At 43.5% G+C, this 57,671-nt stretch carries 40 protein-coding genes, 1 pseudogene and 1 riboswitch (2 of these 42 only partly in view); of the genes and pseudogenes, 12 read left to right on the top strand and 29 right to left on the bottom strand.

Going from position 1 to position 57,671, the window contains the following annotated elements; translation table 11 throughout:
- The 5 genes from ADU24_RS06380 to ADU24_RS06360 all read right to left on the bottom strand — a co-directional run.
- Nucleotides 1-863: the 5' portion of a Gfo/Idh/MocA family protein gene (locus ADU24_RS06380; protein WP_331457064.1), read on the bottom strand. It extends 28 nt beyond the left edge of the window; only the first 863 of its 891 coding nucleotides appear in the window; the start codon lies at nucleotides 861-863; the stop codon falls past the left edge of the window.
- A 37-nt stretch (nucleotides 864-900) separates the two neighbouring features.
- Nucleotides 901-1,704 (bottom strand): carbohydrate ABC transporter permease, encoded by an 804-nt coding sequence (locus ADU24_RS06375; RefSeq protein ID WP_053368807.1) that lies wholly within the window; start codon nucleotides 1,702-1,704, stop codon nucleotides 901-903.
- Between the two features lie 37 nt (nucleotides 1,705-1,741).
- Nucleotides 1,742-2,686, bottom strand: coding sequence for a carbohydrate ABC transporter permease (locus ADU24_RS06370; protein WP_053368806.1), 945 nt, complete (start codon nucleotides 2,684-2,686; stop codon nucleotides 1,742-1,744).
- Nucleotides 2,687-2,850: 164 nt separating this feature from the next.
- Nucleotides 2,851-4,119: a sugar ABC transporter substrate-binding protein gene (locus tag ADU24_RS06365; protein ID WP_053365843.1), complete on the bottom strand. Its 1,269-nt coding sequence runs from the start codon at nucleotides 4,117-4,119 to the stop codon at nucleotides 2,851-2,853.
- A gap of 243 nt (nucleotides 4,120-4,362) precedes the next feature.
- Nucleotides 4,363-5,439, bottom strand: coding sequence for a GNAT family N-acetyltransferase (locus ADU24_RS06360; RefSeq protein WP_053365842.1), 1,077 nt, complete (start codon nucleotides 5,437-5,439; stop codon nucleotides 4,363-4,365).
- Nucleotides 5,440-5,634: 195 nt separating this feature from the next.
- Between ADU24_RS06360 and ADU24_RS06355 the strand changes: the two genes are divergently transcribed.
- From ADU24_RS06355 to ADU24_RS06345, 3 genes are all read left to right on the top strand, one after another.
- A complete protein-coding gene (locus tag ADU24_RS06355; RefSeq protein ID WP_053365841.1) occupies nucleotides 5,635-6,261 on the top strand; it encodes a YesL family protein in 627 nt (208 codons plus the stop codon).
- A 170-nt stretch (nucleotides 6,262-6,431) separates the two neighbouring features.
- Nucleotides 6,432-8,027 carry an FAD-dependent oxidoreductase gene (locus tag ADU24_RS06350; RefSeq protein ID WP_082306837.1) on the top strand — a complete coding sequence of 532 codons (1,596 nt, stop codon included), beginning with the start codon at nucleotides 6,432-6,434 and terminating at the stop codon, nucleotides 8,025-8,027.
- Nucleotides 8,028-8,316: 289 nt separating this feature from the next.
- Nucleotides 8,317-11,358, top strand: coding sequence for an FIMAH domain-containing protein (locus ADU24_RS06345; protein WP_053365840.1), 3,042 nt, complete (start codon nucleotides 8,317-8,319; stop codon nucleotides 11,356-11,358).
- Nucleotides 11,359-11,463: 105 nt separating this feature from the next.
- On the opposite strand, the gene ADU24_RS06340 is transcribed toward ADU24_RS06345, so the two are convergent.
- Nucleotides 11,464-13,689 (bottom strand): FIMAH domain-containing protein, encoded by a 2,226-nt coding sequence (locus ADU24_RS06340; protein ID WP_053365839.1) that lies wholly within the window; start codon nucleotides 13,687-13,689, stop codon nucleotides 11,464-11,466.
- A 974-nt stretch (nucleotides 13,690-14,663) separates the two neighbouring features.
- On the opposite strand from ADU24_RS06340, the gene ADU24_RS06335 reads away from it, so the two are divergent.
- Entirely contained in the window at nucleotides 14,664-20,018 is a 5,355-nt protein-coding gene (locus ADU24_RS06335) for a S8 family serine peptidase (RefSeq protein ID WP_053365838.1), read from the top strand.
- Nucleotides 20,019-20,270: 252 nt separating this feature from the next.
- Here ADU24_RS06335 and ADU24_RS06330 read toward each other — a convergent pair whose 3' ends face one another.
- Nucleotides 20,271-20,618, bottom strand: coding sequence for a hypothetical protein (locus ADU24_RS06330; RefSeq protein ID WP_053365837.1), 348 nt, complete (start codon nucleotides 20,616-20,618; stop codon nucleotides 20,271-20,273).
- A 342-nt stretch (nucleotides 20,619-20,960) separates the two neighbouring features.
- Nucleotides 20,961-21,070, top strand: a riboswitch (SAM riboswitch).
- Between the two features lie 99 nt (nucleotides 21,071-21,169).
- Here ADU24_RS06330 and ADU24_RS06325 point away from each other — a divergent pair.
- The 4 genes and pseudogenes from ADU24_RS06325 to ADU24_RS06310 all read left to right on the top strand — a co-directional run.
- Nucleotides 21,170-22,483, top strand: a pseudogene (locus ADU24_RS06325) (O-acetylhomoserine aminocarboxypropyltransferase/cysteine synthase family protein); the annotation flags it as partial.
- An 8-nt stretch (nucleotides 22,484-22,491) separates the two neighbouring features.
- Nucleotides 22,492-23,586, top strand: coding sequence for a homoserine O-acetyltransferase MetX (gene metX / locus ADU24_RS06320; protein WP_053365835.1), 1,095 nt, complete (start codon nucleotides 22,492-22,494; stop codon nucleotides 23,584-23,586).
- 1 nt (nucleotide 23,587) lies between these two features.
- The gene (locus tag ADU24_RS06315) at nucleotides 23,588-24,844 is read left to right on the top strand and encodes a homoserine dehydrogenase (protein ID WP_053365834.1); all 1,257 of its coding nucleotides are present in this window, start codon (nucleotides 23,588-23,590) and stop codon (nucleotides 24,842-24,844) included.
- 122 nt (nucleotides 24,845-24,966) lie between these two features.
- A complete protein-coding gene (locus ADU24_RS06310) occupies nucleotides 24,967-25,743 on the top strand; it encodes an arylamine N-acetyltransferase family protein (RefSeq protein ID WP_331457063.1) in 777 nt (258 codons plus the stop codon).
- 271 nt (nucleotides 25,744-26,014) lie between these two features.
- Here the strand turns inward: ADU24_RS06310 and ADU24_RS06305 are convergent, their stop codons facing one another.
- The 4 genes from ADU24_RS06305 to ADU24_RS06290 form a co-directional block, all read right to left on the bottom strand.
- Nucleotides 26,015-26,647 carry a flavodoxin family protein gene (locus ADU24_RS06305; protein WP_053365832.1) on the bottom strand — a complete coding sequence of 211 codons (633 nt, stop codon included), beginning with the start codon at nucleotides 26,645-26,647 and terminating at the stop codon, nucleotides 26,015-26,017.
- Nucleotides 26,648-26,772: 125 nt separating this feature from the next.
- Entirely contained in the window at nucleotides 26,773-28,173 is a 1,401-nt protein-coding gene (locus ADU24_RS06300) for an amino acid permease (protein WP_053365831.1), read from the bottom strand.
- A 31-nt stretch (nucleotides 28,174-28,204) separates the two neighbouring features.
- Nucleotides 28,205-29,485, bottom strand: a complete 1,281-nt coding sequence (kynU, locus tag ADU24_RS06295; RefSeq protein WP_053365830.1) for a kynureninase — start codon at nucleotides 29,483-29,485, stop codon at nucleotides 28,205-28,207.
- A 166-nt stretch (nucleotides 29,486-29,651) separates the two neighbouring features.
- Entirely contained in the window at nucleotides 29,652-30,266 is a 615-nt protein-coding gene (locus ADU24_RS06290; protein WP_053365829.1) for a TetR/AcrR family transcriptional regulator, read from the bottom strand.
- Between the two features lie 350 nt (nucleotides 30,267-30,616).
- On the opposite strand from ADU24_RS06290, the gene kynB reads away from it, so the two are divergent.
- Complete coding sequence (kynB, locus tag ADU24_RS06285) at nucleotides 30,617-31,246, top strand: arylformamidase (RefSeq protein WP_053365828.1); 630 nt, start codon at nucleotides 30,617-30,619, stop codon at nucleotides 31,244-31,246.
- Between the two features lie 82 nt (nucleotides 31,247-31,328).
- Nucleotides 31,329-32,180, top strand: a complete 852-nt coding sequence (gene kynA, locus ADU24_RS06280) for a tryptophan 2,3-dioxygenase (protein ID WP_053365827.1) — start codon at nucleotides 31,329-31,331, stop codon at nucleotides 32,178-32,180.
- A gap of 82 nt (nucleotides 32,181-32,262) precedes the next feature.
- Here the strand turns inward: kynA and ADU24_RS06275 are convergent, their stop codons facing one another.
- Both ADU24_RS06275 and ADU24_RS06270 read right to left on the bottom strand, forming a co-directional pair.
- Entirely contained in the window at nucleotides 32,263-32,979 is a 717-nt protein-coding gene (locus tag ADU24_RS06275; protein ID WP_053365826.1) for a pentapeptide repeat-containing protein, read from the bottom strand.
- Nucleotides 32,980-32,994: 15 nt separating this feature from the next.
- Complete coding sequence (locus ADU24_RS06270; RefSeq protein WP_053365825.1) at nucleotides 32,995-33,321, bottom strand: PadR family transcriptional regulator; 327 nt, start codon at nucleotides 33,319-33,321, stop codon at nucleotides 32,995-32,997.
- 508 nt (nucleotides 33,322-33,829) lie between these two features.
- Here ADU24_RS06270 and ADU24_RS06265 point away from each other — a divergent pair.
- Nucleotides 33,830-34,843 (top strand): AI-2E family transporter, encoded by a 1,014-nt coding sequence (locus tag ADU24_RS06265; protein WP_053365824.1) that lies wholly within the window; start codon nucleotides 33,830-33,832, stop codon nucleotides 34,841-34,843.
- A gap of 157 nt (nucleotides 34,844-35,000) precedes the next feature.
- Here ADU24_RS06265 and ADU24_RS06260 read toward each other — a convergent pair whose 3' ends face one another.
- From ADU24_RS06260 to ADU24_RS06250, 3 genes are all read right to left on the bottom strand, one after another.
- Complete coding sequence (locus tag ADU24_RS06260; protein WP_053365823.1) at nucleotides 35,001-35,564, bottom strand: 3D domain-containing protein; 564 nt, start codon at nucleotides 35,562-35,564, stop codon at nucleotides 35,001-35,003.
- Between the two features lie 400 nt (nucleotides 35,565-35,964).
- A complete protein-coding gene (locus tag ADU24_RS06255; protein WP_053368804.1) occupies nucleotides 35,965-36,999 on the bottom strand; it encodes a threonine aldolase family protein in 1,035 nt (344 codons plus the stop codon).
- 208 nt (nucleotides 37,000-37,207) lie between these two features.
- A complete protein-coding gene (locus tag ADU24_RS06250; RefSeq protein WP_053365822.1) occupies nucleotides 37,208-38,422 on the bottom strand; it encodes a M20 family metallopeptidase in 1,215 nt (404 codons plus the stop codon).
- A gap of 416 nt (nucleotides 38,423-38,838) precedes the next feature.
- Between ADU24_RS06250 and ADU24_RS06245 the strand changes: the two genes are divergently transcribed.
- Nucleotides 38,839-39,609 carry a plasmid pRiA4b ORF-3 family protein gene (locus ADU24_RS06245; RefSeq protein ID WP_231689574.1) on the top strand — a complete coding sequence of 257 codons (771 nt, stop codon included), beginning with the start codon at nucleotides 38,839-38,841 and terminating at the stop codon, nucleotides 39,607-39,609.
- A 207-nt stretch (nucleotides 39,610-39,816) separates the two neighbouring features.
- On the opposite strand, the gene ADU24_RS06240 is transcribed toward ADU24_RS06245, so the two are convergent.
- The 13 genes from ADU24_RS06240 to ADU24_RS06180 all read right to left on the bottom strand — a co-directional run.
- Entirely contained in the window at nucleotides 39,817-40,671 is an 855-nt protein-coding gene (locus ADU24_RS06240; protein ID WP_053365821.1) for a CheR family methyltransferase, read from the bottom strand.
- On the bottom strand, nucleotides 40,652-43,921 hold the full coding sequence (locus tag ADU24_RS06235) for a response regulator (RefSeq protein ID WP_053365820.1): 3,270 nt from the start codon (nucleotides 43,919-43,921) through the stop codon (nucleotides 40,652-40,654). The genes ADU24_RS06240 and ADU24_RS06235 overlap by 20 nt, the downstream gene beginning before the upstream one ends.
- Before the next feature lie 20 nt (nucleotides 43,922-43,941).
- Nucleotides 43,942-46,455, bottom strand: coding sequence for an EAL domain-containing protein (locus ADU24_RS06230; RefSeq protein ID WP_053365819.1), 2,514 nt, complete (start codon nucleotides 46,453-46,455; stop codon nucleotides 43,942-43,944).
- A gap of 343 nt (nucleotides 46,456-46,798) precedes the next feature.
- On the bottom strand, nucleotides 46,799-47,281 hold the full coding sequence (locus ADU24_RS06225; protein WP_053365818.1) for a PaaI family thioesterase: 483 nt from the start codon (nucleotides 47,279-47,281) through the stop codon (nucleotides 46,799-46,801).
- 304 nt (nucleotides 47,282-47,585) lie between these two features.
- The gene (locus ADU24_RS06220; RefSeq protein ID WP_053365817.1) at nucleotides 47,586-49,313 is read right to left on the bottom strand and encodes a sigma 54-interacting transcriptional regulator; all 1,728 of its coding nucleotides are present in this window, start codon (nucleotides 49,311-49,313) and stop codon (nucleotides 47,586-47,588) included.
- A 36-nt stretch (nucleotides 49,314-49,349) separates the two neighbouring features.
- A complete protein-coding gene (locus tag ADU24_RS06215; protein ID WP_053365816.1) occupies nucleotides 49,350-50,312 on the bottom strand; it encodes an ABC transporter ATP-binding protein in 963 nt (320 codons plus the stop codon).
- The gene (locus tag ADU24_RS06210; RefSeq protein WP_053365815.1) at nucleotides 50,309-51,307 is read right to left on the bottom strand and encodes an ABC transporter ATP-binding protein; all 999 of its coding nucleotides are present in this window, start codon (nucleotides 51,305-51,307) and stop codon (nucleotides 50,309-50,311) included. The genes ADU24_RS06215 and ADU24_RS06210 overlap by 4 nt, the downstream gene beginning before the upstream one ends.
- 14 nt (nucleotides 51,308-51,321) lie before the next feature.
- Entirely contained in the window at nucleotides 51,322-52,230 is a 909-nt protein-coding gene (locus ADU24_RS06205; RefSeq protein WP_053365814.1) for an ABC transporter permease subunit, read from the bottom strand.
- Nucleotides 52,231-52,253: 23 nt separating this feature from the next.
- Nucleotides 52,254-53,174 carry a glutathione ABC transporter permease GsiC gene (gsiC, locus tag ADU24_RS06200; protein WP_053365813.1) on the bottom strand — a complete coding sequence of 307 codons (921 nt, stop codon included), beginning with the start codon at nucleotides 53,172-53,174 and terminating at the stop codon, nucleotides 52,254-52,256.
- A gap of 66 nt (nucleotides 53,175-53,240) precedes the next feature.
- The gene (locus ADU24_RS06195) at nucleotides 53,241-54,863 is read right to left on the bottom strand and encodes a glutathione ABC transporter substrate-binding protein (RefSeq protein WP_053365812.1); all 1,623 of its coding nucleotides are present in this window, start codon (nucleotides 54,861-54,863) and stop codon (nucleotides 53,241-53,243) included.
- 24 nt (nucleotides 54,864-54,887) lie between these two features.
- Nucleotides 54,888-55,910 (bottom strand): asparaginase, encoded by a 1,023-nt coding sequence (locus ADU24_RS06190; RefSeq protein WP_053365811.1) that lies wholly within the window; start codon nucleotides 55,908-55,910, stop codon nucleotides 54,888-54,890.
- 438 nt (nucleotides 55,911-56,348) lie between these two features.
- Nucleotides 56,349-57,143 carry an ABC transporter permease subunit gene (locus tag ADU24_RS06185; RefSeq protein ID WP_053365810.1) on the bottom strand — a complete coding sequence of 265 codons (795 nt, stop codon included), beginning with the start codon at nucleotides 57,141-57,143 and terminating at the stop codon, nucleotides 56,349-56,351.
- A gap of 39 nt (nucleotides 57,144-57,182) precedes the next feature.
- A protein-coding gene (locus ADU24_RS06180; protein ID WP_053365809.1) for an ABC transporter permease subunit crosses the window boundary here: on the bottom strand, nucleotides 57,183-57,671 show its 3' portion. The gene runs 303 nt beyond the window's last position; 489 of the gene's 792 nt are visible here — the last part of the coding sequence; its start codon lies off the right edge, out of view — the gene reads right to left on this strand; it ends in the stop codon at nucleotides 57,183-57,185.

Genomic DNA, 57,671 nt, shown 5'->3' with positions numbered 1-57,671 from the left:
CTGCTTTCATTGGCTGCTTCAATAAAACGGATGATTTCCCGGGTTTCATTGAGATGGACAGCTGGCTGGCCGCCACGGAAAAACTGGAGAATTTGCTCCAAAAGGCTCGCATAAAACGGTTTCGACGAGGAGTCGATGAGGACAAATTCATTCCCTTTTTCAAAATGAATCACGGCTCCAAAAGAATAATTCCCATTTCTGTTTCCCCGGACCGTTCCAATCCTGCCATCCCCCCATTCGGCGGCAATCAAGTCGGAATCGTGATTGGAGTACACCCTCACAAGCTTTGCGCCGTTCCCCAATATGGCGTAAAGCATTTCAATGGTATGAATCCCATACCAAAAATAGCCTGGCTGCGTTTCAACCATTTCCATCGGACCAAAACAGTCCGCGCCGATAATCCTGCCTTTGTCCTTTTTTGAAAGAGCCTTCGTTAAGGGTTCCGCAAAGCGCAATGCTGATGAGCTCATAATTGGGGTCTGATAATGCTCTGAAAGTTCAGCGATAATGGCTGCGTCTGCTGAAGATAAACACAAAGGTTTATCAACGAAAATTGGCTTACTGAACATCGCTAATTTTCTAACTTGTTCAAGGTGAGCCCTTCCGTCTACGGACTCTATTAAAATACAATCACTTTGTTCCGCCACTTCCTCAATCGTATCAACCATCCGCACCCCATAACTTGCTACTTCTTCCGTAATTCTTTGGATCCGCGAGTAACTGAGTTCGAAGTCAAACGATCCGGCCGGGCATGCAACAGTAACCTTCCCCCCGTTAACATGATAGGGATGCGCCGGATCATTCAGTAATTTCGCAAAAGCAGACGCGTGGGAGGTATCCAGGCCAATCATCCCAATTTTCACATCACCCAATAGCTCCTCCCCCTATTAAAATGATTGTTTATTTTAAGCCTGACAGCTGGATGCCTTCAGTGAAATACTTCTGGAAGAACAAAAAGATAAGAAAAGTCGGGATAAATGAAAGTGTAGCCCCCGCCATTTCGATTCCAAAGTTCCCCTCTTTATTTAAAGTCGAAGCAAGCCCCACCGTTATAGGAAACATTTTTTCATTCGTCATAAAAATCAGCGGCTGAAACAAGTCGTTCCAGTTACTCACAAAAGAAAACGTCCCGACGGTCGCGATTGCTGGGAAAGCCAATGGCATATAAATTTTGCGGAAAACCTGAAAATCACCGGCGCCATCCATTCTGGCCGCCTCATCGAGCTCCATCGGAATGCCCTGCATAAATTGGCGGACTAAAAACACCCCCATTATGCCCCAAAGCTCAGGGACAATGAGCGACTCATATTCATTGATCCATCCAAACTTTGAAAACATGATAAATTTAGGAATAATCAATAATTGAGAAGGGATCATAATGACCGCCATGAATGTCCAAAAAATGAATTCCCGGCCGTAAAACTGCTTTCTCGCGAAAATATAACCAAGCAGCCCCGCGAAAAACATTTGGGAAAATACCGGGATAACCGTTATGACAACGGAGTTGAAAATCCAGCGCAGAAAATTGTCGTTTCTGAACAGATAAATAAAATTGTTCAGCGATGGGTCGGTCGGCAGCCAAAACAAAGGACTCAATGAAGCAAACGTCGTTTCTTTAAGCGACCCAAATACCATGATTAAAAATGGAAGGAGAAAGCAAAAACCCAGAAAAAACATCACGAAATACTTCCCTAATTTTTTCAACAAAATCGTTCATCTCCCTTACACTCACGCTGACTCATTAATAAATACCTTGATCTTTCCCTACTAATTTTCTTTGTATAAGGGAAATGATTAAGATAATCGCGAATAACACGTAGGATAGAACAGCAGCATAGCTAAAGTTCAAATTGGTAAAACCAATCGAATACAAATAATAAACAATTGTACTCGTTGAGAAGTTCGGTCCTCCGCCAGTCAATAAATATGCCGAATCAAAGATCTGGAAAGACCCTATCGTCGTGATAATCAAGACATAGAAATGAATCGGTTTTAATAATGGGAATGTAATCATCCAAAAGGATTTAAAAGGGGATGCGCCATCAATCTTCGCTGCCTCATACATATCCTTTGGAATGGATTGGAGCCCGGCGAAGTAATAAATCATCGTGCTTCCGGAAACTTTGAAAATACTCAGGCCAGCCAGCACCAAAAGCGCTTGCGAGGAACTCGAGAGAAACAACTGGGGTTCCACGCCCAAAAAGCTGAGCAGGTAGTTAATAAAGCCAGATTTCGTTCCCGAAAACAGCCATTCCCAAATGCCGGCAATAACAACAAACGACGTAACGACCGGAAGGAAAAATACCCCCTTAAAAAACTTCGTCAGGCGGATGCCCGATTTCAAAATAAGGGCGAGAATCAGGCCGAGCGCCATTGTCGGGATGATATAGTAAATGGAAAATAAGACGGTGTTCCAGATTGATTTCCAGGCAATTTTGTCATTGAACAGTTGCTCCCAGTTTCTTAAGCCAACGAATTCGGAGGTCCCGATGACACGGTAATGCATGAAGGTCAAAACGAAACTGTATACAAAGGGGATAATTTGAAAGATAAGAAAATGGATTAGTACTGGGACAAGGATGATATAGACGAGTGCGTTCTTTTTCCATTCATCCTTGATTCTTTTCACCAATGGCCGTTTAAGCTGTTTTTTATCCAAAGGCAACTTGTTATCATTTACAGCCATGACCTTTTCCAAGCAATCACCTTATTTCATTTTTTGATAGGCTTTGAATGCAAGCCGTATGTATTCCTCTGGCTGCCACCAACAATTTCCAACCGCTTTTTTTAAGTAAACAGAGAGTTTTATTCACAATGGAATAAAACTCTCTCACCAAAAAAGCTATTCGTTTACGGCTTTGCAAGCTCCGTTTCAATGGCTTCAGCCGCTGCGTCTGCTGCTTCTTGAGGAGTTTTTTCCCCTGCCATCATCGATTGTACCTGAGCCTGGATAAATGGCATGATCGCACGGCCCTTTGGATGGATAACTCCAGGCAGGGCGTATTGTGTATACGTTGCCAACTGGCTCAAATATTTGTTTGAGTCGAAGATATCCTTGGCAGCTTCCTGGGTTGGGATATATTGTGTCACTGTGCTAAAGATACGCTGGTTATCGGTGTTAGTAATCGCTTTTACAAATTCCGCCGCCGCATCTGGGTTATCCGTATTGGAAGGAACAACAAACATACCAGTCGTGCCATATGTTACTTGTTCTTTATTTTTAAGTGGCGGTGCAAATGCGAATTCGAATTTACCTTCTTTTTGCAGCATGGTTACGTCAATTCCAGAGCCAAGAACCGCCAGCATTTTTCCGCCCATCCAAAGTTCATTATGGTTCGTTGCGGTGATGGAGTCTTCAGGAATGTACTTGTTTTGATACATCTTGTTAATCATTTCAAACGCTTTGACACTATCTGCACTATTGATTAATACTTCATTATCAGCTGTGACGACATCCCCGCCAGCCTGCCAAATCCAAGGGTAAATCGTTCCGTTCATCGAACCTCCGCCCGCATAAGACAGAGCATAGAAATCTTTTTCCTTTGCTTTTGCAGCCCAGGCTTCAAATTCTTCCCAAGTAGCTGGAAGTTTAGCTGGATCTTCACCAATCGCCTTAACAACATCTAAATTGTAAAAGAATGTATAGGCTTCCTGAAGAATCGGCAGCCCGTATTTCTTGCCTTTCCATGTTGTCGCTACTAATGAACTTTCAACAAACCCTTCCAAATCCTTTTCCTTCAAATAAGGATCCAGTTCAAGCAGCATCCCGACATCAGCATATTGCGGCATTTGGTCAGGAATGGCATAGAATACGTCTGGGCCATTGTTTGCGGCTAAAGCAGTCAGTACTTTCTGGTCGCGGTTAGACCAAGGAATCGTTTCAAGATTTACCTTAACATCCGGAAAATCCTTATTATAATTTGCAACAATTTCTTTCCACATTTCTTCTTCCTTAGTGGCGTCACCGGTATAAGGGTGGACCCAAACCGTTATTTCGCCGCCAACTTTGCCGTCTTCTTTCTTTTTCGTTTTCGTTCCAGCCTTGTCTTCGCTGCAAGCAGCAAGCACTAAGCTAAATACAAGCATAAGCACCATTAACCATACGCTTTTCTTTTTCATGAAATGAATTCCCCCATTAAATTTTTAAAATAAATGAATAAAATACCGGCTTTCACTCGTACTTTTCCAAAATCCCCTCCTTACCATGGACATCTACTTGATCAAAAATTTGAAAGCGTTACCAACTACTGTTAAAAAAATACCAACTATGTATAGTTTAGTTTTTTTGTAATATTGTGACAAGTCTATAAAGTGTCTTTAATTAAAAGTCTAAAAAATAGCCATGCAGTCCGTTAGAATGGTTTAGACATAATTCAAGCCTTGTGGGAACGGAAACGGAATAGGAAAAACATCTTGAAGCCCCGCATCCACTTTCGTTCCGTGCAGGATAAACTCTGCTAATTCCTGATTGGTAACGATCAAAGAACGCTGATTAACATGAAGCTCTTTACGATTTTCATCCACAGTTGAAATGCCTAGCCTGTCTTCAAAATAAGGGGAGAGCTGAGCCAGCAGTAAATCAAGATTCATGATTTTCATCGTCCCCGGAAAAGGTATTTCCTTTTTTTCCAGGCTATCCAACTGTTGGTTAAGGCCCTTTTCAAAGGCCGGGACATTGGCCAACAATGAATTTAAACCATATGTAAATGCGCTTGCCAGCAAGGTTTTGACGGCCCGTGGATCACCGCCCCATTCGATTGCGCGTGAATCTGCTTTTTCCTCCCCGCCATATGGCACGCCGAACATTAAGAAGCCTTTTAGCTCCCCGTTCTCTTCGGCTACAAGTACCTTATGGTTCATTTTGAAAATACTGGCGAAAGCGGCTCTTTCATTGAGAAGGGCCAATTCATAGATACTCTGTTCATACCTGGCCTGCCGCGCATTTCCCAGTTTTCTCAATTGAAACCAATCGTAGGGCTGAAGCTCGCGGACGATGTAGCTCCCTTCTACCTGCAAGTCGCCTTCGTGGAGTTTATATTGATTCATCTTTCCATAAAACGTACACCCTTGTTTGATGTAAATCGGCAAATCACCTGACACAAATAAAACAGATGCCCCCGATTTTTGAATATGGCCAAATATCATTTGCAAAAGTGTATTGGCCAGTCCCCTTCTTCGGTAGTCCGGCTCTGTACAGACAGCGCCGATTGAAAAAGCATTCACTTCTGCGCCTCCAATATGAAGGACGAACGGAACCAATCCAATAAAGCTGACTAGTTTCCCATCATCAAAAGCTCCATATGATTGATTTAATGCTGATGAGAAAACTTGCGGAAAAGCCTTCCCCATTGACACATGGCCTGCTTTCCGAAAAACTTTATCCGCCAAATCGCTGGCCTGTTGGAAATCTTCCTCCTGTAATAATCGGAATTCTGCCATTCCCCTCTGACCCCTCCTCTAATAAAACTTTGAGCCACAAATTGGAATTAATGTTATAATACTACTGTACTGTCTATCCTTATTGTAAATTAATTCAGTTAAGTGACAAGTCTATTAAACGTCTTTAAATTAATTTTTCGAAACTTTCTCATATTTCCGCTCGATATTTTTTCTTGAAAATGAGGTGGTGTTGAATTGGACGGCTGGGAAAAATTTAACCGCTATGCGATTTGGATGGTTAAGGTCGCTTATGTCAATCTACTTTGGATTTTTTTCACGGTCGCCGGATTAGGCCTGTTTGGCCTCTTCCCTTCCACAGGCGCAATGTTTACAATTGTCCAGAAATGGCTGCGAAAAGAGCCTGTCGAAAGAATCTTTCATACATATTGGCAAACGTATAAAAAAGAATTTATTTCCCTGAATAAATTCGGCCTATTTTTCATCGTGGTTGGCTACATCATCGTTTATGACTTCCTGTTTTTGCAATTGAACGGCACGAAAATGCAATGGCTCTATCCTGTTATTGGATTTATTGCGATATCCTACTTCCTGACGTTAGTGTACTTCTTTCCTGTATACACTCAATTTGACATGAAATTCTTTCAATATATCAAGCAATCCTTTTTGTTGGGCGCTGGTTCCTTTTTAGAAACGATTCTCATTCTAGCTTCGTGCATGCTGCTAACCATCATCATACGATTCGTGCCCGGGATTATCCCGCTTTTTACCGGCAGTGTTTTAGCTGTAGCCATTACGTATTGCAGCAACAGGGCCCTGCACCGAATCAAGTACCGAAGGAAAATAATGAATACACAACTATAAGAAGGAGGGTGGCCCGGTTATTCAGGGCCGCCCTCTCTTTCCTGCCGGTCGTTTCTTTTAAACCGCCAGCCAACTTAAAGACCATTAAAAGTCTTGATTAATAACTTTGTTGCCATAAACTCTAAAGTAAGTTATGAATACCGTTTTATCCCACCAAGGAGGTTTTTTACATGGATTTCAGCCAGCTAGTTTATTACGCGCCTGTCCCGAAAGCAAACGAACCGAGGGCCATTGAAAGGGATTTAATTGTATATGGCGCGACACCGGCCGGGATTACAGCCGCCATCCAGGCGAAACAAATGGGATTGACTGTGGCGATTGCCGAATTTGGCAGGCATATAGGCGGAATCACAGCGAGCGGATTGGGCGCATCGGATAGCGGGGCCAAGGAAGCAATTGGCGGATTTTCGCGAGATTTCTTTCGGGCGTTAGGAAAATATTACGGCACGGATGAGCAGTGGACTTTTGAACCGAAGGCAGCAAAACATGTATTCGAAATGTGGCTGAATGACTATGAGATTGACGTAATCTTCAACCAGCATCTGGACGCAGTGAAAACAGAGAACAATAGAATAACAGAAATAACAATGGAGGACGGAACGGTTTATAAAGGCGATATTTTCATAGATGCAGGCTATGAAGGGGATTTAATGGCCAAGGCAGGGGTTTCCTACTATGTAGGCAGGGAGTCCAACGCCACTTACAAAGAAACGTATAATGGAATCCAGTTCGGGCACCCCCACCACCAATTTGAAAAATGGATCTCCCCTTACGTTCAGGAAGACGATTCTTCAAGCGGCGTTTTGCCCGGTATCACAGAAACAAGCCATGACACTCTTGGCTATCAAGGCCAGGGCGACCATCGGATCCAGGCATATAATTTCCGGATTTGCCTGACAAAAAATCCTGATAACCAGGTTCCCTTTCCAAAGCCGCCTTCCTATGATTCGGAACGCTATGCATTGCTTTTGCGCTATATCCATGCAGGCGTATGGGATGCGATGAACCTCCATACAATGCTGCCAAACGGGAAAACGGACTTGAATAATTACGGCGGATTTTCGACTGACCATATTGGAATGAATTATGAATGGCCTGAAGGAACGTATGAAACACGCGAAAGGATTTTCCAGGACCATTTTACATACAATCTCGGCATGCTATACTTCCTGGCGAATGATGAACGGGTTCCCGAAGCAATTCGTGACGAGGTATCCGAGTGGGGTCTTGCCATGGACGAATTCGAGGAGACAGGGCATTGGCCGCATCAGCTTTATATAAGGGAAGCCAGGAGGATGATAGCGGATTACATTATGACCGACCGCAATTGTCTGGGCGACATTACCGTTGAGGATTCAATCGGCCTCGCCAGCTACCAAATGGATTCCCACCATTGCAGAAGAGTCGTCATCGATGGAAGGGTTTATAATGAAGGCGATGTTGAAATCCCCATTTCCCCCTACCCGATTTCGTATCGTTCAATTCGGCCAAAATCAGGGGAATGCACGAATTTGCTCGTACCGGTTTGTTTGTCCAGTTCGCATATCGCCTTTGGTTCCATCCGGATGGAGCCTGTCTTTATGATAATAGGACAATCCGCCGGAGCCGCCGCAGCCTTGGCCCATCAAAAGAAAACGACCGTGCAAGCTGTTAATTATAACGATTTGAAAAAGGTCTTGCTCGATTACGGCCAGGTCCTTGAATGGGACAATTCGTTAGAAGATGACCCCATAGCAAGGATGGAAGCCACGTTTGGGAAAAAATAAATGATGGACTGCTCTCTTACTAAAAAAGGAGATGCAGTCCTTTTTCAATTGCAAGCCTTTGCTAATGCAAAGTGGCTATTTTAAAAATAAAAATCCTTGTTTCTTCCCCTACGAAAGCACTAATTTGATTATCGTCATATTAAAGACGGGACAGTTTCTATACTCTTTAACTGAATTAGTTTTCTGATTATTCTAATTTGTCCCAGCGGGATTATAGGGACAACTGGGGTGCTGTTATCGATTTAACTTTATCGGTGATCAACATTTTATTTACAGGAGGAAGAGGAAATTGAAGAAACATTTAAAGAGTTTTATGAGTGTCGTACTCGCAATGATCCTTGTTTTATCCAACCTGCCTTTCAACCAGAATCCTTCATCGGCAGCCGCCAGCTGGCAAGAGCTCACCGTGGAGAATGGCGGTTTCGAAGCAATCCCATCATCCACAACAAGCCTGCCTTCCTGGGTATATTGGAGCGGCGGCCTTAAATCCGGTATGGCAATCACGGATGAAGCCGCCTATGCGGGGAAACGAAGCCTTGCTGTCCATAATACCGGTGCTACAGGCCTGTTCAGCCAGCTGATTGCGGTTTCGGAAGGAAATCAATATAAACTCTCAGCAAAACTATATGCCAAAGAGCTTACCGGCAAACCTGGCATATGGCTCCGCTGGTACAATGATCAGGGAAAGAATTTTTCGGACACGCCCAAATATTTTGATGTTCCTTCCCTGAATGTGTGGCAGACCGTTGAAATCGAGGCGGCCGCCCCGGCAGGAGCTACCGGGCTAAAAGTCTTTATTTATCAGCCTTCCACATCCAAGATGAATGGCTATTATGATGAGGTAAAGCTGTACGAAAAAGGATCTGACGTTCTCGAATTTCCTTTTGAATTCGGGAAGCCAATCAACCATGGCCCCGCTGCCCTCGCTGCCAAATCCCAGGGAGTGGCGATTGGCGATGGGGAAGTGTATTATGCCACAAACGGTTCACCCGCGACTTTTTACGCGGCTGACGCAGCCACTGGCAAAAAAATCTTTTCTGCTGATTTGCCGGGAAGCGATGTCGTTTGGGCGATGGTAATCGGCGCGGACGGGAATGTTTATTTTGCCGGTACGTATAATGGGATTTTATACAGATATGTCGTGAAGGAAAAGCGTCTTGAGCAGCTGGGCAAAAACCCTTCCGATAATTGGGTTTGGCAGCTCGAAGCCTCGAAAGACGGGAAAATTTACGGAGCGACCTATCCAAATGCAAAAGTTTTCGAGTATGATATTGCTGCTTCCAAATTTACTGATTTAGGAACGTTTTACGAAGGCCAGCAATATGCACGCGGGCTCGGAATCACCGATGATAGCCTTTATGTAGGAACCGGGACAACGGCCTATTTAATGAAAATGGATTTAAAAACGGGTGACCGGACAGAAATCAAAACGCCTATCACCGGCGTTTCCACTCAAATATCAAATATATGGGAGTATGGCAACAATATTTTTGTCGCTTACGGAACGTCACTGGTGACCATTGATAAAAATACCGGTGAAGAAAAGAACACCCTTGATTGGCAGAACGACCATGCCTTTGACGGCCTCATCTCGCCTCCTTCACCGTATAATGAAACGATTATCTACTATATTAATAAAAACACGCAGCAACTATGGACTTATGACACGGCCACCCATAAGCAGGCAAAAGTGGAACCAACTGTGCAGATGCCGCCTACTCCCGCCAAGGCAATCCGCTGGATCAAGGATGAAAGCGGCAAAGATGTATTGGCCATCCTGCATCATCAAATTGAATACTCCATCTACGACCCGACATCAAATACCTTGAAGGTCAGCTATCCTGAAGTGGATATGCAGGGGCTTCTGATGCAAAGCCTGGAAATCGGCGAGGACCAGAAAATTTATATGGGCGGCTATCAAGGTTCCTTTGGAATATTTGACACAGCCACAGATCAGTACATTTTGCGTGAGCGGGATCCCCACCAGATTGAAGGGATAGGATTCTTAAATGGCGATGTGTATCTCGGCACGTATGGCGGTGCGAGAATTTACAAATATGACCCGGACCTTCCGTTTGTATTCTCAGGCGGGGTGAAAGGTGATAATCCTGAAATGGTGTATGATATCGGGGATGACCAGAGCCGGCCGTTCACTTTTGCTACAGGCGACAACAAGCTATTTATCGGTACAATCCCAGACTATGGCTTGCTTGGCGGTGCACTGACGATTTATGATGCTGGCACGGGGAAATGGAACACCATCCGTAATATCATCAATAATCAAAGTATTATCGGGCTGGCCTATCTTGACGGAACCTTATTTGGAGGCTCCACCCTTGCAGGCGGACTGGGCGTCACCCCTACCGAGCCCAAGGCAAAAATGTTTGAATATGATGTAACATCCGGTTCTTATGAGGTATTTGATTTACATGTTGAAGGCTTGGCAACTCCGGAAATGATCGGGGAGCTCTCGGCCGGCCCTGATGGAAACCTCTGGGGTGTGGCATGGGGCTATGATAAAGCCGGTGCCTATAACACGGTTTTATTCGCGATGGATCCTGACAACCGAAAAATTGTCAAAAGCACGGAGCTTTATAAAGGCGTCAACCGTGGAAGCCAGTGGCGGCCATTCTTTATCCGCTGGGATAAGCAAGGCTATCTTTATACGACAGCGGGGCGAACATTGACTGTTATTGATCCGGAAACGATGAAAAGCAAACAATTGGTAACCGGCACAGTCAATTTGATGGATGTTGACCATGAAGGAAATATCTACTACACTGCCAATGAAAACCTGTATCAATTACCTGTTCCGGTGGAAAAGGGCACGCTGTCCGCGGCAAGTGATTCAATTTTGCAGGGAGCCGGACAGGATATTAATCTTGCGGTTACCCTCGTAAATGGAAGCAAAGCCAATCTGGCAGGCGCCAAGATTGAATGGTTCAATTCCAATCCGGACGCCGTCGAGCTGAAGGACGGAAAAATGACCGGCAAAAATGCAGGCACAGCGGAACTCTATGCCAAAGTTACGTATAACGGGTATGATGTCACAACCAATAAAATCACCATCAGCGTGAATGTGACGGCTGAAACACTCTCAGAACAAATCCTGCGTCTGGAAGAAGCCGGAGCCATACCTCATTTTCTGGCCAAGCAATTAACAAACCGGCTCGAACAGGCTAAGCACCATGCGCAAAACGGAGCGATCTTCCAGGCGGTTAAGCATCTGGATGATTTCCGCCAGCATCTGGACCAAAGCGGCGTGGATGAATCGGTCAAAAAGACATTGCACGCGAATATTGATTCTGTTGAGGAAGGATTTAGGGATTAATTACTAGCGAAGAAGGTTATCTGTTTAGGCAGAAAAACTTTCCTGAAAAAAGGCCAGGCTTCCCTTCGAAAAGGGCAGCCCGGCCTTTTGTTTTACTTAACCATCTTACAATTTGATTGAGCTGAGAATGCTTTTTAATTTTGCAAAGGCTTCGTCTGCCATATCCATTGGTTCCGCATTTTCCAAGTGCTTCAGGGCATCCTGCAAATGTTTAGCCGCCTGCTCCTGCCTTCTCATATCGCGATGATGGATGGCAGAAGTAATGGAATTAGCCAGCTGCATACTTACTGAATTTTTGATATTACCGTATTCAGTCTGGCGTTGAACGAAACTCAACACTGATTCCAATGTATTGGATACTTCGATTTTCTTCAGATAAGCCTTGTCGGCATAATAAATATTTCCGTCATTGCCGATTGTCATCAACTCTGTCTTTGCCAAAACTTCATGCTCCAATGAAACCGGGTCGATTATTGTCAAATTGCCGGCAAGTGTCGTGTACATGAGGCCATCCTCGCTCCAGCGGATATGGGCCGGCCTCCACCTTCCATAATCTTTTACCTCTGGGAAGATGTTTTTGCTTTTCACAATTTCCAGCGTTTCCGAATCCATGGCAAAAATAGAACCGTCTGCTGCAGACCATAACAGGCCGTCCGGTCCCAGGCTCATTCCGCTAATCATCTTCGGCTGGACCGTCACACCTGGTATTTCGGGAACAAACTCTGTAATTTTTTCACCCTTTTCCATATCCCAAATGAAGATTTTCGCTGCTTGTTCAGTCGGATCGGTTCCGAGTCCGCCTGCAACGGTAGTGGAGCCATAAAGCTTTCCATTTACCTCGGCAAGGCCGGCAATGGCTTGATTATGAACGACATTTGGATAAACCACAGTATCCTTTACAGAAGCCGGGTCAAGCACTGTTAAGGATCCTCCAAGATGCCCGTAGTCAGGGATCGTGCCGATGTATAGCTTATTTTTTGCCGCGGTCATAATGAACGGACGGTCCTGCTCCGGAATATCGTAAATTTGTTTCGGAGAAAGCGCTGGACTTGTAACGTCCATCTCGAAAATGAAAGCACCCGCATAAACCCCGAAGTACATGTTATTTCCAAGCGGCACCATTCCCTCGGCCTGCCCCAAAGTGAAATTCTTGTTCTTATCCGTTTCCGGGTTGTAGACTGCGCCTTTCCCTCCAGGATACCCGCTTAAATATAAATTTCCATCAGGCCCTTTCTCCAATGTTTGGATTGGAATCGGATTGCCGGCGACCGGGTATTGAATCGTTTTTACTTTTTTGGTCTGTAAATTTATAAATGTGACTTGGCCGGCGAATTGGACTGTCACCAATGATTTGCCAGGTAAATCGGGATCGTTTTCAACCTCGACCCATCCTGTATTCCGCAAATATGTCCCAAACACAACACCTGTATCAACGGCATTTAGTGTGTCAAGGTCAACTTCCTTCAATCTGTTGCCTTGCAGGAAATAAACTTTGCTGCTGCCGGGAAGCCCATGGACGAGCCGCAATCCCTTATTGTTCAGGTAATACTTGTCGCTCCATTGGCCAGTTTCCGTGTCATAAAACAGGAGGGTATTACTGCCGCCGCCAACTCCTGCGATAATGTATTTTCCCGCCGCATCAAGCTGCCAGACGCTGCTGCCAGGCACAACATGATCAGGCAGCCCAATCTTTTCAAATTTGCCGGATTCAACATCCAGTTTGACGAGGACATTTTCAACGCCAATCCCTAAATATAAGAACCCGTTATGGTACGCGGTGGACCTGGAATAGCTTTGCCCAGGGGCAATACTGCCATAATCCTTCATTTCGCCAGTTTTCGGATCATAACGGCCAGCTTTCGCATTTGGGAATGAGCCAAAATAAACACGGCCCTGGTCATCATAGGACAAACCGTAGACAACGCTCTCCCCTATGCCCCCGAGATTTTTTACTACTTTTGTGACCGGGGAATATTCATAAAGAAACCCATTGCCGCCAATATAGACGTTGCCATTCGGGACGGTAATATGTGTCCATACAGCGCCTGTCCCTTCCAGCGGATAAGTTCTGAGAACTTCCCGGCTGGCTAGGTCAATCACCTGGAAAATGGCAGGGTTGCCACTTGAGGTTGTATACATCATATCGCGCCCGTCCTCTACCCCATAGGCGGAATCATACACAGCTACACTTTCTATCGGCGATCCTAAATTAACCGGCTCCCTGAATCTTGAATCCTCTTTCGCCTTTACAGGTCCGCTGAAAAAAATAGATGAGAGTAATAATGTAAACGAAATTAAAACAATCGAAAAAGATTTTAAAAACGCCTTCATTTTCTTTCACTCCTCCTTTATTGTTTTTTAAATCCTTTGCTTCTCGCATCTCACCCTTTCTTTTTTCTAATATTCTAAAAATATCAAACTTAAAAGGACTGAAATATGTCGATAAATAACCTTCCATATATACAGGAAGATAGCCCTAAACCGGCTGAGGATGAAAGGCCTATGATAATTCTTTTGGTGTAAATCAAACCAAGTGGACTTTCCAGATGGATTTTACGTCGTAAAAAAAGCCACTCCCGCCATTACCCTACCTTCTTCCTTCCTCTTGCTGGCAAGGAAAAAGTTTACGCAATATAAACGTTTGAATAGTTGGGAAAATTTTTTCTGAATACCCTCCCCCCGCTATAAACTTTTTACTTTTGAAACTATTTCATTGCATGGTGATCCAATTCACTAAAATATTCATCACTTCCGGATTGGACCTCAGCGTGCCAATTTTATAGTCCAGGTATCCGTTCATCATCCATTTTCGAATTGATAAATGACCGATTCCTATCATTAAAAATTCAGGCTAATTCCGGGAGTTTTTGTCAAAGGGAGAGGAATGGGGATGCAGCCGTGACCGAAAGGCAAATTTGATTGTATAGTATGGCGACGCAAATCGCTGTTAGAACGAACCAATTTTTATTTAAAACTGCTTACTCGGCAAATAGGCGGTTTTGTCGAAATTTCCAGTGAGAGGAATATTGTTTTACATTGTGTTTTCAAATCTCTTTCTCCGGACAAAAGCTATTTTTATAACTTTTTAACTCCCTCATACGGTACTAATTCCTTTCTATTACAATAGTTTTCCTTGTTCAAAAAAGTTGGGAAAATTTATCCAAAACATAAACCAAACTGTATTTTTACTCATTGTCTAAATAGTCAGATTACTTTACTCTTAAGAACAGAGAGGAGGTTTAGTTTATTACTCTATTCATTTTTTTAGAAAAAACATTCATTAAGTGAGAGGGAGAGGAAATGTATTGGTAAAAACCAAGAGATTACGGAAATGGGTTTCTCAATGGCTTATATTCGTACTTACACTAACGCTCACTGCCCCGGCCTCTGCAACAGGAAGTACTTCCATGCAAAAGGTTGATCTTCAAACGAACGCGCCCCAACTAGCTGCTGACAAAATTGCTCCTAAACTAGCCAAACAATTTGAAGACGATGAATACGTCACCTACCTCATTAAAATGAAAGAACAAGCGGATGTTAATGCCGTTTCGAAAAACGCCCATGATGCATCACGAAAGAAAAAAGAACCTCCGGCCGTTGCCAAGCTTGCTATGCGTAACGCTGTTGTTTCCTCTTTGCTGGAAACAGCCTCCCGTACACAATTTGGTTTGGAAAAATACTTAGATAGCATGCAAAAAAAAGGAGAAGTAAAAAAGTTTGAAAGCTTCTTCATAGTTAACGCATTGTCCGTAACGAGTACTAAAAACGTTATGGAGAAAATCGCTTTACGCGCTGAAGTAGACAAGATTCTTCCTAACGAGGAGAGATTTCTCGATAAAGCGGAAAAGTCTACGGCGACTGAGGAAAAGAATGTAACCGCAGATATCCAACCCAGCAATATTGAGTGGAACATTAATCAAGTCCGCGCTCCTGAAGCTTGGGCGATGGGAATCGATGGAACCGGCATCGTCGTAGCGAATCTCGATTCAGGTGTCGATTTGAATCACCCTGCGTTGAAGCGCAAATGGCGTGGATACGACGCGAACGGCAATGTGGTTAATCCAGAATTCAGCTGGTTTGATGCCCACAGTGGCGCATCCTTGCCAGTCGATACGGATGGCCACGGAACCCATACGATGGGTACGATGGTTGGTTCGGAAGCAAACGGAACGAACAAAATCGGTGTCGCGCCTGGTGCGAAATGGATGGCGGTCCGTATTTTCAATCCATCTACGACAGATGAGATTATCTTGCGTGGCGCACAATGGCTGATCGCACCGGTTGACAAAAATGGAAATCGCCACCCGGAAATGGCTCCAGATGTTGTGAACAACTCATGGGGCGGCGGCCCTGGACTTGACGAGTGGTTCCGGCCAATGGTCCAGTCATGGCGCGCGGCACAAATTTTCCCAGAGTTTTCAGCGGGAAATGTCCGTACTGGCAATCCGGGAGGACCTGGTTCAGTGGCGAACCCGGCCAACTATCCGGAATCATTCGCAACTGGGGCAACAGATATCAACAACAAAGTAGCTTCTTTCTCACTTAGAGGCCCGTCCCCTTATGGAGAAATTAAGCCTGAAGTATCTGCGCCAGGAGTAAATGTGCGCTCCTCTGTGCCAGGCGGCGGCTATGAAGGCGGATGGAACGGGACATCAATGGCCGGCCCGCATACGACGGCACTAGCCGCATTGCTGCTTCAAGTAAATTCATCCCTCACGGTTGACCAGCTTGAACAAATTATTACAACAACGGCAATACCATTAACAGATAACGAATATCCTACAAGCCCGAACCACGGGTACGGAAGCGGATTAATCAACGCCGCTGATGCTGTAGGATCCATTCTAAGCGGCCTAGGTTCAGTGTCCGGCCGGGTTGCTACCGCCGGGGACGATTTCGAGCCTCCTGTGCTTGAGCACACGCCTGTTACAATGGCCTATACGGGATTTGATATACCATTCACCGCCCGTGTATCGGACAATGTTGGGGTTGTTACAGTGGAAGCGTATGCCAGAATCAAAGGCACCACGCACTGGACATACATTCCAATGTCACGAACATCCGGGGATTATAAAGACGGAGTGTATACAGGCTCAATTCCTTACTTCCTCGTACATACGGCGGGTACGGAATATTACATCCGTGTAAACGATTACGGCAATAATGGTTTTGAAACAAATAAGTATTCTATTGAAGTTTCCAATGGTGTTAAGCCTGGTTACTTCCAGGACTTCGAAACAAATATTAATGGCTTTACGACTGGCGGGACGAATAACACATGGGAGTGGGGTGTTCCTGTAGGCGGCCCTGGTTCAGCAGCTTCAGGCACGAAGCTGATTGCAACCAATGTTGACGGACCATATCTCAACAGTTCCAACTCCTACATGATGATGCCGCCAATTGATCTCATGGATAGCAATCGGGGTGCCCTGCTCTCCTTCAAGCACTGGTTCAACCTGGAGACCAATTATGACAGGGGCGTTGTATATGCAGCGGCGGAATCAACCAATTATGAATTCGTTTCTTTAGCTTCCTTTACTGGTTTAAGCGGCGGATGGAAAAACCAAGTCGTTGACCTATCCCAATTTGCGGGAGAACAGATTTTTGTCATTTTCAACCTGCATACCGATGGTTCCGGAACACGGGATGGCTGGTATATCGATGATGTGTCTCTCATTGGAGCGGATGATGTCGCACCTGCTGTTCCAGCCAACTTAACAGCCCAGGCAAATTCATTGGGAATTGTCTCGCTTAACTGGTCAGCCGTTTCCGATGCAGATTTCAAAGAATACAATGTTTATCGTTCCTCTGTCTCAGGCGATGGCTATGAAAAAATCGGAACGACATCTGCGAACAGTTTTTCAGATTCCAACACAGCCAATGGCGAGACCTATTTCTATGTCGTAAGAGCAAAAGATTACTTTGGCAATGAGAGCGGAAACTCCAACGAGGTATCTGTCACAGTTACCGCCCCGGTGACAGTGTACAGCGATAATTTTGATGGTGATACAGATAACGGCTGGACCCATTCCGGTACACGGGATGAGTGGGAGCGCGGCACTCCTTCCGGCACGGGCGCACCTGTTCCTCCGTCCGCTCCAAATGTATGGGGAACAGATCTTGATGGAAATTACGAGAGCAGCGCCAATTTCTCGCTCGTATCCCCAGTGATCGACCTTTCACAGGTAACAAACGCAACACTTGCATTCTCGCACTGGTATGAGCTTGAAACAAACTATGATAAAGGCTTTGTCGAAATTTCCAAGGATGGCGGAACAACCTGGACACAGCTCGGCATGTTCAGCCACTCAACAAACGGCAAAAACTGGTCTACCGTTTCTTACGATATAGCCTCATATGCCGGCCAGCAAGTTCAAGTAAGGTTCCGCGTTACATCGGATGGCAGTGTCGTAAAACTTGGATGGTATATCGATAACTTTGCCGTATTGGCCGCTCCAGCACCGCAAAAATTTGAAAGAGCGGTTGAAAGTGATTCCCAGGCAATGGCCAAACCGAAAGCGGTATATGAAGGGCCTGAAGTGAAGCTGACAAGAACCGAAAAGGATGCTTTGCCAACTCAGCCTCAAGGCGGAATTGGGCTGCAAAGCTTACCTGCCAATGCGACAGTTACTGTCCTTGAAACAGGGCGTTCTACAAGAACGGATGCAAGCAACGGACGCTTTAGCATGATTCATATGGCCGGGGATTACACCATTCGCGCTGACGCCTATGGATTCTATCCACAGACCCGCCCTATCAAAATTAATGACGGAAGGGATACATCAGTCAGCTTTACACTTGAACCGATCCCGCATGGAATCATCACAGGTGTAGTGACGGATGAAAGATCCCGCGAACCTATTGCAAATGCAACGGTAATGGTCATGGAAGATGCCCGCATTTCACCTGTAAGAACAGATGAAAACGGCTCATTCTCGCTTGAAGTTTTAGAAGGCACGTACACTCTCGCGGTATCCGCCGACCAATACTACAATAAAAATTCAACTGTCACTGTTAAAGGAAATGGATCAGTTGAAGTAAATGTAGGGTTGAAACCATTTATCGGGTTCGAAGGAACAATCGGATACGATGACGGCACCGCCGAAAACGCCCGTGCATGGAACGCAGCAGGCAATGCCTGGGCGGTGCGCATGACGCCTGAAAATGGCGCGGCGCAAGTGACAGGCGCCATGTTCCGCTTCTGGAATACAGAATGGCCGGTTCCGGGCGGCACCGCATTCCAATACGCGATTTATGACGCTACAGGCGCAAATGGCGCGCCGGGCCGACAACTAGCAGGTCCGCTCAACGGCACGGCTAAACGCGATGGCACTTGGACAACAGTTAAATTCCAGGAACCGGTTATGGTTGAAGGAGATTTCTATGTTGTCTATATCCAATCATTCGCGAATCCTAACACACCAGGGTTGGCTACCGATGAAAATGGCAAGAACGCTCTGCGCAGCTGGCAAAGGATTAGCGGAGCCTGGAGCCAATCTCCTGCAGCGGAAGGCAACTACATGATCCGCGCGATTGTCCAATACCCAGTTGGCGCGCCAGTCATCACTTCACCTGTTGATGGTTCCTTTACAAATGATGAAAATGTTACAGTAGCCGGAATTTCTCAGGTCAATGGTTCGACAGTGAAGCTCTATAATGGTACAGAACAGGTTGGTACGGGTACGGTTGAAAACGGGAAGTTCAGCATCCCTGCAACGCTAAATGCGGGTGCGAATGAATTAACCGTCGAAGTGGTCGTAAACGGAAAAATCTCTGATCGTTCCGCACCTACTGTCGTGACTTTGGACCAGACAGCACCGGTACTTGATGTTACAGCGCCAATCCAGGATTACCGAACAAATGTTGAAATGGTTTACGTAACAGGGTCAACAAGCGATGACCATTTTGACACCCTAACAGTGAACGGAAAATCCGTTAATGTTAGCGCCGACGGTACTTTCTCACACAAAGTACTAGTTGACGCCGGTGAAAATACGATTACAGTAGTTTCAACCGACCGCGCGGGCAACACAACTACAGTTACACGTAACGTAGTTGTTGACCTTAGCGCCCCTGAAATTACAAACATTTCACCAGCCGCCGATGTCCACATTGTTGCCGGTGAGACCGTGCATGTATCTTTTGACAGCGAACCAGGGCTCAACGCTTCGTTCCGGATTGAATTGCCATTAATGCCTTCAGGCGCCAATAATGGAATAGCAATGACTGAAACGTCACCAGGACATTATGAAGGCTCATACAAAACGCCTGATTCGCTTAAGATGGATGGCGGCGTTATCGTAGTTCGAGTAGCAGATCAATCAGGCAACCAGGTTGAAGTAGCCGCGCCAGGAAAGCTGTATGTAACTGCCGGCGGCGGCCAGGTTGAACCTCCTGCAGAGAACAAAGCGCCAATTGCTGTGATCAAAGGAGAGGCAACAGCCAAGATGAAAAAAGCTACGCAATTCGATGGTTCCCAATCCAGCGACCCGGATGGAACGATTGTAAGCTACCAGTGGAACTTCGGTGATGGAACAACCGGTACCGGGGCAACTGTAAATCACACATTTAATAAAAAAGGTACCTATACCGTCACGTTGACTGTTACTGACGACAAAGGTGCGACACATTCAACAACGCACAAGATTGTAGTCAATTAATCCCGTCTAAACGTCAAACGGGCCCCCTGAGAAATCAGGGGGCTTTTAACTCGTTAAAATGAATGATTCAGGAAGGATACTTTATTAAAAATAAATACTTCAATGTAACGTAAATGGTTTTAAACCGAAATATAAATAAGTATTAAAAAAGGTACGAATCACCCTCCATTAGGGGAAGGCGGTTTCGCACCTTTTTTTATTGATTTGGAAAAGATACTTGGGGAGTTTATGAGGAATTCTTCTATGGAGAGATTAACCCAGCCTTCTTTTGAGAACTTCAATTTCCCGCTCATTGCGGGCGGTTTTTTCCCAGATGAAATCCTGGTCCAGTTCCATTGCTTTAAACTTGCCCAGTATTTCTTCGTGCCGTTCTGCGTTCCTCTGTTTTTCAGCCTCGAATTCCTGGCGCAAACCGTTAACTTGGCCCTGTAAACCGCTAAGGTCCTGGCGCAAACCGTTTACTTGGCCTTGCAAACTGTTTAGGTCCTGGCGCAAACCGTTCAATTCCTGCCGCATGTTCTGCTGCTCCGATATTACGCTGCCAACCATACTCACTAATTGGGCCAACATCGTTTCCATTCTTTCCAACCGTTCTTCCATATACCTTTCACCTCCTTCTCTTGTCCATTATACTATAAATTTTTATAAAGGACTTTGGTTTCTATTCCCTACCTTCCCCCACAGCAGCATATTCCATAGAGAAATAGCCCAACTTGATTATCGAAAGTTGCAGATCAGCTTAGTGACTAATGGATCGGTTTTTCGCAGCTGTTCGACCGCTATATCTCTCTTTGATAAAAAATGAACATCCATTTTACCCTTAGCGGGAAAAATAAATAATATTTTGAATTTTTGGTTGACTTATTGGATTACCTTCCCTTATAATCCTCTATAACACACGGCAGTTAATAATGAACACTCATTGAAAACTATATATGCAATCTCTTATCCAGAGTGACGGAGGGTCAGGCCCTATGAAGTCCGGCAACCTTCAAGCGTAAAGCTTGAAAAGGTGCTAATTCCTGCAGGCATTTTTGCCTGGAAGATAAGAGGAGGAACCCCCCTCTTCTTATGGAGAGGGGTTTTTTGTTTTAAAAGAAGCCATTAACTGCTCAAAACACAATAGACAATAAATTGGAGGGTAAGATACTATGACAAATCAAAATGAAAACTTCGGGCTTGAAACACTATTATTGCACGGCGGGCAAACTCCTGATCCAGTAACCGGATCCCGCGCGGTACCTATTTACCAGACCACATCGTATGTTTTCAACAGCACCGACCATGCCCAGAACCTCTTCTCTCTTGCTGAATCCGGAAATATTTATACCAGGATCATGAACCCTACTACCGATGTTTTGGAAAAAAGAATTGCCCTCCTGGAAGGTGGCGCGGCTGCCCTTGCTGTTTCCTCCGGCATGGCCGCAATTGCCCTGACAATCATGAACATCGCTGAAGCGGGTGATGAAATCGTCGCCGCCGCAAATCTGTATGGGGGAACATTCAACTTATTCGCCGTTACCCTTCCGAAGTTCGGCATTAAAGTCCGCTTTGTCGACTCGACAAATCCTGAAAACTTCCGCGAGGCTATCACGCCGAAAACAAAAGCGGTCTTTGGCGAAATCATCGGCAATCCAAGCCTGAATGTATTCGATGTTGAAGCGGTGGCAAAAATCGCGCACGAAAATGGCGTTCCGCTCATCATCGACAACACCTTTGCTTCCCCGTACTCCTGCAGGCCGATTGAATGGGGCGCGGATATCGTTGTCCATTCCGCGACAAAATGGATTGGAGGCCACGGGACAACGATTGGCGGCCTCGTCGTCGATGCCGGCCGGTTCGATTGGAACAGTGAAAGGTTCCCAGGATTCACACAGCCGGATGCAAGCTATAATGGTATCCGCTTTGCCCAGGATGTCGGACCGCTCGCATTCATCATTAAACTTCGCGTCCAGCTTTTGAGGGATTTTGGCTCATCGTTAAGCCCGCATAGCGCCTTCCTATTGCTGCAAGGGCTTGAGACACTACACTTGAGAATTCAAAAGCATAATGAGAATGCTCTGGAAATCGCCCAGTACTTGAAAGACCATCCGGCAGTCGAATGGGTTTCCTATCCTGGGCTAGAGGATCATCCAAGCCATGAACTTGCGAAAAAATACCTTGGCGGCGGTTTTGGATCGATTATTGTGTTTGGCATCAAAGGCGGCCGTAATGCAGGTAAAAAAGTGATCGACAACATTAAACTGTGGTCGCATGTGGCAAATGTCGGCGATGCAAAATCATTGATCATCCACCCTGCTTCCACTACACACCAGCAGCTCAGCAAAGAGGATCTTGTAAAAAGCGGCGTAACCGAAGAACTAATCAGGCTTTCAGTCGGAATTGAATCGCTCAATGATTTAAAAGAAGATTTGGACCAGGCTTTCTTTAAGGCTACCGGTATTTCAGCAAGGCCCGAGGAGAAGGTAAATCAATGAACACCGAAGATTTATCCTTAAGCGCCGAGCCGGCTCCTTCGCCGGAATATGAAAAGATAAAAGTTGGGGAACTGCGGCTTGATTCCGGTACGGTACTCCCTGACGTCGAACTCGCATTTGAAAGGGCTGGAAAAAAAGGCGGCCCTGCCATACTGGTCTGCCATGCCCTTACCGGGAATCAGTATACAGTTGGCACCGAAGAGCAACCAGGCTGGTGGCGCGGTCTGATTGGACCAGGAGGGCATATTGATACCAACAAATATGAAGTTATTACATTCAATGTCCTTGGTGGCTGCTCGGGATCAACCGGCCCAACCAGTATGAACCCATTGACCGAAAGGCCTTATCAGTATGATTTTCCGAAAATAACAATCCGGGATATTGTTCATTCACAGGTTTTGGCGCTCCGCAAGCTAGGCATCAACAAAGTCAAAGCGGCTATTGGCGGCTCGCTTGGCGGGATGCAGGTGCTTGAATTGGCAATTGCCTACCCTGATTTCGCGGAGCTGATCATCCCGATGGCCGTGACCCCCTACCTAAGCGATTATGGCATTGCTTTTAACACAATCGGAAGAAAGGCGATCGAGCGGGATCCAGCCTGGAATGGCGGCTTTTATGCGGAGGGTGCCCGGATTTCGGGCTTGGAAATCGCCAGGATGGTTGGGATGGTCACCTACCGGACCGCCCCGTTGTTCAATCAAAGATTCAACAGGGAGCTTAAGGACGGCGAGACTTATCAAGTTGAATCTTATCTGAATTATCAGGGACAAAAACTTTCATCCCGTTTCGATGCCAACAGCTATTTGCACTTGCTCGGGGCGATGGATTCCCATGACATTGGCAGAGGCAGGCACGGATGGGAAACGGCTATTGAGCAGATTACCGCGAATGCCCTGCTGCTTGGCTATACAGGTGATTTGCTCTATCCTCCCGAAAAGGTGAAAGAAATCGCGGAAGCCCTGCAAGAGGCCGGAAAAGAAGCGGATTATGTTGAAGTGAGCACTGATTTCGGGCATGATGGATTCCTTGCCGAGTTTCCAAAATGGGGAGGAATCCTGGAGGCTGCCCTTGAAGACTTAAGGAGGAGATAAAGTGGCGGACATCCATGTTGCACTACTGGGCTTTGGTACAGTCGGCAAGGGAGTATATGAAACAATCAATGCCCATCAGGCGAGGCTTAAGGCGCTCCTTGGCAAAAATGTAAAGGTTGCAGGCATACTTGTGAGAAACGTTGAAAAACACCACCTCGATGATGATGTCCTCCTTACCTCAAATTTTGAAGACATTTTAAACTTGCCTAAACTTGATGTAGTCATTGAAGCAATCGTAGGCCGGGAACCTGGCTATTCGTATTTGAAAAAATCAATCGAAAGAGGCTGCCACATCATTACCGCGAATAAGGAAATGTTTGCCTACCACGGAAATGAGCTTCTTGAATATGCCTCCCGACATCAGGTGGCCTGCGGGTTTGAAGCCACTGTCGCCGGAGGAATTCCCGCTATCCAAACCCTAAGGACACTTTTGAATGTGAACAAAATCGAAAGGATTGAAGGAATCGTTAACGGCACCTCCAATTACATTTTGACCAAAATGCGCGAGGATGGCGTTACTTTTCAAGAGGCGCTTCAGGGTGCCCAGGAATTAGGGTATGCCGAGGCAGACCCTACCAATGACATCGAGGGCCACGATGCTTTTTATAAAGCAATGGTACTAAGCCAGATTGCATTTGGGGAACAGCCGGAATGGAAAACGGTTAACAGGAAGGGAATTTCCGCAATCTCCCACTCACAAATCCGGTTATTTTCCGAATGGGGACTGCGCGTAAAGCACGTAATCTCACTTGAAAAAGGAACACGAGGCCTCGCCTGCTCCGTTAAACCTGTGCTCGTCAGCCCCTCCCACCCGCTGTACTCTGTTGAGGGCGTCCAGAATGCTGTTTCGATCGAGGCGGATATTGTCGGAAACATCACCCTTCAAGGGCCAGGAGCGGGGAAATTTCCAACCGCAAGCGCCATCGTGGAGGACCTCATCCAGTTAAACACAAAACAAGTTTGTTACTTTGAACGGGAACAGAATGTCCGTTTTAAAAAGGAACCATACCATAATTGGATTCTCCTTTCGAAACAAACGAACGTATTCATTCCTGATTCCATCGAAGTAACCGGCCGCGTCCCGGAAAGAGCTCTATTTTTAAAAGCGAAAGAAAAGGATATTGAACGGCTGCTAGTAGCCTATCCGGCATTGAACATCTACCAGCTTTATGGGCAAGTAAGCCCCGGCTTCCTGGAAAATCTCTCGCTTAAAGAAAGCAGATTCAAAAGAAAAGCCGCTGTCCCAAAAGGCGTCTAACTATGCCTTAGGGACACACTTTCCCAATACAATACTGTTTCCAATAAAAAGAGGGGCTTCGTATTAGCGGAGCTCCTCTTTTCCTACTATACTTAGTGGGGATGGAGGTGTGTTGGGTGACTATGATGAATGAACTGTTCCGCAAAAGGATTGGGTTTCCGCTGGAAGAGGAAATAAGCTTTGCTAATCTGGATCAGGTACTCGAAAGGACTGCATTGGCCCTTCCCTTTGAAAATGTGCGCGTCATGAATCGCAGCACGATTGAATTTACGGAGGAATCCCTGAAGGAAAAGATACTCGACCGAAATGAGGGCGGGCTTTGCTACGACCTGAATTCGATTCTTTATTTGTTCCTTTTGGAAAACGGCTTTGAGACCAGATTAATCCGTGGTGTAGTTTTTAACCAAACACATCAGAAGTGGAGCGAAACCGGAAAAACACATATAGCCATACTCCTTCGAAACAAAGGCCGGCAATACCTTGTGGATACCGGATTTGGCATCAATATTCCACTGAAACCAGTCCCACTTACCGGGGTAACTGTCTCATCCAGAAACGGCGAATTCCGAGTTCAAAAGGAAGCTAGTGATCATGGGGATTATTGTTTCTATTTTAAACTAAAGCATAAGGATAAAGAGTGGAAAAAAGGATATGCCTTTGATTCAATCGACATGGTTCATAAGTTAAGTGAAATAAATGAAATCCAGCACATTATTGCCAGCCATCCAGCATCAGGTTTCAATAAACGGCTGATAATGACCAGGCTGACTGAAAGAGGAAGCATCACACTGGCAGGCAATTCGGTCACCACATGGACTGATGGCAGGATGGAAAAAGATGAGATTGATTACACCCGATTCAGGAAATTGGCCAGGGATGCGTTTGGACTGAATTTATAATATGTGGGTCATCAGTGGGGCATATCCGTGGAGTATAGGCATGGCTGCTAGCCTGAAGGATTTCCCTGCTGATGGCAATTCATTTTATTTAATAACGCACGAAGGAAATGCGATAGCGTTTTCGAGGAGTCGGTGCCCTCCGCTCCAATCAACTTATATCAATGGATTGCCTGTCAGGTATTTTACTATAAAAAAAGCAGTCCAATTCATTAAATCGGACTGCAATAGCTTGTTATGTGCTGTTTTGTACTTGAAACTTTCATACGTCTTCTTATTCGCTTTCAATAACATTTCCTTCTGCTGGAATCGGATGTTTTTTCAGCAGCCGGGCAAAGTGCAATAAATTGTAAGCTGTAATTTTTGCGTGCTGCATTGTAAACTCGTTTTGATATCCTTTTGCCTCAATAAATGAAGGTCCCGGACCGGCTTCGCCTACCCAATACGTATCAACATTGGGGGGAATCGTGAACCCGATATGCGACAACGCATAAATAAGGTAGCTTGAAACGTTTTTCGCTCCGTCTTCATTTCCTGTTACTACCGCTCCGCCTACTTTGTTGTAGTAGATATATTGGCCTTTTTCGTTGGTAAGGCTGCTGCCTCCATACAATCTTTCAACAATCAGTGTGGCCAAACTGCTCTGTTCACCAAGCCATATCGGCGATCCAAGCACAAGAATATCCGCCTGCTTCACTTTTTCAAAAATCTCAGGCCATTGGTCCTTTTCATTCACCGCCTCATGGGTAATTCCAAAACCAATTGTATAATCAGCCATTCTCAGCACTTCCGTCTTTGCCCCGTTCTCATCAAAAATCTTTACGATCTCGTTAATAAGGGCCCGAGTATTGGATTGCTGTGTGCTGTCTTTCAAACTGCAATTCAAAACTAGCGCTTTTATGCTCATTGCTACATCCCCTTAGGTAATTATTACAGTATTCCTATTCCCTAAGGTTTTTTTAAAAAACTAATGTTTTTTGAAAAATATAAGGCCCATCTCTTTAATAGCTAAAAAGATGGGCCAGCATTAGTCTATACTGATTTAGTTTGAATTTCACTATCCACATTTATATTTTTCTTCTGATGCAAGTAGTATGCAACGGATAATAGAATTAACCAAGGTATCCCAACCATTAATGTTGCTTTAAAGAACGAGACAAACCATGTAGTAATGAGCAGGCTTAGCATAAGGAGCGCGCCTAATAACGTTAAATAAGGAAAGCCCCACATTCTGACTGAAAGCTTTTTGCCATGATATTTTTTACGAAAAAAATAATGGGTGACAAATATCATTAGCCACGTGAACATGGCACCGAACATTGAGATTCCCATCATGAGCAGATAGGCCTGATTTGGCATAATGGCATGGATGACGGCAGCAATGGCAATCCCAAACGTCGAAAGAACTAAGGAATAAACAGGAACATTCTTCTTATTTAATTGGCCGAAACGTGATGGTGCATAGCCTGCCCTCGAAAGTGAAAACATCATCCGTGTGGTGATATATAGTTGGCTATTCATAGCTGAAAGAGCTGCAATCAAGACGACAAAATTCATAATTCCTGCCGCGCCAGGGATATTTATCATTTCAATGACTTTTACAAAAGGACTCTTTTCGATGCCAGCTCCGGCCCATGGTACAATCGCGAGCATCAGCCCCAAGGTAAGAAGATAGAAGAAGATTAAACGGAAAACAGTTGCTTTCAAAGCTTTAGGAACTGCAATTTCCGGGTCCTTTGCCTCACCTGCTGTGACAGCAATCATCTCAATACTTAAATAACTGAATAAGGCAATGACTACCGCAATCCACATGCCGGACCATCCATTCGGAAGGAAGCCGCCATCATTTGTGTAGTTTTGAAAGCCGATCTCCGGATTGCTCCCGCCAAAAACAACATAACTGCCGATTAGAATAAACCCGACAATCGCGGCAATTTTAATCATCGAGAACCAATATTCAACTGAACCAAATAAATTAACGCTGGTTGCATTTATATAAATCAAAATGGCTGAAAAGACGAGAATCCATACAGTGCCTGGGACACTTGGAAACCAGTAGGACATGTATACTGCCACCGCAGTCACTTCGACCCCTACAGCCGCAACGATACAGGCCCAATAGGAATAACGGACAAGATAGCCAGCCCATGGATTGATATAATGTTCGGCATAGGCGCCAAATGATCCTGAAGTAGGATGGGCAATAGTCATATCAGCAAGACATCCCATTAATAATAGGGCAATAAAAGCACCAATGCCATAGCTGATTATTACACTTGGTCCAGCTTGCCCAATTGCAAAGCCGCTCCCAAGAAACAGCCCCGTTCCAATTGCACCGCCAATTGCAATCATTGAGATTTGCCCAGTTGTTAACCCCTTGCTAAGGCCTTTTTCGCGATCTGCTATTTGTTGAAAGCCCCTATTCTGATTCATTCGCATTCTCCTTTTTTAATCTAGTGGAAGACTAAGCCACTATCTCTCTATCATTCTTATATTTTTTGTATTCTTCGGTTTGCATAATTCTTTTTAAAATTTGAATGGTCTCCCAAACATCTTCAAATGTTGTATATAAAGCGATTGGAGCAAGCCTTATAACATTCGGGGACCGGAAATCCGGAATGACATGATGACCTTTTAAAGTCTTGCAAATTCTTGCTGCTTCTTTATGTTCTAAACAAACATGGCCCCCGCGGCGTTCATTTTCCGTTGGATTCCCAATCGCAAATCCGAAATCGGGAAGTTCTTCCTCGATCAATTCCATCATGTATTTAGTCATTTCAAGGGACTTCGAGCGGATATTTTCAATGCCAGCCTCTGCAAAGATTTCAAGAGACCCTAAGAGAGGGGCGCAACTTAAAATATGCGGAGTGCCGATTTGAAAGGCCCCGGCTGAATGGGCATGTGTCAATTCCAATTCAAGGTCAAACTGTTTATTTTTATCTGAACTAAACCAACCAGCCAAACCAGGGGCTTTTCCAAGGTGTTTTTCATGTACAAATAAACCCCCAACTCCGCCAGGGCCGCTATTTAAATACTTATAATTGCACCAGACGGCAAAATCGACATTCCAATCATGCAGGGAGTGCGGGATAGCGCCAATTGAATGAGCCAGGTCAACACCTATTAATATATTTCTTTTTTGAGCTTCTTTCGCCAAAAGCTCCATATCCAGCAGCTGGCCGCTTCGATATAAGACGGATGGCATCCATACGATGGCGACCTCATCAGTCATGGCATTGATGATATCCGCTTCGTTAATGGTGCGTGAATCATGGCTTTTTACTAGCACTAAATGTTCCTCTGGATCCAGCCCATGCAGATGCATTTGGGATTTTATCGCATATATATCTGAAGGGAAGTCTAATTCAGTTGCTATTATTTTTGTCCGTTTTCCTTCTGGTTTGTAAAAGGTAGCAAAAATTTGATGGATATTTCTTGTGATAGAGCCTGTAACAATTGTTTCTTCCGGTTTTGCTCCTATTAAAGGTGCGGTCAGTGCTCCTAATCTCTCGGAAAAATCAAACCAAGGCTGATTGCCTGACAACCACCCATCAATGCCAAGGTTTTTCCAATCATCCAAACTGAGAAGCAATGTTTTTTCCGCCCGTTTAGAAAGTAGCCCTAAAGAATTTCCATCCATATAATATGTACCTTCTTTTATATAAAACTCTTCTCTAAAGGTTATACTTTGTTGATCTAGCTGTTGGGCATATTCTTTTGTTGGTAAAAATGTATCCGTTTTCATTTTGTGGATGACCTTCCTTCCCGCTTTGTTAATTGAAGAATATAATAGAAGTTGACATGATGTCAATATTTTATGGCTGAAAATTTAAAAAATTAAAACTTCGAAACAAAAACGGCCGATTTAGAAGTCATTCGGCCGTTTCCTAGTCGCTATTCATATAGATATCTTATTTATATAAACCGGAAGTATAAATAGCGGTGATTGTTTTAGCTATTTCTTCAACCGTAGCTTGATTTTTCTCTTCAACAATTTCCCATAAATACATTTCATTCATAAAAAACCATGCCCGAGCTACAATTTCATGATTCAAACCTTGATATGCTAGGCCATTCTGCTGAGAGTGGGCAATATCCCTTGAAATTCCCTCGACAAATTTCGTTTGAATTTTTATCCAATTATTATTTACGGCAGTGGAGAACCCAATTGCTTCATGAAAAATCCGCAGCATAGCCCGCTCTTTTTCAGCTAATTTCAAAAAAGAATATGCTTGTGCTTGAATAATTTCCTCTGCTGATTGTCTTGTCGCCGGAAAAAAAGGGGTCTCCGCAATCTGATAGAATTTTTGCATCACATCTTCCATCAAGACAATTAGCAGATCATCTTTCCCTTCAAAATAAACATACGCAGTCCCGTATCCTACCTTTGCCTTTTTAATAATTTGGGAAATCGTCGTTTTCTGGTACCCTTCTTTAACAAATACTTCTTTAGCCGCCACCAGCAGTTTTTCTCTTGTAATCAAAGAGCGTAAATGGCGTTTATCAATGGTTTCCTTCTCTGTCACTATTTTTATCCCCTTACTGGTTTGTTTGTATATTAATATTAATCCACATTATCCATGTAAGCAGCTTTATTGTCATTTTTTAATTTGCATCAGTTGTTTGAACCGCCTCTCTTTTCATTAAGCTCCTTGAAAAAAACAAATCTTTACTATGTTCTATTTTTCCCTTCAGTAAATCGGGGACTTACTATTTTTGACCACCTATGGCAAACATACTATACTTGATTTGAAGAAAAATTCCGAAAGGTTAAAAAACAATTCAGTATGTGAGCAAATAGCTAACAGCCCATATCCTGAAGACAATCACGGACGAGTAAAAATCCAAAAATCTCAAACAAATGGGGAGTTATAGCATGACAAAAAACAAGTGGATTGATATCACTCAGCCCCTTCATGACGGAATCGGCCACTGGCCAGGAGACACACCGTTCCATTATGAAACCGCATTCACAAAAGAACAGACCGGCTCCGTCAATATTGGCAGGATCACAACAAGCCTCCACACTGGCACCCACGTTGACGCGCCCTTCCATTTTGACAATGACGGTGAAAGGATTCTTGCTCTCGACATCGGCGTGTTCATTGGCCCGGCGCGGGTTATCGACGTCTCTTCTTTTGAAAAAGTTGATGCCGAAAAGCTCCGGGGCTTTGACCTTGAAGGAGTTAAACGGCTGCTTCTCAAAACGGCCGTCCCGAACAACCCGGACCACTTCCCGGAACGAATCCAGGAACTTGCGCCTGATATCGCGGAATATCTTAGCCAAAAAGGCGTAAAGCTGCTTGGCGTCGATGTCCCGTCCGTCGATCCGCTAGACAGCAAGGACATGGCGGCCCATCACGCCCTGTATCGCCACGGCATCCATATCCTCGAAAACCTCATGCTCGATGGAATCGATGATGGAGACTACGAACTAATCGCCCTCCCGCTTGCCCTCAAGGACGCAGATGGCAGCCCGGTCCGCGCGGTCATCAGGAAGCTGTAGGAGCGTTTTTGGTGAAAATGGGCCCATGCACCGGGCTTAAGGCACCTGACAAGCTTGTCGGAAAACACCAAGGAGGTTCGAAATGGTTCAGGAAGACCAAAACCAAAACCCAACAACCAGCGAAAAAAGCATTGTTGTGGATTTTACAAACAATATGACATATAGCGAGTATCTCCAGCTTGATAAAATCCTGTCTGCCCAAAATAGGCTTTCTGGCCACCACGATGAAATGCTGTTCATCATCATCCACCAGGTCAGTGAGCTGTGGATGAAGCTAATCATTCACGAACTGAATGCGGCGATTGCTGCTATTAACACCAGTAATCTTGCCGCCGCGCAAAAATGCCTGGCCCGCGTTTCAAAGACACAGACGCAGATTATCCAGGCATGGGACGTACTGTCAACGCTGACACCTTCCGAGTATATGGAATTCCGTAATACGCTTGGCCAGGCGTCCGGCTTCCAGTCCTACCAAAACAGGATGATTGAGTTCGCGCTTGGCTACAAGAACAAACATATCCTGCAAATCTATCAAAAAGATCCGGCCCTCCTAGCCGAGCTAAAAAAGGCGTATGAAGCCCCTAGCATCTATGATGCCGCCATCCATGCTTTGCATAAAGCGGGATTTCCGATCGACGAAAGAATCCTTGCCCGTGACGTAACGGTGTCCTACAAGGAAAATGATTCGGTCCGGGCTGCCTGGATGAGTGTGTACAAAAACACAAAAGCCCATTGGGAGCTATATGAACTCGCCGAAAAGCTTGTCGATATCGAAGACAGCCTTCAGCAATGGCGTTTCCGCCATATGAAAACGGTCGAGCGGATCATCGGCTTCAAAACCGGCACAGGCGGCTCATCCGGAGTCGGCTATTTGAAAAAAGTCCTCGACCAGCGCTTTTTCCCAGAATTGTGGGATATACGAACAAGCTTGTAATGGCGGGGCCGCTTCTCAATTTTCACAAGCAGGTGCGGCCCGGCAGCCTTTTTCATAGAAAAAAGTAGTTCAATTTAATTGGTTAAACAACAGTCACTTTATCAAGATTTGCCTTATTTCCCTTCAGAATGGCATAAGTCAATTTATCCATGGTGGCACCGTCAAAAACAGCTTTTTTTACATTGGTTTTAAAAGAAACATTTCGGAAGACAGCATTTCGAAATGATGTTCCTTTTAACCCCGCATCGTTAAATATGGTCCCATTGAATGTTTGATTGTCAAAACATACTCCTGATAAATTAGAATATGAAAAATCTGTATCATCCAAAATGGCTTCCTTAAAACTCGCTCCATCTAAATTGGACTTGTTCAATCTTGCTCCCCTTAAATTTGCTCGATCGAATATTGCTTTATCTAAATTACTGCATTTAAAAGAACTGTTCGACAAGTCCGAACCGGTAAAGTCGCTGCCCTGGAGATTGCTATAATTGAACTTGCCATCATGAACTTTCACTGATGCAAAGTCCGAATTCGGCATGTTGCTCTTGGATAGATCCATTCCTGCCCTTTCCTGCAACTCTCTCGTTTTATCATGGATTGCTTCAACTATTTCCGTGATGTCCCCAATCGAGTCAATCGTCTTCTTATAAGCGATTTCTTCCGCCAAACCTTCCCTTATCAAATCATCCATCTTTTCCAGCAGATTATGGTAAAGCTCCAGTTTAATTTCCTTAATAGCCTTTATGTCCTCATAGGGAGAAAAAATGCCATCCAGGTACGTTTTTAATTTATCACTCATCCGGTTTTCCACCTTTCAAATTAAAGAATCAAGGATTTCTTTGGCATATTCCCAATTTCTTTTGTTTTCCGAGTATGCCATTCTGCCTTTGTCAGTCAGGTGATAGTACTTCCTGCGGCCTCCCTGCGTTTCATCTCCCCAGTAAGATGAGATGTTTCCTTCCTGTTCGAGCCTTTTCAAGCTGGAATACATCGTTGCCTCTTTCAATTCATACAGGCCATTCGAGCCGGAATGGACCAATTTGGATATTTCATACCCGTATTTATCCCCGCTCATCAACAGCTTGAGGATAATCGTGTCTGTGTGTCCCCTTAACAAATCGGACGAAAGTTTTAAACTCACTGAAGATTTCCACCTCCTTACAAATAATATATGGAATATTACTATGACAGTCAAGGTAATTTGTTCATTGATGTAATATGTCCGTTTATCCCACTGCGCGCGAAAACCATTTAAACTATAAAACCTTACATCAAAAAAGGAACCTCTGCTTCCAGAAACGGTTCCTTTTAGATGTTTATTTTAGGAAATTAACGTGTTCACGACTTTCTCACCTATACCTAGAGAGGACTCATAATTTTCGATGAACAAGTGGCGTTGGGGCATTCCTTACGATTGTTAATATTGAAAATATAAATAAAAACGAATTTATTCAACTTGATAAAATGAGCAAATTCACATATGCTAGCACTTAGTATGTGAGAACATAATAATGATTCCTCGTAAGATGAGGTTCCTATTTAATCCTGTCAAAAAAGTACGATTAAAATTTGCAAAACTCGTAATAATTGTCCAAAAAGTTGATAGTATACGTTTTTCAGATGGAAATGAACTAAGGGGAAATGTCTAAATGGAAGCTCTAGCAGAATTGGTTCGAAACAAAGGGATAAAACGGCTTATTATCTTTTCTTTAATCGTTTTATTCCTATACAGCGTACGGAGTATAATAAACTTAATCTTGTTAACTTTCATTTTTGCATTTTTAATGGATCGGCTTGTGGAGTTTACTGCGAGGCGCATGCCGATAAATCGGCGATTGCTCGTTTTCCTTATTTACACACTCATCGTCGGATTGTTAACATGGGGGCTTGTTAGATATTTGCCGATTATCACCAATGAAATTAGTGAGCTTATTAAACGGATTACATCGTTTTACACCCAGCCACATGACAATGTGATCATTAATTATATCGAAACAATTCTTACGAATAATCAAATTGCGGCTTATTTGGAAAACGGGGTATCTTTTCTGCTCAAATATTTCACCGGTATAAGTAAAACAAGTATCCAAGTGTTAATTTCATTAATTTTAAGTTTATTTTTCTTGCTTGAAAAACCGCGATTAATAGAATTTACCAATAAATTTAAAACAAGCAAAATCGCTCCATTTTATTATGAAATTGAATACTTTGGCAAAAAGTTCACCCAAACGTTTGGAAAAGTAATTGAAGCTCAATTTATAATTGCCATTGTCAATTGTGTATTAACAGTTATTTCTTTAGTTATCCTGGGTTTTCCACAAATTTTTGGATTAGCGATTATGGTCTTCTTTCTTGGATTGATTCCGGTTGCCGGGGTGATTATTTCACTCATTCCGCTTTCTTTGATTGCCTATGCAATTGGCGGGTTAATGAAAGTTGTTTATGTATGGATTGCAGTTGGGATTATTCATGCGGTCGAAGCATATGTGTTAAATCCGAAGCTGATGTCATCCAAAACAGATCTCCCGGTTTTTTACACATTTATTGTCCTCATCTTCTCACAGCACTTCTTCGGGGTGTGGGGGCTCATACTCGGAATTCCCATATTTGTTTTCTTATTGGACGTGTTCGATGTAACGAATAGGCAACTGAAAAATGGGTAAGCTTCCATATCTCATTTTCAAGAAAAAGGCCGGCATCTTGAATTTAGGGTGGGAGCCTGGTCACCCAAACCCCTTTATGCGACAAAGAATGTAGTGACTGTTTGATTTTCCGCAATATAAAAAGAGCCTGCCGGGACATTCCCGCAGGCTCTTTTTATTAATAATAAACTTTAATCTTTACCGTCTTCACTCCCCATTGAAGCGCTTTTTGGCGGTCGGGGATGAAAACATCAATTTTATTTCCGCGGACCGCGGATCCTTTATCTCCAGCAATCGCTTCGCCGTATCCCGGTACATATACTTTTGTCCCGAGTGGGATAAGCTTAGGATCAACCGAAATCACTTTCGCGTTCGGGTTCTTTTTCAGGTTGATGCCTGTGGAGGTAATCCCGCTGCAGCTTTTGCAGCTGGCAGTGTAGGCTGTTGCCTTAACAGTGATTTCTTTGTATCTTCCTTGCGCCGCTGCCGGTTTAGCTGCGGGCTTTTTCGCCGGTGCAGCTGTTGTGCCGCTTAGTTTTAAGACCTGATTTAACTGGATATTATCTGACTTTAAGTTGTTCAATGTTTTTAATTGTTGGACGGCTATGTTATTTTTCTTGGCAATGCTCCAAAGGGTATCGCCTTTTTGAACCTTATATGTATTTCCAGCGGCTAAAGAAGCATTCGAAAATCCGAAAAGTACTACAATGGCTGTTACAAAGCTCAGTATCGTCTTTTTCAAAATCTATTCCCCTTTACCTTCCTTGGTAGGAATATAATAGCAACTCAATGTAACAGCCACGTTACATTAAAAAACTATTTTTGTTACAAAGAGAATAGAACTTTTTTACATTTGTAATATTTTGGGGGCTAATAGACATGCTAGATAGGTTGGATGATTGGTTTCTCAAAAGGAACCTTGGTTGATTTCCCTTCGGCATACCCTTTCCTCGGCGCGAAGAAGCTAGCCCCTCGATTTGTAGCGCAGGAGCATCTCATTTGGACACTGAACTGTGAAAACTTCATTTGCAACTTCAGGCTTCTTTGGACACGCTCCCTTGGAAATCCTCTTTGTTGCCCAAATCCCAGCCTTATTTGGACACCGAATCTAAGAAAACGACAATTGATGTCCAAAATCCGTATCAGGATTCTGAGTGCATCTCTTTAAAATCCTTAATCAATTCTTTTACAGCCTCTTCTTTCGTTGCCCAGGATGTAACAAACCGGACAGCCGAATGATCCTCATCAACTTTCTCCCAAATATGGAAGGCATACTTGCTTTGAAGCCCGGAAATCAGCTTGTCGGGCAAAATCGGAAACAGCTGATTGGACGGGGAATGGGTTAGGAACGGGATATTCTCTTCTTCCAACGCATTCCGAATGATGCCTGCCATTCGGTTCGCATGCTCCGCGAGTTCAAAAAAGAGGCCGTCCCGGAACAGCTCCTGGAATTGGATGCCGAGCAGGCGTCCCTTGGCAAGCAACGCTCCCTTCTGCTTCATATGGTAGCGGAAATCCTCCTTCAGCCGGTCGCGGCAAATTACAAGTGCTTCTCCCAATAGGGCCCCGTTTTTCGTGCCGCCTATGTAAAAAGCATCAACGAGGCCAGGCAAATCATCAAGGCTAACATCATTTTCCTCGGAACATAGGGCAGAGCCGAGCCGTGCGCCATCCATAAAAAGAATGAACCCGCGCGAGTCGCAAACGTCCCTTAATTCCTGCAGCTCTTTTTTCGAATAAATAGAGCCGATTTCCGTCGAGTTCGATATGTATACTAATTTTGGTTTGACCATATGCTCGTCGTTGTGGCCGTCCGCCACTGCTTGAACATGGGCAGGTGTAAGCTTGCCTTCCGCCGTTTCCACGGTAATCACCTTGTGGCCGGTTGCTTCGATGGCGCCTGTCTCGTGTGTGGCAATATGGCCTGTGCTCGCCGCGATGGCTGCTTCATGCGGACGCAGGAATGCCGAAATCACAATGAGATTCGTCTGGGTCCCGCCGGACAGCAGGTGAACATCCACCTCATTTCGGCCAAGCGTTGCTTTTATGAGCTCGACCGCTTTTTTTGTAAAAGAATCCTCCCCGTAGCCATCCTCCTGCACCAAGTTCGACTCCAGCAGCGAATTCAGGATTCGCGGATGCGCCCCTTCGCTATAATCATTTTTAAAACTGTACATAAGGAATATTCCCTCCCCTTGATTTAGTGTCTGTTTTATTTTATAAGATTGAACCCCGAAAGGGAAAACTGTTTTTTTTCGGAAAAGGAATAAGCCGCATTTTTTTGATTTGCGGCTTGTTTTGGAGTCTGTATCCCCACATCTGTTTTGGTTCAGATTGCGAATGTGAAGCTTTACTGTTCCTTTTTTTCCAAAAAAGCTGTCGCCCTTAAACCGGTTCGGCGGCAAGCGGCGTTTCGTTACCGGCCTTTTCAAGAAGATAGTGGTGGATGATTGCAAGAAATGCCTGCCCCGCCATGGCCATTGCGCGTTCATCGAAATCGAATTTCGGATGGTGGTGGGGGTAGCACGCGCCTACTTCCGGATTCCCTGCACCCGTGTTGAAGAACATCCCCGGCCTCTCCTGAAGGTAATAGGCGAAATCCTCCCCGCCCATTTTCGGGTCAAGCTCGACAAGCTTTTCTTCGCCAACCGCCTTTTTCATTACGTCGAGGAAGATGTCTGTCTCCGCATCATGGTTCACCACTGGCGGATAGCCGCGCTCATAGGTGATTTCAGCGGTTGCATGGAAAGCGGCGCAAATTCCATCTACAATGATTTTCATTTCTTTTTCAATCTGGTTGCGTACATCGGGATCGAATGTCCTGACGGTTCCGGTAATTTCGGCGGTGTCGGCAATGACATTAAAGGCATTGCCCGCGTGGAAGGAGCCGACTGAAACGACCGCAGGCTTCAATGGATTAACGAGGCGCGAGACGATATGCTGAAGCTGAGTGACAATCTGTGTGCCAATTGCAATGGAATCGACTGTTTCATGCGGATAGGCGCCATGACCGCCTTTACCGTTAATTTTTATAATAAAACGGTCCGCTGCCGCCATGATGGCTCCATTCCGATAGCCATACAATCCATAAGGCAGATTCGCCATTAAATGGGTGCCGAACACTATATCAACGCCCTCGAGGCAGCCATCGGCAATCATTGCGGCCGCGCCGCCCGGGGCAACTTCTTCCGCATGCTGATGAAGAAGGACTACATTTCCATGCAGGTGTTCACGGTTCTCGCTCAGTACCTTTGCAACTGCCATCAGCGTGGCTGTGTGCCCGTCATGGCCGCAAGCATGCATGACTCCCGGTACAGTTGATTTGTAAGGGACTTCTTTTTGGTCATCAATCGGCAGTGCGTCAAAGTCCGCCCTGAGTGCAATCGTTTTTCCCGGCTTGCCGCCCTTGATCGTCCCGACAACGCCGCGCCCGCCGACCCCGGTTCTCACTTCAATGCCGAGGCTTTCGAGATATTCGGCAATTTTCTTCGGCGTCCTTACTTCCTCGAAGGACAGCTCGGGGTTCATGTGGAAATCCCTTCTCCACTCGACCATCTCGCTAAACAAATCTTCCAATCTCGCATTCCAATTCTCCAACAAGCCGCTTCCCTCCATTATGTAGGCGATGTATGTGCCATTTATATAAATCTTCTGAAAATATTATAGCATCTGCAGGAGTTAATCAAAACCTTATGGTGAAAATCAGTTAGGAAAAGAAGTTCAGTAAAAGCTCCGATCCCAGTTTTTCGAATGTCTTTTAGCAGGTTGTTTTGTGGTAAAAAACAAAAGGAGTAAACACTTCACTGCAGTCTCGTTTTTTCAGGCACGAATACTGAACAGTTTTCTTTTACTAGCAATAAGAGTGCCCCCACTTTACCTACAGTTTTAATAGAAAACATTCGCTCAAAAACTTTGGATGTATTACTGTATACTTAACGAAGAGAGAATACTGGGAAACTTGTTGGGCACCAGAAATCGATTGTTTAGGAATATTGCAATTGTAAGGAGGAAATACCTTGAAGCGTAAGAATCCAATGCTCGATTTTTTACAAAACCTTCAATCATTAGACGTTTACAAAAACCTCCCCCTTTCCGAAAAAGAAGAGTTGGAAAAAGAACTCTCCAAACTTGAAGGATGGGTGCCCAAGCTGCAAACCGCCTCAAAAACTAGTAAAAAACGAACGGGCAAAACTAGCAGGAAATCCTATACTTATCAATTAAAAGTTACATTGAAAGGCGTGCGTCCTCCCATTTGGAGAAGGATTGCAGTGCCCGGAAATATCACATTCCACACCCTTCATGAAATCATCCAAGCCGCTATGGGCTGGAGCAATTCCCATTTATACAGTTTTGAAGTGGATAACACTTCTATTGAAATACCTAGTTCGGAAGAAGAATTTGGTTTCTTCGCCCCACGTTTCCGTGAAACAGCAGATTCGAGGAAAGAACGATTGGATCATTGGGTAGCCGAAGAAAAGGCTAAATTCACTTATACCTATGATTTTGGTGATGATTGGGAACATACTATTCTGATTGAAAAAATTGAAGAGAGTTCCAAGAAACTCGAACACCCAGTATGCCTAAAAGGGAAACGTGCCTGTCCGCCTGAAGACTGCGGTGGGGTATATGGGTATATGGCATTGGTTGACTGCCTCTCCGGAAAGGGCCCAAGTGAGGAAATAGATGAAGAATATATGGAAGGATTGCTTTACTATTACGGTGATTTTGACCAAGAGGAATTTGATTTGGAACTACAAAACACAATACTAAAGGAAATAAAGTTATAGCCACCAGTGCGAAACAAAAGGGCCTGCCTTCCTCACACGCTGAAGGCGGACCCTTTTTCTGTACCATTTTCACCGATTCCACTGTGGCTTTATCTGTATCGTTTTTTGAATAATTTAAACGAACTAAAATCTTTTCGCCATGTTCAACCTTCCCGCATAAGTGATTTAATATAAAAAAAGGACCTTAAAGGCCCTCATTGAATAATCTTATCTCACTTTTCGATAGAGCTTTTGTCCATGGCTAACATTCTCATAATATCTCGCTTTTTCAGTATAAGAAATGGTTTCCTTATCACCTAAGCCTAGAAATCCAAGCAAGCTTAAACTTTCGTAAAAGAGATTGAGAACCATTTGTTGTAATTCTTTATTAAAATAGATTAAAACGTTTCGGCAAATAATAACATGAAATTCATTAAAGGAACGATCCGTTACCAAGTTATGCTGTGCGAACACTATATTTTTTGATAAAAATGAATGAAATTTCACCCCATCACCAGTAACCTGGTAATAATCAGAAAACGACCGCTGTCCACCGGAAGCAATATAATTATTTGTGTATTTTCGCATGTTTTCCAAAGAAAAAATACCGGTTTTGGCAGCTTTTAAAACGTCAGAATTAATATCTGTAGCGTATATTTTAGTTTTTTCATAAATCCCTTCCTCGTGCAACAACATGGCCATCGAAAAAACTTCTTCCCCTGTCGAACATCCAGCATGCCAAATGCGTATGGAAGGGTAGGTTCGAAGTATTGGCACTACCTTTTCCCTGAATTCAAGGAAGAACAGAGGATCTCTGAACATCTCTGTTACATTTATTGAGAAGTCGGAAATTAGCCTTTTTAAACAGGCAGAGTCATGTAATACCTTTTCAAGCAGTCCGGATATAGTCGTTAATTTTTCAGCGTGGACCCTATGCCAAATTCTCCTCCTAATTGAGTTATAGGAATAGTTTCGGTAATCATAGCCACACCACGAATACAATCCTTGCAAGAGCAAGTCAATTTCTATCTTTTCCAAGGCATCCATTGAATCACGATTATTTTCAGTTTTTATTAAATTCATTTTTATTACCTTCTTGGGGATAAAGCCAAACTTGTATTAACGAGATTAATTGATTGGGATTGAAAGGTTTGACAATATAATCGGACGCACCTGCCTCAATACATTTCTCGCGGTCTTCCTTCATCGCCTTGGCAGTCAAAGCGATAATAGGCAATGAATTAAAATCGCCCATCGCTCTAATATTTCTTATTGTTTCATAACCATCCATTTCAGGCATCATTATATCCATTAAAATTAAATCAAAATCAGGATTGCCTTTCATCAATTGAAGACATTCAAGGCCATTTTCGGCAAACGTAATATTTACCCCGTACTGTTCCAGAAAACTTGAGATTGCATAAACGTTTCGTACGTCATCATCAACAAGCAGAACCTTTATCCCATTCAACCGGGGAAGAGGGGTAATGGAAAGCTCCTCGGCCGTTTCAGTTGGTGATGTTTCATTCGTATAATTATTCAAGTGTATCTTAATTTCCTCCACAAGCCGCTGAGGGGCCATGCTATCCTTAATAATAATCGTGTGGGCATGCTGTTTTAGAACCATTTCTTCTTTTGAAGAAAGGTCTCTACCCGTGTAAATCATTATCTTTAAATGTTGGTGCTCACTGTTCTCTTTTATTTTTTCCAATATTTCAAACCCAGTTGCATCAGTTAATCCCAAATCCATTATCAGGATGTCGAATTGATTAACTTTCAACTCTTCCAAGGTTTCCCTGCCAGTAGAGACGGTTTTAACAACAACATTCATATTTCCTATCAATTCCATTAAAGCATTGCGCTGCTTAGTATCATCATCCACGATTAAAATTCGTTTAATATGGTCTCTTGGGACAACCCGGGAATTAAGCTTTCTATTTTGATCAACTGATTGCAATGGAATTATTTTGGACTTAACATCAAGTGTATCCAAAGCGGCCGCTACTTCCTTTTTCTCACTTAAACTGTGGATACCAGTTATTTGGGGCTTATATTCTTCCAAACTGAATATAAAGGTACTTCCCTTTCCCTCTTCACTTTCCACATTCATTTTGCCACCCAATAAATTGGAGATTTCTCTGCAAATAGATAAGCCTAATCCAGTTCCTCCGTATTTTCTGCTGGTTGTCCCATCCACCTGTTGAAAAGCCTCAAAGATGAGTCCGTGCTTATCATCTGGGATGCCAATCCCAGTATCAATCACCTTGAATTGTATACCACCTTTTGAATTAGGATTTTTGTCAATTTCTAACGTTACTTCTCCCTTGGCCGTAAACTTAAAAGCATTGGATAATAAATTATTCAATACTTGAAGCAGGCGTTTTTCATCCGTATAAAATGAATGAGGAGCCCTGTTTTTAAGAATTATGCTAAACTTTAATCCCTTTTCGTTTGCGATAGGCACGAATCTGGATTCGAGCAAATCAATTAAAGAGGGTATGTGAACGTCCACAGGCTGGATACTCATTTTTCCGGATTCAATCTTGGATAAATCAAGAATATCGTCAATGAGTGATAATAGATCATTACCCGATGAATAAATGGTTCTGGAATACTCCACTTGCTTATTTGTGAGATTTCCCTCAATGTTATCGGACAATAATCTGGATAGGATAATCAAGCTGTTTAGTGGAGTCCTTAATTCATGCGACATATTGGCAAGAAACTCAGACTTATATTTTGAACTTAATGCAAGCTGATTTGCCTTTTCTTCAAGTAGTTCCTTGGCATTTTCTAGTTCATTGTTTTTCAATTCGTACTTATTATTCTGTTCTTCTAATATTCGTGTCTTTTCCTTTAGTTCAATATTTGCTTCTTCCAGTTCTTCTTGTTGAGCCTGAAGCTTACCCTCAGATGCGCGGAGAACTTTTGTCTGTTCCTCCAACTCTTCATTTATTATCCTTAGTTCCTCTTGTTGTGTCTGAAGTTCCTCAGATTGAACCTGGATTTCTTCCATTAACCTCTGGGTCTCCTCCAATACCCCCGCCAATCGGATTCTATCCATTTCTTTTTCAAAAATTATCGCTACCTGTTCGATTAATTCTTCCAATAGAGATTCCTGTTCTTTACTAAATGGTTTAAACGAAGCCAATTCCAAAATTGCAACAACATTCTCTTCAACCTTTAGAGGCGTTATATAAATGTTCAAGGCAGACGACTCACCAACACCGGATTTCACCTTGGGATAGTGAGACGGAACCTCGGAAAGAAGAATAGAAGACTTCTCTTCCGCTGCCTGTCCAATAAGGCCTTCCCCTAAAATGAACGTTTCCTGATGGTCTGTATTTACTGCGTAAGAGGCAGATCGAATATAACGGGTTTCACTACTGGAATCGTTCATTTCCTTAATATAAAAACCAGCCATGGAGGCCTCCATTAAAGGCACAACTCTTCTAAGCAAGGCTTCCGATAGGGTTTCCAATCCATGTAAACCGATTAATTCTGCATTTATCTCTGTTATATTGGTTTTATTCCACAATAAACTTTTTTCCAGATGAACTTTTTGCTCAAGGGATTCCGCCATTTGATTGAACGCTTTTGCCACATCATCTATTTCATCCCTGGAATTCATAGTTATTCGTGTTCCTAAATCCAATTTTCCATTTGCTATCCTGCTCATGATCGCTGATACCTTGCTTAAGCGAAAAGCAATTCCCCATACGGTTTTCACCATATATCCAGCCGAAAGAAAAAAACTTATTAATGCTATTAAGCTCAAAACGATAATTAGCTTTTGGATTTTATTTGTGGCATTGCTAAACGACGTTGTTAAGTTCGTTTGTAAATTATCTGTAAGCAAAGTGATATCGACGAAAAATTTTTCCTGAAGGCCCCGCCCTCTTTCACTAATCAAAGTGGCTGCTTCTTCCCTTTTTCCTTCAGAAACAAATTTGATTATTTTGTTTCTATAAACGTAAAAATCCCGATTTGTCTTTTTAATGTTTTCAATAATTTCCCTTTGTTCTTTTGAATTGACCATTTGTGCAAGGAGATTCAGTTTTAGATTTAACGAACCATCCATCATTTGTAATTGGGATAATTCCTTTTGGACCAATTCATCATTATTAAATATGACAATATTTCTTAAACTGATGGCTTCGTTTTTAACATCCCTATGCACTTCTTCCGCCAATAAAGAAATAGAATAATTATTTTGAGTAACCTCATCTAATTTATTGATACTAGCCACTTCTAGCAAACCTATAATAATAAGAAGAACTACCAGAACAGGTTTGGAGCTGAGTCCTAATAACATCTTTGTTTTAATTTTCATTTCCCGCTCCCAATTCGTACTTAATGTAATTGATGGCTTTTTTCCTCTTCAATGCAGGCCTGATATACCTTTGCCATAGCTTGCAAACGATCATTTACAGTCAGCTTTTGAAAAATACGGGTAATATGGTTTTTAACAGTATGCTCACTAATAAATAACCGTTCAGAAATTTCTTTATTGCTCAACCCCTCTACAAGCAACTCAAAGACGTCCATTTCCCTGGCTGAAATCATGTACAAGTCCCTTGTCCTGCTTAGAGCTGCTGTCAGTATATCCTTATTTAGATCTGAACTTTGTTTTTCACTTAGTTTGCTGATTTGAACAGTCTTATCCTGTTTCTTCTCAGTAACTGGTTCAATCAGTCCCAAATGATTTATAACTGGTTCATTATTTATTAAAAAGCTTTCGAATTCGTTTGGAAATACCGGAGGGCTAACTAAATAACCCTGGAATTCATCACAATTCAATTCTCGTAAAATATTCAAATGTTCCTCTGTTTCCACCCCTTCAGCTACGACAGCTAATTCCATACTTTTGGCAAGGGAAATAATTGTTGAAATTAACGGGATGCAATTTGATGCATCTGTTATAAATGACCTGTCAATTTTTAACGACTGTACAGGGAGGCTTCTTAAATAGCTGAGCGAGGAATAGCCTGTTCCGAAATCGTCTATGCTTATCCATATACCGATTTCCCTTAATTCACTTAATGTTTTAATTACGGCCGGCTCATTCCCCATAATCACCGTTTCGGTAATTTCCACTTCAAGCATACTTGGACTAAGTTCCCTCTCCCTCAAAATATGAGCAACTGTTTTCACAAGGTCCTTTTGTAAAAATTGCTGTGTCGAAAAATTAACAGCTACACGAACGGTAGGTAAACCCGCTTCCTTCCATCTTTTGATTTGATCGCATACAGCTTGGAGGACCCAGTTTCCTATTTCCACAATTTGTCCACTTTCCTCTGCAAGCGGAATAAACTCTTGGGGAGAAATCATTCCCCAATCCGGATGTTTCCAGCGTAACAACGCTTCGGCACTGGTTACCATACCTGATGCTATATCGATGCGCGGCTGATAAACCAACCTCAACTCATTTCTTACAATTGCTTTTCGCAAATCATTTCTCAAAACGAAAGACCGATAAGACTGCATATTAATACCTGAGTGAAACATTTTATATTTGTGATTCCCCTGCTGTTTAGCACGGTATAAAGCAGCATCAGCATTTTTCATTAAAGTAAGGGCGTCTTCACCATCGAAAGGAAAAATACTTATACCGATACAAGCTGTAATAAACAATTCGTATGTATCAACATATAAAGGCGATGAGAAGTTTTCCAAAATAGTTTCTGCTATTTCAATTGCTTTCTCTCTAGGGGTCTTGTGTAAGATGATATTAAACTCATCCCCGCCAATTCTTGCAATAAAATCTTCTTTTTTAACAAGCTTTTTCAACCTCTCGGAAAATTCCCGAATAACTTTATCTCCTATTATGTGGCCAAGAGAATCGTTTACAAATTTTAAACTGTCCATATCAATATACAAGAGAGCTAATTGCTCATTTGATTGTTTCGCCTCTTTAATCAACTCAGGCAAATGATTATTGAAATATCTTCTATTAGGAAGATCAGTCAACCAATCGTGATAAGCCATATGTGCCAAGGTTTTTTCATATTCCTTCTTATTGGTAATATCCCTGATGGTAACTGCTACAATACAATCACCTTGAACAAGCCTTTTCCCTATTTGAATTTCAACTGGGAATTGTGTCCCATCTTTTCTTGAAGCAGTAATCTCTTTATTATTTTCATTACCAATAATAGTTTCAAACCGATCGATTGCTTTTAAAATTTGATTTATGTACCGACATGATTCCTGGAATGAAAATAGTAATGAAATATTTTTTCCAAGGACTTCATGTTCATCATAACCAAACATATGATAAATGGCTGGATTTACCTTAAGTATTGAACCTGACTCATCGATGTTAATCATCGTATCAAGAGAGGTTTCACTTATTACATTTGCAAGAGCTTCTGATTTTCTTAATTTAGAAGTTGAATTTTCCAATTCCAAATTAATTTCCTGTAGTTCTAACGTTTTCTCCTTTAATCGCATGGACTGTTGAAGAAGTTGCTGATTTAATCGATAGATCTCGACAAATCCATTTACTTTTGCCTTCAGTAGAAAAGGATCAAATGGTTTTAAAATATAATCTATCGCGCCAACTGAATATCCCTTAAAAATATACTCAGTATCTAAATTATTAGCTGTAATAAAAAGAATTGGCACGTTTTTGGTTTTCTCTCGCGCCTTAATGATTTTGGCTGTATCAAACCCATCCAATTCGGGCATTTGGACATCCAGCAAAATCAGTGCAAAATCGTACTTAAGTAAATACTTCAAGGCTTCTTCCCCAGAAAAGGCTTTAATGATAGTGTAGTCGTCTTGCTCGATAATTGCCTCCATAGCTAAAAGGTTTTCAGGGCGATCATCTACCAATAAGATGTTAATTTTTTCTGTACTATTCATTTTTCTCCTCCCTTAAAGTATTTAAAATCTTAAAGTTTAAGAGTTAATTACACTCTTATGTAAAATGTTGTTTTATTATTATTTCCATTGTCGAAATATTACTTTTATTGCAATTATATACCACTGACAACAAATAGAAAAACTTTAATTTCATTTTCAAAATACTTCAGTTTCATTGATTAAAAAAGTTCTACCTCTCGTAAGTAATTCCTGTATAAAATATCTTTTTCATGAATTAATATGGCAATAACAATTGTTTTCACAATAGTACTTAATTCATAAAAAAGAGACCAAGCTCCCTTCTTAAACAAGAGCTTGGTCTATTGTATGGCTTTTTAACATTTTATTTTAAAAACGTACTCGGCATAACGACAGAAACCACCTCTCCACGGGCACAAAGCAGTTCATTCGCATACACTTCCGTGTGGACCTTCCACTTTTTGGGGTGGATTTCTTCAACAGTCCCAACTGCTTTTAAAGGAACATCTTGCGGAGTTGGCTTAAGGAATTCGACATTAAGGCTTGCCGTTACAAACCTTGGCGGTACGGAACCATCACCAATTTCGTTCCCGTTCTTCCGGTGCAAAGCAAGCGAGGCAGACCCGGTCCCGTGGCAATCAATCAACGAAGCGATCATGCCGCCATAAATAAAACCTGGCATTCCCATGTACTTTGAATCAGGAGTATATATCGTAACCGTCTTCTCCCCTTGCCAACCAGTACGAAGATGATGGCCATCCTTATTCAATCGGCCACACCCATAACACCAGGCGAAGTCATCTGGGTAAATGTCCTGTATTGCTTTTTCAATTCTTTCTTCCACCATGCATTCTCCTCAAAAAGTAATATGTATTTCCATGAGAGTGAGCATCGTTCATGTTGTACTTTTACTATATATAAACTTTTCTGAATATGCCAACAATGGGGAATAAAAAACCGTTTCCATTGTACCTTCAATTCAAAGACAAGCAGTGCCAGGCCTCCCATTAAATACGAGCGTGCCTGGCAGTGTCCGTTCAGTAATATCTTTGTCTTATAGGCACGAATGAAGTGCAGCATTATAAAAATTGCTTTCTATGGTAGCTGCAATTTAAAAGACGGTTTTCTATTTTTACAGACAACCTTCAATCTCATTCAGCCGTTTCAGCCTCTGTTTGATCAAGAAAGGACAAAAACTCTTCGCCTTTCCTTGAAATAGTCGAGCCTGCCCTCCCTTGCCTGACATTGAGAAGTCCCAGCTGGTGCAGGATTTCCATCCTCATCCGAAGCTGCTGTTCCGATAGGATCATTTCTTTGTTCGCGAGAAGTTTTTTTACTGTCGCTCTCCCGAAAGAGTTTCTGGTTTTTTTCCCTTCAACAAAAATCCGCAATACTTCAACGCTTTCCTCCAAAAATCCATGGGATTCTATTTTCCGGATAACGTCGTCAAAATCCTGCTGTGGCTGCAGCGAGGAAATTAAATTTCCTCTTCGATCTTTGAATCTTATACTTAATGGCAAATGATCGACCCGGATTGGCCCATCGTCAAGAAAAAGCAGATAGGTTATGACGTTATAAAGCTCTTTCACGTTGCCTGGCCAATCGTAGTTGATTAACTCATCCATTACTTCCTGGGAGATGGTTACGTTACGTTTGTCCAGTCTGCGCTTAAAATCATCTATTAAAGCCAATAGGTCATCCTTTCTTTCTATTAATGGGGGGACACACAAGGTTAACCGCAGCTCCTGTGCTAAAGCGGGCAGGAATATACCCTTTTCGGCAAGCTCACCTAAATGTTGATTTGAACTGGTAATCAGTCTGCACATAAACGGTACAGGATTGGTCCCGCCAACCCGGATGAACAGTTTTTCTTCCAATGCCTTAAAAACTTTTTGTTGGATGGGCATTGGCATTTCATTTATGTGTTCGAGATAAACTGTTCCATTTTTCGTAACCTCAAACAAGCCAAGGGAGGTCCGGTCGCCGCCTTCATATCCAAACAGCTCTTTTTCCAGCATATCAAGGGATTTGGACTTGCAGTTGAATGCAATGAACGGTGAAGCCTCGGATGCAGAGCCATTATGGATTGCCTGTGCCAGCATACTCTTTCCCGTGCCTTCATTCCCCCGAATATGTATTGGACCGTGTATCAATGAATAGCGTTTCGCAAGCTCGAGGGTTTCCTTCATTGATTCACTTATTGCTACGACGTCCTTAAAATGGTACGCGGCAACATTCCGAATGTCCTTCACATTTTTATCGTCTGTTTCATTGTAGCCGTTGTTATTTAGCGAGAGTGAGACTAAGGATTTAATATAACGTTTGAGTATTTGCAGCTGGTCGTTCCTTAGCCCGGCCAGTTCCACTAGTTCATAAAAGGTCTCAATATCGAGGAGACGCGGGCCTATGTCTATCACATTAGGCAATCCCGATGGAAGAAGCTCTTTTTCCCCGGGGGTCAAAATATAATCGATGGACGGAGGTATGGGCTCATCAGGGCGATAGGCAATATATTCATGTTCAAAAATTGTCTGCTTTAATGATTGCACTGTTTCGTCCGTATTTACTTTTGTATCGTTCACAACCAGTATTTTCTTGCTTTCCGGGAGATTGATGATTGCTTTTGCATTAACAAAATTCAAATCTCGTTTGGCTACAATCAGCGGACACTCTGCCGGAATGAACTGGGTCACAATCCCTTTTATCATGTTGTTGGATAGGAGGACGATATCCCCTTTTTTTACGGTGTCTGGCCGTAACTCTTTAAGCGGACAAGGGGTAAGGATAATTTCATCACCCAAAACTTCGATGATTTGTTTCGAAATTTCGGAAAGGTACTTTTCCTGTATTGCAATAATGTGTACATTTTTTTTTCCCAACCAAAACACCTCGTAACGGACATGACATTCAAAAGTTTAGTATAAATGGCAGGAAACGAAATGGCCGTTCTCCAATTCTTTAAGAGCTGGAACATCGACTTTGCACTGCTCCATCGCAAACGGGCACCTCGTATGGAAGGTGCATCCCGAAGGAGGGTTGGAGGGACTTGGTATATCGCCTTTTAAAATAATTCGTTCCCTCTTTATACTTGGGTCAGGTATTGGTACGGCCGACATCAATGCCTTCGTGTAAGGATGCAGGGGATTTCTATACAGCGTTTCTTTATCAGTCAGCTCAACGATTTTCCCCAAATACATGACACCAACCCTGTCACTGATATGTTCGACAACACTTAAATCATGGGCGATGAAAAGGTAGGTTAAACCGAATTCCTCCTGAAGGTCCTTCAATAGATTAAGGATTTGGGACTGAATCGAAACATCGAGGGCTGAAACTGGCTCGTCCGCAACAATTAATTTCGGATTAATGGCGAGTGCCCGTGCAATTCCGACCCTTTGCCTTTGCCCTCCACTAAACTCATGGGGATACCGGTCAGCATGATAAGCGCTTAAGCCAACGACTTCAAGCAAATATTCGACTCGTTCTCTAAGTTTATCTTTCGGATACCCGTGGACAAGCAAAGGCTCTTCAATGATTTCGCCAACTTTTAACCGAGGGTTCAAAGAGGCATATGGATCCTGGAAAACCATCTGAAAGTCTTTTCTCATCGAGCGGATTTCATCATCGTTTAAATGTGTTATATCCTTTCCTTCAAAAAGGATTTTCCCTTCTGTTGCCTCCAGCAATTTCATGATCATTCTGCCAGTAGTCGATTTGCCGCAGCCACTCTCGCCAACAAGACCAAGAGTTTCCCCTTTCTTGATTGAAAAAGAGATATCGTCGACCGCTTTGACATATGTCGTACTTTTGCCAAACAAGCCTTTTTTCTTCGGAAAGTATTTTTTTAGGTTGCTAACCTCCACCAAAGGAGCTGTCATTTGTTTATACCCTCCAATACTTCGGAATTCTGATAGAGCCAGCATCGGCAAGTGTGCCCATCTTCCACTTTCAATAGTTCCGGGTCATTGGATAGGCATACATCCATAACAGCCGGACAGCGTGGAGCGAATTTACAGCCCTCCGGCATATTTCCCGGAGTCGGAACATTGCCGGGTATGGATTCGAGCCGGCTGATTTTTTGGCCAAGTTTGGGAATGGATTGCAGCAATCCTTTCGTGTATGGATGTTTCGGTTTTTTAAAAATTGAATAAACATCGGATTCCTCAACAACCTTGCCAGCATACATGACCACTACACGATCGCACATTTCCGCGACTACGCCTAAATCATGTGTGATCAGCATAATGGCTGTACCGCTTTCTTCCCTAAGATTCCTCATGAGATCGAGTATTTGCGCCTGGATGGTTACATCAAGAGCAGTAGTCGGTTCATCGGCAATCAACAGCTGCGGCCTGCACGACATAGCCATCGCTATCATGACCCTTTGCCTCATTCCCCCGGATAACTGATACGGGAACTCATTAACGATTTCTTCCGCTCTCGGAATCCCGACAAGCTTCAGCATATCGATCGCATGCTGGCGGGCTTTTTTCTTGTCATATCTTAAATGGAGCCGGATTGATTCCTCCATTTGCTTTCCAATTTTGTATACAGGATTCAACGAAGTCATTGGTTCCTGGAATATCATAGCCATTTCATTGCCGCGGATTTTCCTCATTTCACTTTCAGACAATTCGGCAAGGTTTTTCCCTTTAAAGTGAACGCGCCCAGCGACGATTTCACCCGGGGTGTCATGAAGGAGCCTCATGATTGATAAGGAGGTTACACTTTTGCCGCAACCTGACTCCCCAACAATGCCCACCGTCTCACCTTCATTGACTGTGATGGTAACCCCGTCTACAGCTTTAACAACGCCGCGGTCACTTTTGAAATGGGTTTTCAGATTTTCAATCTTAAGTAATTCCCGAGCCATGACAGGTCCCCTTCCTAATCTTTAATCTTTGGATCAAGCGCATCCCTTAACCCGTCCCCGAGCAGGTTGAACGCTAATACAGTGATAAAAATAGCCAATCCCGGGAAAATCGTTACATGTGGGGCTGTACTTAAATAATCCCTGCCCCCGCTCAGCATTGCTCCCCATTCGGGTGAAGGCGGCTGTGCACCCAGCCCCAGGAAGCTAAGGCTTGCTGCTGATAATATCGCAGTACCGAGCCTCATTGTAAAAAACACGATGATGCTGGATACAGTACCAGGAAAAATATGCTTCCAGATGATTCTTTTATGCTTTGCGCCAATCGACCTCGTCGCTTCCACATATACGGTCGACTTAACAGCAAGTGTACTGCTTCGGACAATCCGGGCAAACATTGGAACACTGAAAATCGAAATAGCGATAATGACATTCCTTAAGCCAGGACCAAGGATGGCGATGATGCCAATCGCTAGGAGGATTCCTGGAAAAGCAAACAATACGTCGCATATTCGCATAATGATGCTATCAATCCACTTTCCATAGTATCCGCTAATTAATCCAAGTATTGTTCCAATTGCTGCGCCTAACAGAACGGATACTCCCCCGATAAACAAGGATATTCGAGTTCCTTCAATAATCCGGCTAAAGATATCACGCCCGTACGCATCCGTTCCGGCCCAGTGCTGCAATGAGGGGCCTTCAAGCACGTGCTCATAATCGAATTCAGCGGCTCCATACGGTGCGATATACGGACCAATGAGGGCGATAACGAATAACACAAGCACAAATGCCCCTGCAATCACCGCCATCTTCTGTTTCTTGAATTTCCGCCAAAACTCTGTGTAGGGCGTCGATTTTGTAGGTGTTGCTATTTTATCGAACGGTGCTGAAATAGTTTGTTCCCCTGCATTTATATTGGCCATGGTCTTCCTCCTCTTCGCTGCTTTTATTCATACCGGATTTGCGGATTTAAAAAACCGTAAAGCAAATCGACGAACAAGTTGATTAAAATGAATTCCAATCCGAACAACAGCATTAAAGACTGGATGACAGGATAATCACGGAAGGAAACGGAATCAATTAAAAGCCTTCCAAGGCCAGGCCAACTGAATACAGTTTCAATGACGATCGAACCCCCGAGCAGGAAACCGAACTGCAATCCGACCATCGTCACAACGGGGATCATTGAATTTTTTAACGCATGTCCCCAGACAATCCGATTCTCTTTTAAGCCCTTCGCCCGGCCGGTCCTGATATAATCTTCCTTTAATACTTCCATCAATGAGGATCTAGCAAATCTGGCCACGACTGCGGCAACCCCAGCTCCAAGTGTAAGAGACGGAAGGATATAGCTTTTCCAGGAATCCAGGCCCCCTGTTGGAAGCCATCCCAACGTAACCGCAAACAACTGAATCAACATTAATCCAAGCCAGAATGATGGCATCGAAATACCTGAAACTGCACCAAACATCCCAAGATAATCCTGCCATTTGTTCCTCTTTGTTGCTGAAATCACCCCGATCAAAAGTCCAAAAAGCACGGCCCAAACCATGCTCCAGACTGTAAGCCAAAAAGTGGGCATGAATCGTTCGGCAATCTCATGCAGAACAGGACGTTTTGTTTTTAAAGAAACCCCCAAGTCGCCTTTAAACAGATTCGTTACGAATGAGAGATATTGTTTATGCATTGGCTTGTCCAATCCCAGTTCTTTTCTGACCATCTCAACATCCTGCAAGCTCGCATCCTGACCGGCGACAAGTCTGGCAGGATCCCCCGGGATCATATGTACAAATAAAAAGATAAAGATTGATATAAGGAATAAAATAGGCACTATTCCTGCTATTCTTTTTAAAAAGTAGTTGGCCAATGTAATCACTCCTTACTTATAGAAGTTGAGCGCTATAAGAATTCATAGCGCTCAACTTTTTCTCTATTATTGTTTAATTTCAAGGTTCTGGACGCTTAATGAGCCATCAGGAAGCAGATAGATTCCTTCAAGATAATTCTTTTTGCCGGCAATCGTATCATCGACTGACAGGAATGCCCATGGGGCGTCTTTCCAAATTTCTGCTTGGGCCTTCTCATAGGCTGCTTTCCGCTTTTCTAGATCAGCCGTTGCCAGAGCATCTTTAATAGCCTTGTTTACTGCCTCGCTATTGTAATACGCAGTGTTATAGGATTTTGGAGGGAAAGCATCTGTACCGCCAACAAGCGGCCTGATTCCCCAGTCGGCGTCACCGGTTGAAGGCGACCATCCGCCATAATAAAGCTCAAGCTCTGCTTCTTCAGGATTTTGCACGGACCAAATCTTTTCGGACATTGTACCTGATTCCATTGGGACTACTTCCACCTTCACTCCGATTTGGCCGAGCTGCTGCTGGATAAATTCCATTCCTTTTTGTGCTGTGGAGTTGTTGCTGCCCCAGACTTTTGTTTCGAAACCATTTTCATAGCCTGCTTCTTTCAGTAATTGCTTCGCTTTTTCAATATTAAATTCATATTCTTCTTGTTTGGAATAGAATTGAGTATTTGGTGCAATGACAGAATCCAGTTTACTTGAAAACCCATTCATAACTACTTTTACGAATGCATCTTTGTTGATTGCATGGTTGATGGCCTGACGAACCTTTGGATCATTAAAAGGCTTTTTAGTTGTGTTCATTGATAAATAACGGACAATGATTGATTGGTTGTTTTCGACCACAATGCCGTTTTTACCGTTAATGCTTTCCGCCTGTTCTGTAGGGACTGGGTAAATGAAGTCGGCTTCCCCAGCTTGCAGCATGGCAACACGCGCACCATTTTCCGGAGTTGGCTTAAAGGTAATCGAATCCACTTTCGGGTTGCCCGCCTCACGGTAATTCTCATTTTTAACGACCTTTAAATAGTCGGTTTGCTTCCATTCGCCAAACTTGAACGGACCCGTACCTACAGGATTACGGGATACGTCTTTCCCGTATGTTTCAAGGGCCTTTGGACTAAGAATCATGGCGGCCGGATGGGCAAAGGTATTAATCATCGCCCCGAATGGTTCCTTCAGGATGACTTTAACTGTGTTCTCATCAACTGCTTGAGTTTCTTTAACAATGGCAAAAAGACTGTGGCGCTTCAAATTGTTATCGGGGTTGGCTAAGCGGTCAATATTAACCTTTACCGCTTCGGCATTGAAGGGTGTTCCATCATGGAACTGGATGCCTGTTTTAAGTTTGAAGGTAAATTCGGTAGCTGCATCATTTGCTTCATAGCTTTCGGCAAGGACAGGTATAACTTTCATATCCTTATCGAATCCTACTAAGCCTTCGAGCATTGTTTTCTGGGCGGAATACGATAATGTATCATTTGTATCATGAGGATCCATGCTGATAAAATTATCAGCTACTGCAATCGTAATATCATTGCCTTCTTTCTTGGCAATTTCCTGGTTATCTGGTGCCTTTATTTGCTTTTTCCCGCCGCCCGATTTACCTGAACTGCTATCCGAATTGGAACAGCCGACCAGGAACAACGCCAATACTAGCACCATAGCGATCATTTTGGTAATAAAACTTTTCTTCATGAATGTTTCCCCCTTTAACCTCATTTAATTTAATACTGCAGTACTAAGAAGGCTGAAATTCGAAACAATCCTCCCGATTTCTTCTAGGCGTGCATTTTTCAATGCAGGAAGGTAATGATGATGCAGTTGGCTAATTTGTGTTTCAGAAAGAAGGTTCAACTGTTTAAGGACCCCTACAGCAGCTGGATACACTGCCCTGGGACTTCCATCATCAATCTTGATCGCAATTCCCAACCCAGTTTCATAATCCCCAATGCAATAAACCGCTTCGGCTCCAGCCTTTCCAAAAAACCGCCCCTGTCCCGCAATCATGAAATCCGTACAGAAACGATCGGTCCCGCCGACCATTTCCGGAGCGGCAATCATCGCTTGGGTAATCCTTTTTACTGCTTTTTGTCTCGATTCATCGAGCGAGGAAGGATTGGCCATTCTAGCAAAACCGTAGGCAATCCGTTCAAGTGGAAGCCCGTGTACCGGAACACCGCACCCATCAATGCCAATTTTGATGTCTTCCTTTGGAAACTCGGCCATCTCACTAACCGCGTTAAGAATCCTCTGTTGGACAGGGTGGTTGGGATCGTAATAATCCTCAAGGGATTCTCCCATATGCTTGGCTGTTGCCAGCATTCCTGTATGCTTGCCCGAGCAGTTGTTGTAGAGGGGAGTAACTTCTTGGCCACTGAGGATTAATTCTTTGTATGTATTCTGCCAACGGGGGATATGTACTCCACATTTTAAAGCCGAATCATCAATTCCAACCCTTTTCAAAATTTCAAGCACCCTATCAGTGTGCTGCCGCTCACCACTATGGGAAGCACAGCAAAGTGAGAGATCCGCATCGCTGAATTCAAAGCGGTCTGCTGCACCAGTTTCGACAATCGGAATCGCCTGGATGGGCTTCATTGATGACCGTGCATAGACGAATCGGTTTGGATTGCCGGCATAATACAGAAGTGTCCCTTCGGAATCCACAACTGCAATATCACCTTTATGCGAGCTTTCCAAAAGATCGCCCCTATAAACTTCCACAAGATTAGTAGCTTCCATCTTCTTATTACTCTCCCCCTTTTAATAAAGTTATTGGATAATTCAAAATAATAATAAAATATTGCTCATCCTATTGCAACCAGTTTTTAAGAATATTTAGAAAATTAGGTAAGGAGCACTAGTTTATCGAAACCAATTAAAACCAATTTAATCGAATATATAAACTCACTGAATCAAAAAACACCCACTACTTTGGAACTCCAAAGTTCGTGAGTGTTTCATCATTCATATTCTATTGTAAACATGGTGGTTCCAGAAAGGGCTATCCGGATTGATTAAAAAAACTGCACCCAATTGTTAGTGTTGCTTAACAACCGGGGTGCATTTCATTTACCTATAAAAGCCCTTTGATCCCGAAGTTATACTATAGAAACAGGAAAAAAAGCAGTGGATTTCGACTTTGAAATCGCACTGCTTTTACCCAAACGTATCTCTCTTCTAATTTAAGTCCCGTTTTTGGTAGCTGATGTATGTGACGGCCGTCAACAAGGCTGCAATGGCGGCTGAAATGAGAAGGAAGGTCCCGCTAATCCCTCCCCCAAACAATAATTCCTTTGCTTCAAAATATTTAAAAGGCGTGAAGTATTTCAATGGTTCCATCTTCTCGTTCATGTCGATGGCGACTGACAAAATAAAGGTTGCCAGCATAATGGCGGCTGCGGTTGCTCCAGCTTTTCCGGCTCTCTTTTGCACAGCCCCTGTCGCCGCCCCAATGGACAGAAAAATGAGCTGGAAAAGGAATATGCCAATCATGAGGGTAGCAATATCCCCCTTCACTTGAGGTCCGGCATCATATCGGGAAACGCTTAGGAGGGATGACAGGTACGCCACAAGGTTGATGATGGCTACCTGGACAAAGGCGGCGAATAGCTTGCCCGAGATGACCTTTCTTCTTGAAACAGGCTTCGTGAAAAGAAACTCAGCCGTTTTGTCCCGCTCTTCCTTCGCAATGATCGTGGCTCCAAGCATGACAGCATGAATCGCAACCATGATTGCTATATACAGGTACAGAATCCCGTAATAGCCCATAACACTGGAAAGGTCAAGGCCGCCAACGCCAAAAACGGCCTGAAGCCCCTTTGGCATCCCTTCCATCAATTCATTCATTGATTGCCCAGAACCGGACATCGCGCCATACTTCCCCATGCCCGAGACGACCATCATGATGACTCCGAGGCACCAGAATATAAGCGATTTACGGTGCGCCTTCAATTCCCTGAAAACGATATTCATAACGAACCCTCCATTCGGCAAAATTGGGCGGCGGCACAGCTAACGGACATCTTTCTTCGCGAAGATCACATAGCTGGCAGCAGTCGCCACGATTACAATTCCTAAGCCAATGCCAAGAAATTTTCCATCATAGCCTGAGTCTTTCATGATTTCCGCTGGTTCAAAATATTTAAATGGCGAAACATACTTAAGCGTGTCATCGTCGGTTGCCGATCCGAACATCCCAATGATAAAAAAGGCAAATACCGTTCCAAGGGAGACAGACAAAACCGACTTAATTTTTGGCTCGGCTACGGAAATAAATGTTCCGAGCGCCAGAAAAATCAACTGAAGAAAAAACAACGTCAGCGAAATCATCAGAAACAGTTTCAAACTGAAACTTTCGGATACGATCATCGTTGCGATGATAATTGATGCCGCCATGAAAACGATATTGGTTATAATCAACGTGGTCACCGCCGCCAATAGCTTGGCAGTGATCACTTCAATTCGGGTAACCGGTTTTGCAAATAGGAAATCCGCCGTTTT

Origin of the sequence: Bacillus sp. FJAT-27245, from assembly GCF_001273955.1 — a bacterium.
Taxonomy (GTDB): domain Bacteria; phylum Bacillota; class Bacilli; order Bacillales; family Cytobacillaceae; genus Bacillus_D.
This window is presented reverse-complemented; position numbering and strand designations above follow the sequence as displayed.

Bases quoted from the DNA above. Each gene is read 5' to 3' on its own strand.
- ADU24_RS06330 (WP_053365837.1), bottom strand. From the start codon at position 20,618: ATGGAAGAACGGTTGGAAAGAATGGAAACGATGTTGGCCCAATTAGTG.
- ADU24_RS06265 (WP_053365824.1), top strand. From the start codon at position 33,830: ATGGAAGCTCTAGCAGAATTGGTTCGAAACAAAGGGATAAAACGGCTT.
- ADU24_RS06255 (WP_053368804.1), bottom strand. From the start codon at position 36,999: ATGTACAGTTTTAAAAATGATTATAGCGAAGGGGCGCATCCGCGAATC.
- ADU24_RS06275 (WP_053365826.1), bottom strand. From the start codon at position 32,979: ATGAGTGATAAATTAAAAACGTACCTGGATGGCATTTTTTCTCCCTAT.
- ADU24_RS06210 (WP_053365815.1), bottom strand. From the start codon at position 51,307: ATGGCTCGGGAATTACTTAAGATTGAAAATCTGAAAACCCATTTCAAA.
- kynA (WP_053365827.1), top strand. From the start codon at position 31,329: ATGGTTCAGGAAGACCAAAACCAAAACCCAACAACCAGCGAAAAAAGC.
- kynB (WP_053365828.1), top strand. From the start codon at position 30,617: ATGACAAAAAACAAGTGGATTGATATCACTCAGCCCCTTCATGACGGA.
- kynU (WP_053365830.1), bottom strand. From the start codon at position 29,485: ATGAAAACGGATACATTTTTACCAACAAAAGAATATGCCCAACAGCTA.
- ADU24_RS06190 (WP_053365811.1), bottom strand. From the start codon at position 55,910: ATGGAAGCTACTAATCTTGTGGAAGTTTATAGGGGCGATCTTTTGGAA.
- ADU24_RS06360 (WP_053365842.1), bottom strand. From the start codon at position 5,439: ATGGCAGAATTCCGATTATTACAGGAGGAAGATTTCCAACAGGCCAGC.
- ADU24_RS06350 (WP_082306837.1), top strand. From the start codon at position 6,432: ATGGATTTCAGCCAGCTAGTTTATTACGCGCCTGTCCCGAAAGCAAAC.
- ADU24_RS06310 (WP_331457063.1), top strand. From the start codon at position 24,967: ATGATGAATGAACTGTTCCGCAAAAGGATTGGGTTTCCGCTGGAAGAG.
- ADU24_RS06370 (WP_053368806.1), bottom strand. From the start codon at position 2,686: ATGGCTGTAAATGATAACAAGTTGCCTTTGGATAAAAAACAGCTTAAA.
- ADU24_RS06205 (WP_053365814.1), bottom strand. From the start codon at position 52,230: ATGGCCAATATAAATGCAGGGGAACAAACTATTTCAGCACCGTTCGAT.
- ADU24_RS06365 (WP_053365843.1), bottom strand. From the start codon at position 4,119: ATGAAAAAGAAAAGCGTATGGTTAATGGTGCTTATGCTTGTATTTAGC.
- ADU24_RS06215 (WP_053365816.1), bottom strand. From the start codon at position 50,312: ATGACAGCTCCTTTGGTGGAGGTTAGCAACCTAAAAAAATACTTTCCG.
- ADU24_RS06340 (WP_053365839.1), bottom strand. From the start codon at position 13,689: ATGAAGGCGTTTTTAAAATCTTTTTCGATTGTTTTAATTTCGTTTACA.
- ADU24_RS06240 (WP_053365821.1), bottom strand. From the start codon at position 40,671: ATGAATTTAATAAAAACTGAAAATAATCGTGATTCAATGGATGCCTTG.
- ADU24_RS06185 (WP_053365810.1), bottom strand. From the start codon at position 57,143: ATGAATATCGTTTTCAGGGAATTGAAGGCGCACCGTAAATCGCTTATA.
- ADU24_RS06305 (WP_053365832.1), bottom strand. From the start codon at position 26,647: ATGAGCATAAAAGCGCTAGTTTTGAATTGCAGTTTGAAAGACAGCACA.
- metX (WP_053365835.1), top strand. From the start codon at position 22,492: ATGAACACCGAAGATTTATCCTTAAGCGCCGAGCCGGCTCCTTCGCCG.
- ADU24_RS06195 (WP_053365812.1), bottom strand. From the start codon at position 54,863: ATGAAGAAAAGTTTTATTACCAAAATGATCGCTATGGTGCTAGTATTG.
- ADU24_RS06235 (WP_053365820.1), bottom strand. From the start codon at position 43,921: ATGAAAATTAAAACAAAGATGTTATTAGGACTCAGCTCCAAACCTGTT.
- ADU24_RS06225 (WP_053365818.1), bottom strand. From the start codon at position 47,281: ATGGTGGAAGAAAGAATTGAAAAAGCAATACAGGACATTTACCCAGAT.
- ADU24_RS06300 (WP_053365831.1), bottom strand. From the start codon at position 28,173: ATGAATCAGAATAGGGGCTTTCAACAAATAGCAGATCGCGAAAAAGGC.
- ADU24_RS06230 (WP_053365819.1), bottom strand. From the start codon at position 46,455: ATGAATAGTACAGAAAAAATTAACATCTTATTGGTAGATGATCGCCCT.